The organism is Paenibacillus sp. J23TS9, from assembly GCF_018403225.1.
Lineage (GTDB): Bacteria > Bacillota > Bacilli > Paenibacillales > Paenibacillaceae > Paenibacillus_AQ.
Window position 1 is genome coordinate 1 of the sequence record NZ_BOSG01000007.1, and the last position, 57,671, is coordinate 57,671.

Here is a 57,671-nt window from a genome sequence, read left to right on the forward strand (position 1 = left end):
TCAAACTCTCCAAGAAAGTTGATAGCTCATTTTGAAACTGACGAGATATAATCTCATTGTTTTGCTCAACAAATCATTCAGCCAGAAGGCTTGAACCAATTTGCTTCGCGGTCGACCTTGCAAGCAAGGTCTGTATCTCACTCGTTGTTCAGTTTTCAAAGATCAAATTCTTTTTCGTTTCCGCTTCAACATTTTGTCTCAGCAGCAACTCTTATAATATATCACGCTGACCATCATTTCGTCAAGCACTTTTTTTCGATCTTTTTTTCAGCTCGACTTTCGAGCTTGTCGAATCCTCAGTTTCGAAAACATCTGAGGTTTAATGGGGCGAGTTATAATTTAACACATAAAACAATACAGAGTCAACCTTAAATTGAAAGTTTACGCAACCTCTATACGTTACCCTGAAATGCTGCATCTATACATTAAAAGGGAAGGTGTCCTTCCCTTTTGTTTATGCTGCAAATAACACGGAGCTACCCAGCTGTATATCGTATTCCTTGACTCCCATAACCAGAAAGCTCTGACCACCCAGCGGTTTCCTTCACTAATGATCTGTTGACCAATTTGCGCATGACCAGAGGCAGTTCATTTCTCACCATGATCAGTTCTGGATGATGAATCAGTTCTTCAATGCTCCATGGTTTAGGTCTGCTTCTCAATATTTGCAACAGAAGGACGGAGCATTCAGCCATTTTTGACATCACAGAGAATTCACAAGCAAGCAGCACTAGTTCGACACGCTGCCGGATGGTTTCCGTACTCTGGGTCAATTCCTCGTATAGCTTATGAATAGCTGTATTCAGCTCTTTCACTTGCTCCCAAACGGCCTTATCAGGCAGGACCCCACGCTCAATAAGCTCAATTCTAGCCCAGTGTTTCAGCGAGTCCAGAACACATTGATATGCATCAATGACGTAGCCGGACTGCATGTTGCGCTTGGCCTCAACATAAATGCAAAGGAACTGCGAAAACTCGTACAGCATTTTACGATCCCGAAGAGGTGTTTCAAATTCTATATACTCCCGGCGCAGCATAGCCAGTCTGTCACCTTGATCCTGGACAAGTTCACCTTCCATAAAACAGCGGACCAAATCCCCCTTCTCACCTGCAATAAGCCAGCGTTGAAGCGATTCAGTCGTGACATGAAGCACCTGACAAGGCAGATCGCCAATCAATGTATGCTCTACAGTCAGTTCCTCTTCCTGCTCTTCATGGACGACAAGAACGATGAAATCGAAGTCATGAAGCAAAGATCCATCAAATTTATGGGCTTCCTGACGATAAACAATAGTACCTATGGCATCGACATCAACCGACTCTCCATAAAAAAAAGACAAATTGGACAAATCCATGTCTCCCTCCATGCATTTCTTGGCGAAAAGCGGCCAATTCAGTTATAATATACTTCTACATGTCCATGTAAGTTCCTTCTTTTTCGAATACAACTAATTGATGATAGGAGCTAGTAATCCATGATCTTTAAAACAGCAAAAATCAATGCCTTCCGCACTTGGGGGCTGCTGCTTACGATGATTGGCATGGGACTTATGGTCCTCGGCACGGCAGGAATTGTCTTCTGGGGACAAGCCGGAAAAATCGTAGCAGCCATTGGTCTCGTCATTGGACTTATCTCCATGATGGGCAGCCTCGGTATTTATTTTTGGGCTGGAATGCTCTCCACCAGCGTTAAGTCAATCGAATGTCCGGAATGTCATAAACCGACGAAATTGCTCGGGAAGACAGACCGCTGCATGTTCTGTCGAACCATTCTGACAACAGATATTCAGCAGGCGAACATTACTGATGATGAACTGGAGGAAGCCCAAAAGCTTCAGGAAACGCAAGCTCCGCAGTCGGTAACTCATCATCACTAAGCAATCACAAAAGAACCGGTCACCCTTTAAAGGATGACCGGTTCTTTTGTTCCGTATGAGTGCAGTATGCATTAAGATGAAATATCTTTGAGCACGTTCCAAGCTTCTTCTGTCCCAAAGCTGCGGGTCCATGCGGCAACACCGCCCAAATTAAGCTCTTTCGCCAGCTTTACTCTTTCCTTAAGAGAAGTCTTATCTTCAATCCATATCTTCTTCAGTACCCCGTTCTCGGTATACTCGACATAGTTTTGTTTAACATCCTCCAGATACTTCGGTTTCAGCTTCTTTTCAATAAGAATATCATTTACGGTTTTCATACCAACCGCCTTCGATGAAACCTTCGTTTTCCCGTCCTTGAGTTCCTCGGACCAGATCCGGGTATACAGCGGCACAGCCAAAATGAGCTTCTCGGAAGGAACCGCATCTTCCTCCAGTATCTTGCGGACTGCTGCTTCCGACCAAGGCAGGGATGAGACGGATCCGGCTTTCGGGCTGGCTGCCCAATGCTCATCATATGCCATCAGTACTATAAAGTCCGCCGTTTCTCCAAGCGAGCGCCGGTCCAAGAATCGGGACCACATTTCGCTGCCCGACTTCGGGGTAACATCGACTGATACAATCAGTCCGGCGGCCCGGGCGAGCGGTTTCAGCTCACGGACAAACTGCGATACATTTTCGCCGTCTTTGGTTTTCACATTTTCAAAATCCAAATTGATGCCATCCAAATGATACATCTTCGCAAACTGCAGTGTCTGGTTAATCGTATTTAATCTCGTTTCATAGGTAGCCATCGCGCTTGTGGTCAGGTCAGGATCGAAGCTGTTGTTTAAAAGCCCCCATACCTCCATCCCACGGGCATGGGCTTTCGTGACATAGGCGGTATCCGCATTGCTGCGAACATTCCCCTCGCCATCAATGATGCTAAACCATGTAGGACTAACCACGTTTACCCCGGATAGCTTATCGATCACTGAAGGATCCGGCTTTTTCTGATAAACAGCTTCCCACGCCAGATTCACCGGCTTGCCTTTCCAGCTGCGTTCCGCCTGAGTAGGCTGCTGCGGTACTGCATCCACCGTTTTCTTTTCGCCCAGCGTTACCTTAGACTTTGGTACATACCCGGCATATCCGTTATCCATTTGTACAAAATACCATGATTCATCGGTTTCCCAGACTCTAATGGATGTGCCGCCAGGCATGTCTGCCAAAATAGGTTCATGCTTGGACGGGCCTTTGCGCAGAGATGTTTTTGAATCCGTCGCCCCGTTAACCTTGCCCATTTGTATGGTATCTCCCGCTTTCATCAACAGCACAGCGCCTGTATCCGAATCTTCGTGAACGGCTATGCCATATAGCTCCTTAAGCGGCTGAACCGGCATATACAGCAGGCTATTCTTCTCTTCTGGCGCAAACCGCAGCTGCACCTGCTTGTTATTTAATCGGGCCTCGGTCTCTCCTGTCTGCAAATGCATGACTTGCACAGGTGTCGTGAGAATCAGCGACTGCGTACCCTTTTCATAACGAATATTCGGATCTACTGCCTCCTGAAGGACAGGAAGCGGCAGCTTCAGCTGTTCACCGGAACCGGCGGCAGACTGGTCAAGCAGTTTTCCTTTTACAAAAATGGGCTTGTCCAGCCCCTTCCATTCCGGCTTCTCATGCAATGGATTCGGAAGAACCTGGGTTACTGTTATATATGCACCGGCCACGATCAAACACAATCCCAGCACAATGGCAAAACGCCTTTTCGCCGTGGAACGGTGCCTGCGTCTTCTTCTAGTCAAAGGCAAATCCTCCGTTATCTTATTGTGTCATTTTCCCTTGCGATATTTAGGATGCAAATTCATGGGGTTTCCAGCATTCTTAACTCTTAAGCAAAAAAACGCGAGGAATCCATTACAGGAATCCGCACGTTTTATCAAAACAGACCGCATGAAACGGATGCTTTACTTATCTTTGCAGCTGCTGCAAATCCCGTACAATTCCATGCGCAGCCCCTGAATCTGAAAGCCCGTGCTCTTCTCAGCCGTGTGCTCCACGTCCTCCAGGGAAGGATAACTGAAATCCTCGATCTTGCCGCATTTCTGACAAATGACATGAAAGTGATCAGACACATTCGCATCAAAACGGCTTGAATTATCTCCATAGGTCAGCTCATGAACCATTCCGGCTTCAATCAGCATCTTCAAATTATTATATACAGTTGCTACACTCATGCTCGGAAATTTAGGCTCGAGCGCACGATAAATCTCATCCGCAGTCGGATGACTCATGGAATCCATGAGATAAGCCAGTATCGCATGACGCTGGGGCGTAATCCGAACACCACTCGTTTTCAATTGTTCCAATGCATGCTCGACTCGCGTAGCCATCTTACCCACCGCCTTATTATTTAAGCAAAATTTCTTATTACTTTATTTTACGTTCATCGTTTCAACTTTGTCAACGAAAGGCCGCCTCTTGAAAAAACTTGGAATTCGAAAAGATATCGATTCAATACTTATTCACTTTCAGATCACTGTTGCCTTCAATATGAACCGTGTATTCTCCAAGACCTATTGTACCCGTTATATTCTTTTTATCCACCGTAAATTCCGGGAATTGGTTGCGGATATCGCCATAGCTGATCGTACCGTCCAGGTTATAGCTTCCCGTTTCAGGGAGGCTGACTGTCAACTCACCTACCGCACTATATATATCCCAGTTGCCTGCTACAAGGCTGGAACGTGCGGTTATACCGCCATTCAGTGATTCTGCCTTGAGTTCGGAACGGATCTCATCCACATAAATATTCCCGTTTTTAGTACGGGCATCAATTTTCCCCAGCGCCCGGATGATGGATAGATTCCCCACCTGGGTTGTGAGTGTGGCGGCATCTGAAATATCAACAGCTTGCATATTTCCCTGGTTCGTGTTGAGGTCAATCGATCCTATGACATTAAAGGCGCTGACTTTTCCGTTTAGCGTACTGCCTTTAATATCCCCGGATACATGATCCAGCTTCAGTTCACCACTCGCTGTCTCCATTGAAATCTGCTTAATGGCGTCCACATGCTGCAGGCTGATACTCCCATTCATGGTCCGCAAGGATAGATCGAATCGCCGATCCTCCGGCAGCGTGATCGTCAGCTCCATCCTCGGCTGTCTTTTTCCGGATTGCCCGTAGGACTTGCCTTTGGTCTGAATCGTAATCGTACTGTCACCGCTGACTTCCAGGGCTGACTCTCTTCCGATTACTTCAGCCTCCGGGCCTGTAATTTGATCGACCCAGATTTCCGCCTGTACCCCGATATCCGTCACGGGTCCGCGCTGCACGATTATATCTCCATTAATGTTGTCCACATTGATATTTTTGGTCTCCATGGTTACCGGATAGGCAATCATATCCTTGGCAACGCTGTTTCCTTCCTGCTCGCCGTAATCCACACCCGCTGCAGTCAGATTCAAGCTCACCTTATTCCATAGATGCAAATAGTGCTTCTGTTCGGTCACGATAAACACAGATGCCGACAAAACGACAGCCAGCAGGATACCGCGCAGATCGAGCTGGAAACGACGGCCCGTCCCCTTCGGCTTCCGCGACACCAGATAAAGCACCACGGATTCCAATCCCCAAAGCACAGCTATGAGCGGCCACCATTTCAGCAGCAGCAGCAAATGTTCGGTACCATGCAGCGCATCATCAAGAAGAAGCACTCCTGTTGCTACAAGCAGCAGGACGGCTGTAAACCTCCCCACCCTCATTCTCCGTTTGCGATTCATGATATCCCCCCGTTCACCTTGCGAATATGATCATCCCTCTCTTGTTTAAATCTTTTCGGAACGGCGTTGTCTCCAAAGAATCCAGATTTCACGGGTTCCTGCCCAGAGACCTGCCGCAATCAATACGATGGAAACCGTGATTTTACCGTAGTGTTCCATATAAAACTGCAGCCAGCGAGGCTTTTGATAAAAAGCAAACATCATTGCTCCGCCAATGATCAGCATAATTCCAAAAAAAGCGCTCCGTTCTACAGTAAAAGGATTCCGGTATGCAGCCGGTTCTTCAATGTCTGTCTGACTGGATGTTTTTACTCTGCGATAAATGACATAATCTGCTGCTTGAAGCACATCATACACATTATAAAAATAGGCCACCGGAATAACCAAAGCCAGCAAGATCAGTAAAGGTACATTGATCTGTATGCCGATGGACGAGAAGTACAGGAGCGCCGAAGCATCCAGAAGCAAAGTAAAAATAAAAGCAATGCCTTTACGATATAAACCAAGATAAATATGACCCAGACCCGGGCATAAGGCAGCCAATAATCCGGCAGTGAATTTTCTTTTTCGGGAAAACAGACGCCGGGTGCGGACTTCAGCATCTTTCTCTCTGCGCTTGTTGTGATCACTCTTTGCCGCTTTGTCCGTTCCGCCCGTTCGTTTGACGCTGTGCATCCTCCCAGCTCCTTTCCCTCTCAAAAATGAATCGATCGGCTTACGCTTACTTTTTATATAATCTTAAATAAAATTTATTTGTCGACTTCCCCCATCTTGTATCTCTTTAAAAAGGGTTGCTTTATCTTTTCTTTAGTTCATTTTATTTAGATAGTACCCTATATGATGTGGACAATAACAGGTAAATATCTGGATGTTCGTCCTTTCCAAACAAAAAAACCCCCGATTTATCGGGAGTTTTCGGATATACACTAATCGATTGAGACCATGGAAATCCCTTCAAGCTTACGGATACGGGAGGTCAGCGTAAGCGGGTCAAAGGCTCGTTTACTCAGTACATTCAATGATATCTCCATCGTGGTTGAAGGCGGCTGAAGCTCTCCATACGCCGCATTGCTCCGTTCATTGACTACGGCCCTTTTCACGGTGATGTCTTCACCCTCAAGCAAACCGGATATGGATTCCAACAGTCCCGGAGCAGAGATCGCATAAATCGTCACTAGATGAAGCTTGCTGCCGCGAATATAACGCTGCTCCAGTTTGTTGAATACAACGAGGGTAAGCAGGATCAAAAATGTCGCCGCGATGGAGGCGAAATAAAAGCCTGCGCCAATGGAGAGTCCGACGGCTGCAATGACCCACACGGAAGCGGCAGTTGTCAGTCCGGTAATCGATTTCCCCGTAAACAAAATCGTTCCGGCCCCCAAAAATCCGACACCCGTAATGACGGCCGAAGCCAATCTCGCGGGATCAATACGAATGTTAACCTCATGCACAAATTCAGAAAAACCGTAAATGGACAGCATGATGATTAAAGTCGACCCCATACAAACCAAAATATGAGTTCGGAGTCCAGCTGCATGATTGGAGCGTTCCCGCTCCAAGCCTACGAGTCCGCCCAGAAAAACAGACAGCAGCAGTCGCAGTAAAATATGCACATTATCTATATACCATGGATCCGCCAAAAGCATATCTCTCCCTATTATGCAATCTGCAGCCTTAAGGCAGGGTTACTTCCATTATGAAGTGGATTTTTCCGCTTGCCTGTGAAATGTCGTCAGTTCAACACCCGGGGCGACCTCAAACGTATCGAAAGGTATAAATCCAAATTTTAGATACAAGGCTACTGCCGGTTCATTCTTGGCACCCGTTGACACGATAAACAGCGGAATGTCGGCGTGGTCATCCAGCACATGGCGAATTAGATTTCCGGCAATTCCCTTGCGGAAATGATCTGGATGAACCATCATCCGCATCAGTGTCAGTGAACCCGGTGCTTCCGTTTGAGTCGCGACCGCTCCGACGAGTTCCCCATCCTCCGTTAAACAACCATAAAAATTTTCCCCGCAGTTTTTCAGCGTCGCATGGGTATCCAGCAGCGGAGGAATATCATAAAATCCGATTTTTTCGGCTTCCAACCGGTAGGCGATATGCTGCAACCGCCAAATTTGATCCACCATGTCGTCGTCCTGCAATGAAAGCTTGGTGATCATAGGCTTCCCCCTTTTCAAGCTATACTCAGTCATTCAGAAAAAGACCATAAATCGCAAAATAACCACATATAAAAAGGGCCTGTCCGGTGGACAAGCCCCAAGACCCGTTCCTCTTGCTTACTGCGCGAGCACTTCTTCCAGCAGTTTGTTAACCATCGCCGGATTGGCTTTGCCTCTGCTCTCTTTCATCACCTGGCCCACCAGGAATCCGATGGCTTTTTGCTTACCTGCTTTGTAATCCTCTACGGATTGCGGATTGGCAGCAACCACCTGCTCGACGATCGCTTTAATCGCACCCTCATCACTGATTTGAACCAAACCCTTCTCCTCAACAATTTGCTGCGGAAGCTTGCCGCTTTCGAGCATTTCCTTGAAGACGGTTTTGGCAATTTTCGTGCTGATTGTTCCCTTTTCAATAAGGCCAATCATCTCGCCCAGTCCCTGCCCGGTAAGCTTCGCTTCCGAGAGTTCCAGGTTGCTGCTGTTTAGATAGCCGAGGAGCTCGCCCATCATCCAGTTGGATACGGTTTTAGCATCTTTCGTGTATTTCAGACTATCCTCGAACAAATCCGCAAGTGGTTTCGAGGAAGTAATAACCTCCGCATCATAGCTTGGCAGACCGTATTCAGAGGTGTAGCGCTCTTTGCGGGCATCCGGCAGCTCGGGTATCGTCTCACGGATGCGGTTCTTCCATTCCTCATCAATGTATACCTTAACCAGATCCGGGTCCGGGAAATAGCGGTAATCATGCGCTTCTTCCTTGCCGCGCATCGAAAGAGTTTTTCCCTGCGATTCATCCCAGCGGCGTGTTTCCTGCACGACAACACCACCGTCATCCAGAATTTCAGCCTGCCGGTATTCTTCATACTCAAGGCCCTTCAGCACCCCGCGGAAGGAGTTCATGTTTTTCAGCTCGGCGCGTGTGCCTAATTCCTTCTGTTCATAGGGACGGATACTGATATTCGCATCGCAGCGCATGGAGCCCTCTTCCATTTTCACATCCGACACTTCACAGTACTGCATAATGGCGCGAAGCTTCTCCAAGTAAGCACGGGCTTCTTCCGGAGAAGAAATATCAGGCTCCGAGACGATTTCCACGAGTGGCGTTCCGACACGGTTAAAGTCCACCAATGATGCATATCCTCCGTCGATATGCGTCAGCTTGCCAGCATCTTCCTCAAGATGGAGGCGGGTAATACCGATCCGCTTGGTTTTGCCGTCTACTTCAATGTCGATCCAGCCGTTCTGCCCGATAGGCTGATCGAACTGGGAGATTTGATAGGCTTTGGGTGAATCGGGATAAAAATAGTTTTTGCGGTCAAATTTGCTGACATCTGCAATTTCACAGTTTATTGCCATCGCCGCCTTGATCGCGTATTCCACGGCCTGCTTGTTCAGCACCGGCAAAACACCGGGATGTCCCAGGCAAATTGGACAGGTGTGAGTATTTGGCGGAGCGCCGAACTCGGTTGAACAGCCGCAAAAGATTTTGGAATGGGTGCGCAGTTCAACGTGGACTTCGAGTCCAATCACAGTTTCGTATTTTGATGATGACATGTTTTACATTCCCTCCTTTTCCAGCTGATTCTACAGGTTTGGCCGCTGTTTATGATATTCGGTGTTCTGTTCGAAGGCCTGAGCCACGCGCAGCACCGTTGCTTCATCAAAGGCTTTGCCGATAATTTGTAATCCGACAGGAAGACCTTCCGCAAAACCACAAGGTACGCTGATCGCCGGAACACCCGCAAGGCTTACCGGAATAGTCAAAATATCGTTCAGATACATGGTCAGCGGATCATCCACTTGTGCTCCCAACTTAAATGCCGTTGTTGGCGCCGTTGGTCCGATAATCACATCATATTTTTCAAACACCTGATCGAAATCACGTTTGATCAAGGTGCGTGCCTTCTGAGCTTTCAAATAAAAAGCGTCATAATAGCCGGAGCTTAGGGCGTAAGTGCCAAGCATAATCCGGCGTTTCACTTCAGGACCAAAGCCCTGGCTGCGGGATTCGAGATACAGATCCAGCAGGTTTCCGGACTGTCCTGCACGCACGCCATAACGCACACCGTCAAAACGTGCGAGGTTAGAGGATGCCTCAGAAGAAGCCAGCAGATAGTAAGCGGCCACCGCATATTCCGTATTGGGCAGTGATACCTCTTCGATCACAGCACCCATGCCTTCCAGCACTTTCAGGGCTGCTTGTACATTCTCTTTGACAGCCGCATCTACGCCTTCTCCCATATATTCCTTAGGAACCGCGACGCGCAGCCCTTTCACATCTCCGTTCAGTGCGCTTAGATAATCCGGAATTTCCACGTTGGCAGAGGTTGAATCCATATGATCATAGCCGGCAATCGCCTGCAGAACATAGGCAGCATCCTCCACATTTTTCGTAACCGGACCGATTTGGTCCAGCGAAGAAGCAAAAGCAACCAGACCGAAACGGGAAACTAGACCGTAGGTTGGCTTTAAGCCCACAACACCGCAGTAAGAGGCTGGCTGGCGAATGGAACCGCCGGTATCCGAACCAAGGGCGAAATAGGCCTCGCCTGCAGCTACCGAAGCCGCGGAGCCGCCGCTGGAGCCGCCGGGTACACGCTCGAGATCCCATGGATTATGCACGGGATGAAAGCTTGAATTTTCATTGGAACCACCCATTGCAAATTCGTCCATGTTCAGCTTTCCGATGGTTACTGCATCCGCATCACGGAGCTTGTGCACAACGGTAGCATCATAAACCGGGTTGAAATTGGAGAGGAATTGACTGGCGCAGGTTGTACGGATCCCCTCTGTAACGATGTTGTCCTTGATTGCGGCGGGAAGTCCGAATAACAATCCGCGCTGCTCACCAGCTGACAACTTGTCATCCAGACGGCGTGCAGTACTTCTCGCACCCTCTTCATTCAGAGTCAGATAAGCTCCGACGCGGGCATCGCGCTCGGAAATAACACGAAATGTGTCTTCAACAAGCTCCAGTACGGATAGCTCCTTATCATGGAGCTTGCTATGTATCTCTTTCAAGTTTTGATTTAACAGGCTCAATTGCCGCTCCTCCTTTCATCTTGAAACATTCTATTCAAGTACAGCCGGAACTTTAAATTGTCCGTCTTCTTCTTCCGGTGCGTTCGCCATGACCTTCTCGATCGGCAAACTTTCGCGCTCCACGTCCTCACGCATCACATTGCTGACAGGCAGTACATGGGTTGTCGGTTCGATACCATCCGTATCAAGTTCATTCAATTTTTCGGCATATTGTAAAATAGCGTTCAGCTGCTCGGTAAACATCTGCTCTTCATCCGAACTCAAATTAAGCCGGGCAAGCTTGGCCACATGCTGAACGTCTTTATTGGTGATGCTCATAATTCTAATTCCTCCTTATTCCTTCTTATGTTTAAAGGATTAAAGCCTCAGGATAACGTTTCTAATTATATTGTAGAACCTGTGACAATTCAATCCATGACTGCAAGCTTACCAATAACAAAAAAGAGCCGGCACTAGGCCGACTCTTCTAAATCCAGGCTCGCAAATTAACTTGCTTGATAAATTCCGCCTGTGAAAGCACCTCGGGTGCGATCTCTTCTTCTTCTTCCTGCTCGAGTTCACCGTTCATAACTTGATGAAACAGCTGCTCGTTATATGTCGCAAGGGCGTAATCGATCAGCGCTTCCCGCGTGGTCATCTCCACTTCATGTTGAATGAGCAGCTCTTCCGGCTGTACATCATCCGCTGGCACGAAAAAGTTCCGGTTAATCTTAGGTATCCGGATCACATAATCAAACGCATTATCCGGATTCCGGTCATAGGCAATCAGATAACCGTATTCCCCTATAGGAAGGTTCTGCTCAAAGGCGTCCGAGACGATTACAATCTTTTCCCCTAGTTGCAGCATCGTCAACCTCCTAGATGTCTGTCATTGTCTGTATAGTCTACTAAAAAAAAATAGGCCTGTCTACGGAAACACATAGAAAACTAAGCAAAAAGACACAAATCCATAATCCCGGTACCTAGAATTTGATAGATCCGGAAAAATCAGAATATGCCGCCAATAAGAAAACACCAAAGTGAAGCGGCAGAATAAAAAGAACGCAAACCGGGATTCATCCACAGCTTGCGTGCTTCGCGAAAGTAAGTGTAGCTTTAAATTAGCATTATTGTATCAAGGCTGTTACCGCTTGTCCATCCTTTTTTCCCGATTTCTGTCGAGAAAACAGTTCGTCCAGAAGATTCAATCAGGAAATATAAGGATTATGGACACGCTCATATCCGATTGTGGTCTTCGGACCATGCCCCGGGTATACCTTGACCTCATCCTTAAAAGTAAAGAGCTTGTTCTGAATAGAATCAAGCAGATCGCGCTCTCTTCCTCCGTAGAGATCTGTTCTGCCGACGCCCAGTTTAAACAAGACATCGCCCGAGAAAAGATCATCCCCACAAAGGAAGCTGACACTACCCGGCGAATGGCCAGGGGTGTGATATACCGTAAAGGTATGCCCGATAAGCTCCAGCTTCTGCCCTTCATCGAGACTGTACTCGGCAGGAGCTGTCATGAGCGGAGGAGAAGCCTGCGGCCAATTCAGCGATCCGTTCAGCTTCGGGTTTTCAAGCCAATCCGCTTCTAGATCATGCAGATAAACCGGACAGTTCTTCAGCTTCCGAATTTCATCCACGCCCCCCATATGGTCGAAATGGGCATGGGTCAACAGGATAGCTTCGATCTCAAGCGGCTGTATTTTTTTGATTAGAGAACCCGGATTCATCCCCGGATCAATAATCACCGCACGGCCAGGGTCCTCTCCTGTTAGCAGGTAAGCATTCGTCTGGAGCGGGCCAAGACAGAAGGTTTGTATGTTCAGCATAATCCGATCAAAATCCCGAAATCAGTTCACGCAGTTCCTTGATGATAACTGCATGATGATCGGTTCCTTCCCCATAAGCTGCAATCAGTTCCTTGCGGCATACGGCCATCTTCTCCTGGTAATCTGAAGCCTCACGGTCGGGATTCTCCTGCTTAAACCGGACCATAATCTGCTGTACATGCTCTGGACGCGGCCCCCACTTGCCAAGCACATAGCCGCCTGTATCCGTAAAAATCACCACAGGAACGCTGCGGCCACCCATGGTCAGGAACTGGTCCATCACATCGAAGTTTTCTTCAAGGATTAGCACCTCGGTTGGAATTTCCGCGGTCTCCAGCGCGTGGAATACCACCGGCACATTACGGACCACATCGCCGCACCAGTCAGCGGCCAGAAGCAGCACGCGCAAATCGTCTCTGAATTTTAAGCTTTCAAAAAACTCGCGGTCGCTTTCATTTTCCCATGTAAACTGTTTATACCCGGACTTGAACTCATCCTGGTTCTTCTGCATTCCATTCATAAACTGCTGCGGGGAAATCCCCGTATCCAGCTTGTCTGCCAAATTTACTGCCATTTATTTCGTCCCCTTTCTGGATTTTGCTTTCACCATTTTGATTACAAAATAAATAATTAAAAGCGCAAGCGCAACGAGTAAAATCGGAGTGATATAGGGTCCTGCCTTTTCATCCACATGCTCCCATTGATCACCCAGAATATAGCCAAGATAGACAAACAATACGGACCAAGGAATAATTGCGAGTGTCGTAAGCATAATAAACCGCCATACGTTCATCTTGGATATTCCAGCCGGGATAGAAATGGCATGACGCACTACCGGAATAAACCGTGCAGTGAAAATTACGCCCGTACCGTATTTGTTAAACCACTCTTCCGCATAATCGATATGCTTCTTATGAATAAAAATGTATTTTCCGTATTTCTCAAGCACAGGCCTGCCGCCGTAGCGACCAATCCAATAGACGAACAGCTGCGCAATTACGCCGCCTACGATTCCGAACAACACGGCGCCAAAAAAGTTGATATGCCCGGAGGATACCAAGAATCCCCCATAAGCCAGTACAATTTCGCTGGGAATAACTTCAATCATCAAGCCCAGCATGATTCCGAAATAACCCAGACTTTGAATCCAATGAAACAATTGACTGATGATATCCGATATAAAATGCACCCTGGCCCCTCTTTCTGTATGTACTTTTTCGTTCCTATCCAAAATCTATTCTAGCACAGGAGCGGACATGACTTCTACTTGCGCCCAATTGCTCAGGGCGGGTGTCCTCATCGAAGCCTCAAGCATATGGTGTGGAATAAAGGAGGTCGTTCAATTGCCGCCGATTTCACAGAAAAAACAAGCCCCGCTGCCATCGGCCCGCGGCATACGCAGAGCCTGCAATAAAGAGCTCTACCGTACGGTCAAACGGCTAAAGGTCTATATCCCTGACGAGGCTGTCCGCGAAGGAGAAACGCTCTACTACCGGAAAGTCATTGAAAATCTGATCTGGATCCATGAAAACCGCAGCAACCGAAAACTGCTTTGCGATTGGTGGGATAAAGCCGTTCTCGCCGAGCTTGCCGAGCTTTGGAAGGTTGAGGAAGCCCATTTGGGAAAGGCTTTTCGAGAAGCCTTCGGCGGGTGATTATCTTTCGGGCGGCGCAGAATGAAATATCATCCGGTGAGCAGTCGAAAGCCCCATATCTACAGCAGCCTTTACTCGGTTGGATCAGGGATCGATTGTTCAAGGCGTGCCAGCTGGCTGCCCCACTCTTTCGCCTCGCGGGTCATGCGGAAATCGCGGTCATTGCGTAAGAGCGCCCCGCGATGATCTGAGGCCCTGTGGGCATAATCGTTATAGAGCGCAAGCCCGGCCTGCACGATTCTGCGTGCTTCCTTCACGTTGCCGGCCGAAAGCTTGCTCTTTGCGAGCCTCAGCAGCCGCTCCAGGCTTTTCGTCTGCTCGCCCGCATTGTATTTGTCCCGGCTGAAACCCGCCTCAGTCCAGTAAGCTGCGGCGCGGGCATCCCCCCGTTTGGCCGCATTGTCCGCGAGCGCAAAGATCAAACCGGGATGCCCCGGCGTATAGGACAGGCTGCGCTGCAGGACCACCTCAGCAGCCTTTGGTGACAACCTCCGGGCCAAATCAAGCGCAGTACCGGCATCCGCCGGATTCCATTGGAGTGAGGATTGTAGAAGCATTACAGCTTCTGCCTTCGATGGCTTATAGAGCGCCTCCTGATGCAGCCGATATCCTGCTTCTCCCCGCAGGGCAAGGAACACACCTCCTCCGCTTACACCTAGCCAAAATAAAATCAGCAGGATCGGTCTATGCGAAACTGGACTCATGATTCGGGAGAGGCCGAAATGGCGTTTTTCAGCTGACACTTCCATGCCCGTTTGTACTTGTAAAGTCTGATCAGGTACCGCTGCATTAAATGAATGTCCCCATGCCACAAGCAGAAACATCAAAAGCCAGACAAAGCCGAAGCTCCAGTCAATATCCGCTGCACTGTGCAAGACAAATACAGCTAACACGGGCAGAAGCTCGCGTCGGCTGTGGTACAGCAGCCACCCTGCCGCGCCAAGCAGCATAAACAGAAATACCGTTCCAATGATACCTGTATTCAGCAGCATGTCGAGATAGCCGCTGTGCACCTGGCTGCCAACATAGGGGTTCGACTGCACGGCGCGATAGGAAAGCCGCCACGTCTCTCCTCCCTGCCCAAACCAGGGCGAGTGCCAGAACAGCCGCCAAGCGTCGCGGTATATGGCACCCCGCGCGGAGACCGTGCTGAAGTTTCTGACGATGCGCTCCTGCGCCGCTAGAAACACCGCGGCCGCACCTGCGGCCGCAAGGATACAGCCTGCCGCCCAGGCGAGGCGGCGCAGACCCGCCGCCACGCCGCTTTGCGCGAGGCGGTAAAGCCCCAGGCCGGCCAGCATGCTGCCGGCCCACACCCCGGCCAGCGTGAGCAGGCCGGGCCAAGGCTGCGGTGCCAGCATGGCGGATGCCAGCTGGCGGTACAGCAGCGCCGCGCCGGCTAAGGGCGCGGCCGCAAGGAGCAGCGGCGCAAGGCTGCGCCGGCGCTCCATGGCCAGGCCGGCGGCCAAGGCTACAGCGGCCGCGAGCCAAGCGCCGCGCGACTCGCTGAGGAGGAGCGCGGCGGCATAGGGGAGCAGCGGGAGCGCGCCCCGCAGCAAACGGATCATTCCGGCCGGTTCCTTATGCCGGTATGATCCGGGCAGCGCAAATAGCCGCTCCAGCAGGAAAGCGGCCATCAGCATGCCAAACGTGTTAGGGTATTCGAGAAGACCGGCGAGCCTTGCCCCCGTGGCACTGATTCCCGGGTTTTCCGTATGCGCAATAGCGTACGGCAGCTGAAGAATGCCATAGACAGACAGCAGCGCCGAGACACACAGCAATCCTCCTGCCGTATGCCAAGCCGCTGCCAAAACAGCTCTACCTCCTTGCCGCCGCGCAATGACGAATGCAGATACAGCAAAAAGACCGTAAAGCCCCCATCTGAGCAGCTGGTTTACACTCCCCTGAACGGACAGTGATCCCAGCAACCAGTGCATGGCATAGACGGTCATCAGCAAAAACGGACTAACTAGCAGCATGAACTCGGGTAAAGAGAATGCAGCTTCCGGGAACGCCCCTTTCTCTGATCGTGTAATAACACGCAGCATCAGAGCAAAGGTACCCGCAAGGAAGCAGAGCAGACCGTATCCGATCCAAACCGGATACATATCCACCGTAAAATAAAAGCCGGATTTCAGACAAGAAACCAGTAGCACAGCAATTAGTGCGGCCTCTCCCATTCTCTGAACCCAACGTTTCACGCTCTGCCTCCTATCATCTTAAAATCATTCCGAATCGGCCGCCCCGGGCAGCAGGTCCGCACATGCTTTTTCCAGATACGGTTTAGCGTTCAGGAAATCACGGAACTCTGTATACTCACGCCATAGCTCCTCTTTGCGGCCGCTTTGTCCTTTGACTGCCCTGATGAGAATATTCTTCGGAGTATGCTCCAGATCAATAAACTCAAGCAGCTGGGTTTTGTATCCGAGAATGTCCAGCAGCTTGGCACGGATGCCGTCCGTCGCCAACGCAGAAAAGCGCTCCTTCAATATGCCATGAGACAGCAGCGGCTCCATTACCGGACTGTCGATCTGAGCGAACAGCTCATGCTGGCAGCAGGGAACTGAGAGGATAACGGAGGCGTCCCAGCGTATCGCTTTCTCCAAGGCAGCGTCCGTAGCCGTATCGCAGGCATGAAGCGTGACCACCATATCAACCTGTTCCAGTTCGTTGTAGTCGGCAATATCCCCGACAAGAAAGCGAAGGTTGCTGTAATTCAGCCTGTCCGCCAGTTGATTGCAATGTTCGATGACATCTGCTTTAAGATCCAGTCCCACAACGTTCAGCGTTCTGCGTTCCTGAATGGTCAAGTAATGATACAGCGCAAAGGTCAGATAGGATTTCCCGCATCCGAAGTCGACAATCGTGATTGGCCGGCCTTCCGGCAGTGAAGGAAGTACATCCTCCACCATTTCAAGGAAACGGTTGATCTGTTTGAACTTGTCATATTTTCGTGCAAGCACCTTGCCCTGCTCATTCATGATGCCCAGCTCGACAAGGAATGATATGGGATGACCTTCCTCCAAGACATACTGCTTTTTGCGGTTATGCGCCAGATCCGCACTTGTTTTCGAAGGTGACTTGGTGAGAATAGACACTTTATATTTCTTGCTGATCAAAATTTGAAAGTCAGCATCCGGTGTGCAGATCATTCCCTGGCGGAAGGTTTGCTCGAACAGCTGCATAATCGCTTCTTCCGCTTCCTCCGCCGGAATATTTTGATGTACAACCTTATTCGGATGAACATATGCGAACTGGTAATGTATTTTTTTCTTCAGCTCCACAGGTTTGATTTGAACCTTGGTATAAGGTACGCCTTCCCGCTTGCGGAGCTGGCTGAGTGTTGCCGTAATCAATGTTGTTTCTTCCGTTATATCATGGATGAGTTTGCGTAAAGATTCCAAGAGAGTACATCTCACTTTCTCATATATTCAAGGCGAAGCTAGCCCTTCACTTTCCGCTGCAGCTCCTCCACGCCTTCTTCCACCTCAGCGCGGGGAAGGCCGCCTGCCTTAAGTTCGTCATCGCTTCGCATTAGAAGTCTTTGATAGAAGGTCAAGCCCTCTTCTTCAGTCATTTCATGTTGGTCCAAAAGACGAAATAGTGCATTCTCCGCTTCATCGTAATGCCCCTGCTCCTCTTCATAGCCCAGCAGCAGCTTGTCCGTTTTTGCCGGAAGCCTGTAGCCTTTAAGCTGTTCCTTCAAATCGGTCACGCGTTCCGGCAGCTTCAGCATCGAATGGTCGGCACCATGCAGATCGGCATAAAGATACAGATGCAGCGACTTCATCAATCGCGTCAGTCCTTCATCCTTGTGGCCCATATCAAGGTACACGCCGCCTTCTTCTTCAAGTAGTCTTGCGATGCTCTGCAGTTTGTCGGCCTCGATTGCGCCTCCCAGACGAAACATATCTATCATATCCTCGACGGACAGGGAATTCAAAAGCTTGGAGTTCAGACGGAAATTTTTGCTCAGCAGATCATCGATTTCCCATAAAGCCTCAGCGTATTTTTTCTGCTGCTTTAGTCCGAATACCTTCCCCACCATTTCAACCATGTCTTCCACCATCTGCAGTATATAGTCTTTCCGGAACATAATGCGTCTCAGTCCTTTCCCATGCAAAATGCTGTGATTCATTCAGGTAGGGCTATTGTTCTAACTGATTGTAAGCCATTCGGCAGGCCAAAGCCAGCGGAACCCTTACAATGCAGGGAGAAAGGCTGTCAACATTTTCTAAGTACATCCGAATTCTAATATGTATTTAAAAGCCGGAGACCCTGTTGTCGGGACTCCGGCTGCTAATTAACATCATGAACTTCTAATCGGGTAAAGCAACTTTATTGAAGCTATTCTTTTCCGCCTTCATGAAGCGACTGTTCCAAAAAATGCTTCATCACTTTGACCAGCTCTTCCGGAGCTTCCATCATGCTCATGTGGCCAGCACCCGGAATAGTTGCCTTCGTGATATTCGGATGATCTGCAGTAAATACTTTCTCTGCCGGAATCACTTGATCCTTTTCCCCGGCTACCAGCAGTGCAGGAAGCGTAGAAGCGGAGATCACATCTCTGCGGTCCGGACGCTCCCGCATGGCCAAAGCTACACCTGCCGCCCCTTGCGGAGGAGTTCTATATCCAATCTCCTTCGACTTTATGATCATATCCTGGTGAGATTCAACATTTTCCGGTGCGAACAGTCCAGGAACCAAACCGTCGATAAATGTAGTAATTCCCTCGGATTGGATCGTGCTCACTGCCTTCAGACGCTTTTCCTTGCCAGCCTCGTCATCCGCATAGCCTGTGGAATGAATAAGACCAAAGCCATTCAACCGGGATGCGTAGCGCTGCGTAAAGGAAAGTGTCACATAGCCGCCCATGGAATGACCGAACAAGGTAACCTTCGGCAGATTGAGCTCATCCAAGAGCTTCAGGACATCATCTGCCATCTGTTCGATGGAATAAGCTCCAAGCGGCGCATCCGAAGAACCATGTCCACGTAAATCAGGCACGATGCAGCGGTAGCTGCCAGACAAGAGCGGTACCACCTTATCCCAATACTCGGAGCTGCCGCAAAAACCGTGAAGAAGTACGATTGGTTCACCCTCTCCATGTTCGGAATAACAAAGCGTGTAACCGTCGCAAACTAATTTTTCCATGATGATATCCTTCTTTCTTTATATCGAATTGAATTTTTCACAGCATTATTCTTATTCTGGTTTTTTGCATGATCTCAATTATGTATATTATTAATCCAAAGGCCGGCCGTTGAAACGTAAACCCTGAACTTGGGAATGAATACCGAACGCATCCGCGGCTGATGAGGCTATTTGCCCGGCCATGGTCATCACATGAAAAAGCGATGTCATTTGAAGGGTGGCATAAGGCTTGGGACCTTTGACATTCACAACTGCGGCGACACTGTAATGTCCAACCGCCGGCAGCGCATACCCTACCGATTGGGCAGGAAAAAGCGGCTCATCCGAAACCAGAAAACTTCCCACAGACTGTGACTGCCCCAGGCAGGCGTCTACAGCGATGACAATATGATTCTCGGGGATGGCCGCGATACAGGCTTCCAGGCTGGATGCATCACATGGTGAGGATAAGGTGCCCACGACATGTGGAAAACCATAGGCTCGTAATTCGCTGCCCGTCAGCGGTCCCAATGCATCTCCAGTTGAGCGGTCCGTACCGATACATAAAAAGGTGATTTGATCCAGCTCATAACGGCTCCGAATCTCCACAAAAAAATCGCGGAGTCCATCAGCATGAATTCTTTTGCAGCTTCCGCCTTTTCCCCTGATCAGATGAGGATCTTGAATAGACATGGCTAACGGCCCTCCCTAGCTGCCTTCGGCAGCAGTTTTCTTTTGATTTTACTGCAAAATTGACGGTAAGAAAAATCATTTTCCTGTATTGAGAGAAAAGACATGCTACAATGATTACAACTTGTTTCAAGAATAGAATCTGGAAAGGATGAAGCATCCCCATGGACTTGTCCCAAAAAAATGCTGAGAATATTGAATATATGATTGAACAGATTAAAACCAAACTGAGAATGGCCAGTGGCGCAGCGATGAATGCCTCCGCGTTCTCGATTGATCAGTATGAGGATATCCGCGATGTTTATGAACTCGTGATGAATAAATCAAATCTGAGCATTTCGGAAGTAGAAGCTCTGGTTTCAGAGCTTGGCCGGCTTCGCAGCAAGTAAATTTGCTGGTGAACCACAACCCAAAAGCCCCCTGATGTCCTTTCGTCCGTAAATTTACGAATGATGGATTATCAGGGGGCTTTTCATTATGGCGACTCATCCTAGGGGATATCCACGAGCACAAATTCCGCGTCACCTTCACTGCTGGTACCTTTGATATGAAGGTCGCAGTTGTTGCGGATACGCGCCGCGTCTCCCGGTTCGAGTTGGAATGTTCCATCATTGCAGCCGATTTCAAGGTTGCCGGTAATGAGGAACAAATAAGTCCTTCTTTCGTCTTTTTGCTCAAAAACGATTTCCTTCCCTGTTTCCAGGATGGGAATATAGAGGGATATATCCGATTGAATTTGCAGTCGCTCTTCTGCACTTTGCTCATTCATTTTGCCGGTCACGGCAGGTTCAAGCTTGTTAAGCCGTTCCTCTCTGGAGAACGAACGGGATTTCCATGTCGGCTCCATTCCTGGCTCCGTTGGTAAAAACCACATTTGCATAAAGCGCACCGGCTGATCCTCAGAGGGGTTCGTCTCCGAGTGGTTAATTCCCGTACCCGCACTCATCACTTGCACGGTACCTGCAGGAAGACGGGTAACGTTGCCCAAGTCGTCATTATGCTCAAGTGTTCCTGAAATTACATAACTGATAATCTCCAAATCATGATGAGGATGTTTCTTAAAGCCTTGTTTCGGACTTAACTGGTTATCATTATGTGCGAGCAGACAGCCAAAATGCGCATTGCTTGGATCATCATAGTCTGCAAAAGAAAAGCTGAATTCGCTATGGATCCACTCTTTCTCCGAGGTATGACGTTCCGCTGAAGTCACTACTTTAATCATTTTGCATCCACCTCCATGAACAACTTTTTTTGGTAAGCTTGATCTTGAATATGTAATTCTTACCCCCAACCTCAAAGCCTCAATCATTTTTACAATCTGAAAACAAACCAAAAAGTCTCCCTTGTTAAACAGAGGAGACTGAATCTCTACCATATATGGGCCGGTATTAAAACCGAATAATCTGTAAGTATAGATTTACCAACAGCAGGAATATCGCGAAGCTTTAAGATTACAGTGATTGCAGTTGGAACACGGTTTCGGCGCAACCGACATGTTTGCCGGCATCATTGTATATGTCATGTGTAAAGGATTGTTTCATTTGTTCAATCAGCGGTCTGTTGCTGTAGCCGATTTGTACCAAAATGGATTCCACAATCCAGCCCCACTCTTCTTCGGAGCCATCCAATACCTTAAAGGCAATGCCAAGGCGCTCCTTTTTGAGACCAAAGCAGTACACACCCTTGAACCCGCCCTTGGCCACAATATTCGGATCCTGCAAAATTAGGGAATCCACGCGGCCGCTGCCTCCGACCATTTCCGGGTACCGATTCATGGCTTGGGTTATGGTCTTGACGGCTTCCCTTGTGGGTTTATCAGCAATCAGATCCGGACAGGCCAGTTTGGCATACGCTGCAGCCATCGCAGATAGCGGCAGTGCAAAGACCGGAAATCCGCATCCATCTGTGCCAAGTCTGATCTGCTGCGGCTCAATGCCGCACATCATCGATATGGTTTCAATAATCTCCTGCTGCACCGGATGCTCCGGTTCTGCATATCCTTCAAGCGGGTAACCCTTCATTTTACAGTAGGCGAGCACCCCCAGATGTTTGCCTGAACAATTATGGTACAACCGCCGCTTGCTGCCGTTATGACGTAGAACATCCTCTTTGCTTTCCTCATTCAGGGGAAAACTCGGCGCACAAATCAATTCCATTTCCGTGAGGCCTGTCTTTTTCATGATGCTCTCAAGTACTTCCACATGGTCTGGTTGTGCCAGATGTGAAGCTGTCATGATTGCAATTTCTTTCTCGCTGAGTCCGTAATGGGATACAATGCCTCCACGGATTGCACTGATCGCCTGAAGCGGCTTGGCAGCCGAACGGGTAAATGTTACAAAACCCGGATCGCCTGCGGCTGCCGTGATCTCACCTTGATCATTGACTATGCATATATGTCCATAATGCGCGCATTCCATGATGCCCGCGCGATATTCTTTGACTAGTACCGATTCCATTAACCCATCTCTCCTTTAGCTTATCGCTTATCCATCATACAACTTATTTTAAAGAGTATAAAGACTGCCTTATGGAAGAAAAAGTGAATTGTCAGCCTTTAATTCTATAACGATTCACTTTTGTAAAGCTTCTAAATGATTCATTTTTTCAAGTAAACAAGCAACAGAGTCTACTATCCTATAATTATCACCCATTTACTCCCATTATCGTCAATATTGTTTCATGCGATTCTCTCCCGTTTATATACGAAGTAAGCAAGACGAACAAGAGACTTCATCTTCAACCTAATAAGAAAGGGAGGTGATCGTCATGTGGGCAATTATCATCACAATCGTCATGGCCATCATCATTGGTATTATCGGTGACGCGTTGGTGGGACATGAAATGCCGGGTGGCATTCTAGGTGCCATGGTCGCAGGTTTTGTAGGTGCTTGGGTAGGTGCTTGGCTATTTGGAGACTGGGGCCCTCATCTCGGAAACTTCGCTGTCATACCCGCTATTCTCGGGACTGCAATTTTCGTATTCCTTCTTGGGCTCATCAGCAAATTGTTTACACGTTCAACCTAATTATAAATATTAACTAAGAACAAGGAGTGATTTCAGATGAATAAAGCAGAAACTGAATATCCAGTACAAAGTGGCAGCACGTTCTTTAAAGGAGCACTCATCGGTGGATTAATCGGGGCAGCAGCAGCATTATTGTTTGCTCCAAAGCCTGGCCGCGAGCTCCGTGGCGATTTATCCGAGAAAATCAGCACCATGACGGATAAGTCCAAAGAAGTCGCTTCCGTCGTTGGTGAAAAAGCCACTGATCTGGCCAAAACGGTATCTTCCAAAACTACAGAGCTGGCCAAATCGGTAAGCGAAGGTAAAAACAACATTATGGAAAGCGTCAAGCAGGCTTCTGCTGACGTGTCGGATGATGCGAAGGATGCTTCCAAGGATATCAAAGATGCTTCGGAAGACGCCTCCCGAGACGTCCGCAAGGAAATGAATAAGACATCTTATTAAATTGGATGAACTAAAGGGACACTGGCAAGTCAATCTTTAGTTCAACGATACCGATGGACTATTCACAAAAGCAGCCAGCTGACCAAGCTGGCTGCTTTTGTGTCAAGACTACTACAATCGGCCGCTGTTATTGCCGAAGAAAGCAGGGATGAACCGTGAGCAAAGCGAATCCGTACAATGTGGATGAACATCCATTTGAGCTAAGACACGAGGTTAAGAGGCTTAACAAACGCCTGGATCAGATCGCAGACTCGCTGGAAAAGTCACAAGTTAAGGATATCATTGAGAATTACTCTAACCCGAAAAAAAGAATCATCTCCAACTTCACGTCAGGATTGGCACGCGGTCTCGGCTTATCCCTGGGTACATTCGTCGTTCTGGGTCTTCTCGGTTATATTCTTAGCTTGTTTGTCAGTATGCCGGTCATTGGTGATTACATAGCCAGACTCCAGCATTACATTGATGCCTATAAGTAATAAGCCCAATGTAATTGTACATTCTTATATCAAAAAAGCCTGAAAGACTCTGAAATCTCAGATTCCCTCAGGCTTTTTATTATGAAAAGATCCTCTTCAGATCTTTGAATTTTTGGTCTTCACACTGAGCAGATCGCCAGTCCAGCCCTTCCGGTGCATCCACCAATACATCCCGCCGCTAAACAGGAATGTCGCGAGCATGACACCGATAAATCCCCAAGGCGTTTTAATGGCAGGTAAATTGTCAAAATTCATGCCCCATATTGCCCCTACCACTGTTGCAGGCGTAAAGATGGCGGTCAGGATCGTCAGTGTTTTCATAATTTCATTGCCGCGGAAAGCCGACACTGCATCATCGATGGCGATCAGTGTATCAATCTCATTTTCATAATGCCTAAACGCCCGGTCCATACGTTCCATCCGATGCAACAGCTGCATGAAAGGACGGCTTTTTTCCAGCTTGTCCAGATATCCTTCCTTCGAGGCCGCTAGAAACTCTTCGAACGGAGTAAACATATTGCTCCAATACAACAACACAAACCGGGAACTGAGAATTTTGTCCATCAGATTCCGCTCGTTATTCATTTCCATAGCACGCTCAATCTCCCGCAAATTGACTTCAAAGAGATCCAGTCCCAGGTGAAAATAATGCAGAAGAGTCCGGGCGAGTACGAACATGCCTTCAACGGCATGTTGACACTGATGCAGCATCGCTGTCCGTTCTTCCGTGGCCATGATTTCTCTCGTGTTCTGGTCCAAATTAATCGTAACCAGAATATCACTCTGCACAAAAAAATGGAGCCGATCCATATAACTGCTGTCTGTAACTTCATCATTGATGGAATATGGCAGCGTGCCAAAAATAACGGCATCCACCCCATTCGGAAAGCGGACCGACATATAATTTTCCCCGATCTTCGGAATTACGCTAATCCATTCTTCCATGATCGGGAATTGTTCCTGCAGCTGCTGAAGCATTTCGCAATCTATATCTTTTAAACAAATATCATACCACTGCCAATGCCCTGCAAACGATAACACGTTGTTCACAGATTCATTCGTGATCTCATTTTTCATCGGTCCCGCTCCTTCCCAATCCAACTTTAAGTTGTAATCTGGATTTTCTTCCACCATAAAAGGACACGCAGCATATTCTCAAGGAGAGAACATGGCGTGTCCTTACGAACTTCCAGTCATGAGCACAAAACAAACGGGAAGCTTGTCCTTCATATAGATGAATTAGACATGATTTCTTTGAGTTTTTCGGTTGCTCTCTTCTGAATTCTTGATACGCTCATCTGCGAGACACCCAGCTTTTGCGCAATGGAACGCTGCGACTCCCCATCCTGGAAAGCAAGCAGAAGTACCTTTTGCTCCTGTTCTTTCAATTGGCTGAGAGCCTGCTGTAGATCCATTCTTTTCTCTACAGAGTCGTAATCATTGACGTCAGAGCTGATCAATTCACCAAGCGTTGCTCCTGTCTCTTCCTGCGAAAGAGGAGAATCCAGAGAAACATAGTGGTAGCATTCGCGTCCGGCGAGTACCTCTACCGTCTCTTCAGCGGATAGATCAAGGAATGCAGCAATTTCATTCACATTTGGAGAACGTTCAAGCTTTACCGTCAGCTCATCGATGGCATGCTGAACAAGAGCTCCTTTTTCCTTAATCCGCCGCGGAACCTGGATGTACCAGGATTTATCGCGGAGGAAATTTTTCATGTGGCCAATCATGCTTTTCATGGCATAGGGCTCGAAAGGAATGCCAAGGCTGATATCGTACTGCTGAAGCAAACGAATCAGCGCCATTTGGCCAACCTGATATAAATCCTCGTACAAATCCGGGCGGTTGCGGGCAATTTTGCCGGCAGCCATTTTCACCATGGGCTCATATTTTTTTATTAGAACGGTAGCGATTTCGTTATCTTTGGTCTGCTGGTATTCCCAGATCAGACCAACAGCCTCGCTCATGGACTCAGGGGGAGTCACGTTTTCGTTCATACTTTCTCCTCACTTCTCATGAGGCGCTTCGTCATCACAACTTTGGTTCCACGCCCTGTTTCATTCTTGATGCTGACCTCATCCATGAGAGCTTCCATCAAATAGAAACCAAGTCCGCCTATTTCCACATCATGCAGATCTTTATCATGCAGAGTTACACTGTTGCTGCTCGGAGTAACACGTTCAAAGCTTTCCCCTTCGTCCGAAACCGTAATGGACAATAAATCTTGGTTCACTTCAAAAGCAACTTCAACCATACCGTCCTGTTGATTATAAGCATAAAGCACCGAGTTATTGCATGCTTCCGATACGGCAACCTTCATATCCTCAATATCTTCATAAGAAAAGCCCATTTTCGAGGCAATTCCATATAAATTTAATCTAACAATATCTACATAATCCGCTTGAGCTGGTAGAGTAATAACGACTCTTTGCACTTCAGCATTCATACTTTCTTCGATCCTTTCCTATTGGGAATTCTCATTAGGGCTGAAAAACTTAGCAATACCCGTCATGTCGAACAGCTTCTGAATTTGAGTAGGAACCTCTTCCACGACAAACCGGGCATTCATCCCGTGTCTGGCTTTCAGTATAGACAGCAGGATACCGATACCAGTGCTATCGATATATTTCAAATCCCTCATGTTGATCAACAAATCAAGATCAGAATCCCCTACAAGTGGTTCCATGACAAGTCTGAAATCAGGAGCAACCGATAAATCCAGCTCTCCGCTTAAATAAACGGTGCAAGATCCTTCATTCCGTTCCGTTGTTGCATTGAATTTCTCATTTTTATTTGTATTCATAGACACTCTCTCCCGAAAATTGTTTTCTTTATCAAATAACCCCGAATCCATAAGCTTGAATCACCGCTCGTCCTAATATTGCGAGGTAATTATTTCCTAGGCGTGATGGATCCTCATATCTGACGACAGTACATCTTCACGAGACAGGGGAATGGGATAACGTGTTAACACCTGCTTAACGCTGCTCATCTTGACGGGCTTGCTGATATATTCGTCCATCCCCGCTTCCTCGCAGCGTTCCTGGATCCCTTCCATCACATTGGCTGTCATCGCGATGATGACCGGTTTGTGGTTAGAATTTTGCTGCTGCTGACGAATGAGCTCTGTAGCCTCAAGCCCGTCCATCACAGGCATCTGCAGATCCATAAAAATAAAGCGGTAGCCGGGATGAGACTGCGCCTTCTCAACGGCCTGCTGTCCATCCTCCGCTACATCGGCTTTCAGCCCAAGCTTGCCCAGCATGCTCACCATCAGCTTCTGGTTAACCGGATGATCATCCACCACCAGAATATCAGTCGGAGCATTCTGATCCCGGTCTACATGAAGGCGGAGTTCATCACAACGGCCACTCATGCCCTCATCCTGTTCCGGCTCTTTTACGACTATATTGAAAATGAACGTGGCTCCCTTTTCTTCCGAAGACTCCACGTTGATATCTCCACCCATCATTTCGACAAGTGATTTACAAATGGCAAGACCCAGTCCGGTTCCGCCATACTTACGGGTCATTGAAGAATCCAGCTGGGAGAAGGGCTTGAAGAGACGGTCAATTTTTTCTGCGGAAATGCCGATTCCGGTATCTTTAACAGCGAATTCGATGTTGATTGAATCGCCTCCCGTTTGTTGTTCCTTGGGAGAAATCATGAGGTAGACACCACCCTGATGCGTGAATTTCAATGCATTGGCGATCAGGTTAATCAGCACCTGGCGCAGCCTTGCCATATCCCCAAAGACCACATGCGGAATATGCTCATCAATGAAATACACAAGCTCCAGGTTCTTTTTGCCGGCCTCGACCGAAAAAAGACTAAATACCTCCTGTATGCAGTTCTGAAGATCAAAAGGATGCTCCTCAAGCTCCATTTTTCCAGATTCCATCTTGGTGAAATCCAGAATATCGTTAATCACCGTCACAAGTGCATCGGCACTTCTGCGGATAATCTCTGAGTATTCCTTTTGCTCTTCTTTCAGATCCGTCTCCATCAGCAGGTCCACCATACCAATGACGCCATTCATCGGCGTACGGATTTCATGGCTCATCATCGCCAGAAATTCCGTCTTGGCTTTGGCTGCGATCTCCGCAGCTTCCTTGGCTTTGACCAGTTCATAGTTGATCTTTTCCAGCTCTTGCGTCTTCTGCTGAAGCAGCATCGTCTGGGTTTTATGCTTTTTGTTTGTCAGGTACATTTCGACGAAGCCTTCAATTTTTGATTTCAGAATCTGCGGAATAAAAGGCTTTACCATATAGTCAATGGCACCTGCGGAATAGCCTGCGAACAGATGCTCCGCTTCCTTGCTGTTTGCCGAAATAAAAATAATCGGAATGTCCTTCGTCTTGTCCCTTGCCTTAATTAGTTTGGCCGTTTCAATTCCATCCATGCCTGGCATTTGCACATCCAGAATAATAACGGCAAACTCATCTTTCAGGAGGCAGCGCAGCGCTTCTTCACCCGACGTTGCCTTCACCAGATTGTACTGCTCACTCTCCAGCACGGCTTCCAGGGCAAGCAAATTCTCAGGACGGTCATCTACCAACAATATATGAATCGGTTCTTCAACCCCCATGGAATCCTCCCATTACACTATTTAATCTTCCGGTATATTTTTTCCACACGGTCCAGCGGTTCGTAGCAATCACTGTATTCCGTAAATTGAATGGACTCTTTCGATCCTAGAACCAAAATACCGAAACGGCTTAAACTTTCATGAAACAGCCCATGAACTTGATCTCGAAGCGTGTCATTAAAATAAATCATAACGTTCCGGCAAAAAATGACGTTAAATTCATTAAAGGAACGGTCTGTTGCCAGATTGTGCTCAGCGAAAATGATATTTTTTTGCAGAAACGGTTTGAAAATCACCGAATTATATTTAGCCGTATAATATTCTGAAAAGGAGCGGGTACCACCCGCTTCGATATAGTTTTTAGTGTACAGCTTCATTTTTTCAATCCCGAATATCCCTTGTTTGGCAGTCTCCAGCGAGCGGTCGTTCATGTCAGTCGCATAGATCCTCGACTTCTCGTAAAGCCCCTCCTCATGCAGCAGAATAGCCATGGAATATACCTCTTCACCTGTCGAGCAGCCTGCATGCCAAATCCTAATGTACGGATAGGTGCGAAGCAGAGGGACGATTTTCTTGCGGAAAGTTTGAAATAGTCCAGGATCTCTGAACATTTCCGTCACAGGTATCGAAAGATTATGAACCATACGTTCAAAAACCGGTCTCTGATGGAGCACTTTTTCCTGCAATGCAGAAATATTTTTTAAATTTTCCGAATGGATAAAGTGCCATATTCGCCGCCGTAGGGAAGGAAGCGCATAGTTTCGAAAGTCATAGCCGTAAAGTCGATGCACGCCTTCAAGTAGCAGTTCGAGTTCGATATCTTCTCGCTCTCGGTCCCCGGTTTCAGGTAATCTGTCATCATAATCATCTGATATGCAAAAATCCATCCATGTTCCTCCTGGTTTTCTTTCCTGTTACGGATATAACGTTCGAAATTCTGTTTTTTCATATCACTTTATCTATTACCCAAAACTCAGGTTTACGAATACAGCCATACGCGCATTAATGAAAGAAGCTGTTCCGTTTGAATCGGTTTTTTGACATAATCCGAGGCTCCGGCTTCAATGCACTTCGAGCGGTCTTCCTTCATGGCTTTGGCCGTCAGCGCGATAATCGGAAGCTTATGGAATTCCGGGTTCTGACGGATCAGGCGCATGGCCTCGTACCCATCCATTTCCGGCATCATCATATCCATCAAGATGAGGTCAAAGCTTTTGCCGCTGTTCAGAATTTCAATGGCCTCACGGCCGTTTTCGGCAAATGTCACATCCATATCATAGCCTTCGAGCACACTCGAAAGCGCAAAGACATTACGGATGTCGTCATCGACAAGCAAGATCCGTTTGCCTTCAAACAAGACTTCCTTGTTATGCAGTTTTTGCAGAATCTTGCGCTTATCCTCCGGCAGATTGGCTTCTACCCGGTGCAGGAACAACGTTGTTTCATCCAGCAGACGTTCTGGCGATTTCACATCTTTGATAATGATGGATTCGGCATATTTGCGCAGCATGGTCTCTTCTTTACTGTTCAAATCCTTGCCGGTATAAATAATAATCGGTAGATCCTCCAGCTCTTCGTCCTGCTGAATTTGATCCAAAAGCTCAAACCCGGTCATATCACTCAGCATTAAATCCAGTACCATGCTGTCATATCGCTGATTCCGCAGCTCATTCAGTGCATCCCTTCCCGTGGAAACCGCCGTGATCGCAACGTCATCATGATCAATCAGTTCTATGATCGAGCGACGCTGTATTTCATCATCCTCGACGATCAGAAGATGCTTAACCGAATTGTCTGTATACGATTCAATATGAGTAAAGGCTCTTTCCAGCGCAGTCTTGGAGGAAGGCTTTTTCAAATAGGCAATAGCCCCCATCTTCAATCCCTGCTTAACCTCATCCACCACTGAAACAATGTGAACCGGAATGTGACGCGTTGCCGCTTGGCTCTTGAGTTCTCCAAGAATCGACCAGCCATCCATAACCGGCAGCTGAATGTCCAGGATAATTGCATCCGGCAAGAAAGATTGTGCCATCTTCAGGCCGACATCCCCCTGCATGGCTACGAGCCCCTTGAAGCCCCGTCCTCTGGCCATATCTAACAGGATATTAGCGAAATTGACATCATCCTCAATAATGAGAAGCACCTTTTCTTTTTCTCCAATATGGTTCCGGTCATCTTCCATGAGGACCGCAGCTTCAGTCTCGGTTTTATCAGCTTTACTTTTCATTGCTGGCTTATTGTCCGTATCATTTTGGATCAACAGCTCCGAAGAGGCTGCGGCCTCGGCATGGGCAATCTCGGCGGCTTCAGCCGATGTTTCAGGAAGATACAACGTAAAGCAGCTGCCTTCTCCTTCCACCGATTGAAGCTGTATTCCGCCTCCAAGCAAGCGAGCCAGCTCGCGGCTGATGGAAAGTCCAAGCCCTGTACCGCCATATTTACGACTTGTGGTACCATCCACCTGCTGGAAGGCTTCGAAAATAAGGTCGGTCTTATCCTTCGGAATACCAATGCCGGTATCCTTGACGGCCAAAGCAAGATAGGATTTTTCCGGATTTAAATAAGAAGGGAGTTTGCTGGATTCAGCACGTTTGACGTTAAAAGAAACCGAGCCCTTCGTGGTAAATTTAAAAGCGTTCGACAGGAGATTACGGATAATTTGCTTCACTCTGTATCCATCAGTCACAATCGATTCCGGCAGATCCGCTTCATAATTAACCTTCAAACCGACCTGCTTCTTGTTAGCCATCGGCATAAAGTTTTGATGAACGAAGCCTTTCCAATCCTTGATAAGGATATCTTCTCGGTTGATTTCCATTTTGCCTGCATCCACCTTGGAAAGATCCAGAATCTCATCAATCATCTTAAGCAGATCCGCGCCAGACATATATATCGTATGGGCATATTCTTTTTGCTTGTCGTTAAGGTTGCCATCCTTGTTCTCTGACAGCAGCTGCGACAGGATGAGCAAACTGTTCAGCGGAGTACGCAGCTCATGCGACATATTCGCCAAAAATTCCGATTTATACTTGCTGGTCACTGCAAGCTGCATCGCCTGCTGTTCCAGTCTCGATTTGGCATCTTCAACCTCAATGTTCTTTTCTTCAAGCTGCTGCATCTGCTCTTCGAGGGCTCGCGTTTTGCCAATCAACTCGGTGTTGAAATGCTCCAGCTCCTCTTGCTGACGCTGCAGCAAATCCTCGGAGTTTTTGAGCGCTTCGGTTTGTTCCTCCAGATTCTCGTTCGAACGTCTCAGTTCCTCCTGCTGCGTCTGGAGCTCTTCGGACTGACATTGAAGTTCTTCGGTAAGTGCTTGCGATTCCCGCAGAAGCTCCTCAACCCGCAGTCTGCGGTTGATGTTGTTGATCACGATGCCAAGATTCAGCGCAAGTTGGGCGAACAGCTGCTGCTGCAGCTCCGTAAACGGCTCGAATGAAGCTATTTCAATCACACCGAGCAATTCATCTTCGAATACAACAGGATGTATCATCAGATGAGCCGGCTTGGTTTGTCCAAAAGCGGAGGAAACAGACAAATACTCTCCAGGCACCTCCGTCCTAATCGGCTTGCGGTCCATCGCACTTTGCCCGATCAGGCCTTCCCCAACTTCTATTTTCTCTCTTGTAGCTAGTTCACCTTCGCCGGCATAAGTACCGTTAAGAATAAGCTTATTGGGATCCTTATCTTCATCATGAATATAGATTGCCCCGTACGTTGCTCCCAATACAGGGGTAAACTCACTAATAAAAGCTTGTGAAACCTGCTGTCTGGAATTCAGGCCGCGCAGCAGTTCCGTTATGCGGCTCACATTGAAACTCAGCCAATTTTGATCCTTCTGAGCCTGCAGGTAGCTAAGCTCCAGCTGCTGCTTTTCTTCCAGATCCTCGGCCATCTCTTTGAATACAAGAGCTATCTGCCCGATTTCATCTTTCGAGGTTACCTTAATGCGGCGGATCGTTCTGATCCGGCCTTTTCCAAAGCTGTTGATCATCATCGATACTACATTGAGGCCCTTGGTAATGCTCGGGATAACCCACATAATCACGGCGAGTCCCAGAAGTAATCCGGCAATCATAATCGCAGTGGTCACTTGGATCGAACGGTTATAGCTTGCTTTCGCGTTCGTAATCTCACTATCAATCTGCGTATCCTGGAATGTAGCCAGCTCATTCATGCTGTCCAGAGCTTCCATCTGCAGAGATAATCCGCTTGTATTTCGATAAACGTTGGCCTGATCCCACAAGCCTTGAGATGCAAAGGCCATTTGCTTCTCTTCGTATTTCTTATAGCCTTCCCAGGCACTTTTCACCCGGGTCAGCATTTGCTTCTCTTCCGGGGAATCACTGCTTGCGATCAGCTTGCTTAAATTCAGATCCCCATTCGCTACCATATCCTTGATCTGATCCTTGCTATCATCCAGTGAATTGTCCCGGTTAAGCATCTGATTAACCAGCACGCGTGAAATATTGTTTACTTCTGCACGTACGCCGCTGGAGTATCTGACCTTCAAATATCTTTCCTGATAGATCTGGTCGAGCTGCTTATTCATGTAATTTAATCGGTCATAGCCGACCATCGTCAGCGCGACTAGAATAATCATCAACGCGCTAAAACCAATGACCAGCTTGGATTTTAATTTCATTCAGCAGCCTCCCCCTCTTTTAATGAAATCCACACCAGGCATTTATCGTCCTCTCGTTCCTGGGTGCCATTATCCTCAAAAAATGCCTTAAACATTTTATCTTCATCCCAATGATGGGAATCTTTAAGATGACTGACCAGAAAATCAACCTGATCTTCATGTTCTCCTTGAACGAGCTCCAGCAGCCCATCCGTATAGAGCGCAATATGCCCTGCTCCTTCGTAATAAAGTGTCTGGGGCTCGATGTCCATCTTATCAAACAGACCTACCGGGCAGCAGGCCTTATCCAGCATAACCATTTTCTCATTATCCTGGAAAAAGAGCGCCGGCGGATGTCCTGCATTGACATAGTCAATTCTTTTCACCACTGTGTCCACGACCAAATAAATCGCCGTAAAGTAATACTGGACAAGCTGATTCTCGATGTAGAGCTGATTGAACCTGCGGTTTAGTTCCTGAATAACCTTCTCGGGTTCAACATAGGTTGTAACGGTATCCTTCAGTACCGATGCAATGAACATTGTAAAAAGTGATGAAGAGATTCCGTGTCCCATCATATCCAGCAGCAAGACACCATAGCGCCCTCCCCCCAAAGGATACCAGGCGTACAGATCCCCGGCGAGCTCCGCTGAAGGCTGGTAAATGGCATGCACTTCAAATGTTTCATCCTCTATGGCCGGGCTGAGTACCGCATTCTGGACAAGCGCTGCCAGCTTCAGTTCGTCCTGAATGCGCTGATCTCGTTCCTTATGCCAATCATTCTCCTGCTTCAGCCGTAAAGCCAACCGAATTCTGGCCATCAGCTCCACTTTATTAATGGGTTTCGTGACATAGTCAACGGCTCCGGCGTCCAGCGCTTCGGCCAACTTCTTGGAGTCTCCTACCGCCGTAACCATAATAATAGGAATATCCTTGAGATGCTCATAATGCTGAATTAGACGGCATGCTTCAATTCCATCCATTTCAGGCATCATCATATCAAGCAGAATCAGATCAATGTTAATATGCTTTCCCGGCTTGGGCTCGCTGGCATAGCCTTCGACACCCAGCACTTCAAACATTCCTCTTGCAGACGAGGCTGTATCTATATCCCGGTAGTTTTCCTTTTTCAGAATTTCCCGAATTATAATGACATTTGTCGGATTGTCATCCACGATTAATATTCTCATAACACTCTCCTTAATAATTCTATGAATTTGAGTTTTATGAAATCTCTCTCTATATACTATATAACATATAGGACAGACTTTTCAGCCTCAAACTCCAATTAGTAGTTGGAACATCGTACACGAAATGCCACCTGTTCCAAAAACATAGATAAGGAATGGGACCTATTAGTCCCATTCCTTATCTATGTTTTTGCTCATATCTAATCAATATATTAGCGTCATAAATTAGGCTTTCTTGGCGATGACCAGCACTTTGCCGAGGTCAAGTTCCTTCTCATAAAACTGCGCTTCCGCTTCAGTAAAACCAAGCGAAGTAATTTTGGCACGAAGTTCGTCGCCGCGTGAACGGAACAAATTAGCCAGAGCGTCAAACATGCCTTCTTCTTTAATGCCTATTTTATCTGCATCGGCTGTTTCAGCAATCCGTTCGGACCGATCACCGTCATGGGCCAGTACAAAGATATCATCGTAAACATATCCGCTGCTGCGAAGCTGGTTCACTTCCTCGACGGCTTGGATACCATTTTCCACGACTTTCGCATATGATTTTGCATTGGTTGATGAATTCATGGTTTTCACTCTCCTCTTATATTTGTAAACTCGCTCATGTTACTTTTAACCGGGTAAGTCAGTAGTGAAACGCATATCCTGTAACTTCCAGTCTATTCTGTAGTACTGTCGAAAAAGTCCACTCCCTGCAGCGCCCCGGTATCGGGGTTGCTATAGACTTTAATCGCGTGAAAGCCTCTGATAAAAACCTTCCCGTCTTCAGCCACAAACTGGGGCTTTCCAAACGCATGCTCAATCTCACTTGCTTTCAGATCAACCCAGGTTCCGTTCACCTGCATCTTCCCTGCAGCTACAGCGATGTGAACGTATCCGACAGTATCGTCGCATATTCCTACTACAGCGTCTTTATAATGATACTCATAACAGCCGGTCAAACGGTCTTGTGCGACCTGAAGCGGTTTCCCCTTTTTGGCGAGTACTTCCTTCTTCGTGTCGCTAAGGGAGATCCCGTTCATCGTCTCAAATTTGTTCATCGAAACCTGGGACCGCAGTGCTCGCCCCTCTGCATAATGAACCACCGCCTGCCGGACCGTTGGCTCTGCTGCATATAGATTAGCAGTATCAGGCTGAACGGCGGACATGGAGGACAAGGGAGAAATCATACCTATCAGTAATGCGAGGATTTTCAACATCATTCTCACCCTTTCTGCAGTCTTTCAATCAGCCCTTTACCTGCCCTGTTTAGTGGCGAACCTTCTGCCAGACGGTGGCAGCAATATCCGCCCATTTCATCCAGCTTGAATCGGATTTCCCCTTGCCAGTGCTTCCATAAGTTGAGGCATACGATTGAATTGTGCGCTCTTCTGCTGTTGAAGAAGGCAGGGCAGCGTGCTGATTAGCACTCACTCTTGGATTTGGACTTACCTGCTTGAATTTGTGAATCATCGTTGTCGATGCCTGCTTGGCGGCAAGAGTCACTTCACTGAGGACCTCACCCAAATTTTTAACCGAGGTCATGATCGGATCAATTTGTTTCATCTTGTGTTGAACATCCACGGTAATATCACTGGCATGTCTCACAATCTGTTTGACCTCATATCCAAGTTCATCAATAGTCTGCTGAACCTCCTGCAGCGTTTGCGTTGTTTTCTCAAGAGAATCTTTTGCAGCCAGAAGGGTCTTGATCAGATAAACGACCAGTACGGCAAAAGCAACAGCGATGATGGCAACACTTATTCCTACGAGCATTGCAAAACCTCTCTTTCTATATAGATTGAACCGGCTGTTTTCGTATTTAAGAATAGCAGCGCGTTCAGTCCATATGGCTTATTTATAATGTCCTGATATGCCATAGTTACCCTATCCTCCAAAGCACGAAACAAGGCTTATTTTACCGTTCGCAGAAGTTGTTTCATTTGATTTTCACAAGGTTAAGAAAACTACAGGATGGGGCGGACACATGAGCCGCCAGGAATGATCCTCATACTTTCAAACACAAATGAGGATACATATGAATACATCCAAATAATCAGAAAGCAAGGTGATTCAAGATGTTGAAATGGTCAATTATCTTTTTAGTAGTTGCTATTGTCGCAGGCATCTTCGGTTTCTTTAATATTGTAGCGGCGGCAGCCACCATCGCCAAAGTATTGTTCTTTATCTTCCTGGTACTCTTTATCATTTCCCTCTTTACCGGCCGCAGTCGAACGCTTTAACGAGGGGAACATTGCAGACCCCCTATAAAAAGAGATATTCAAAAGGTTAGAACTACAAAAAAACCAAGCCCCGATACCGGCGCTTGGTTTTTTTATGTTACTTTGCGTCATTCCTTATTTCAAAAGAAGAGATGGCAGGGAAAGCCAATCCAGCTTGAACGTCAGTTTGACGCCATCCTGCAAAAATTCCATATGATCTACCGTAAGCATGTCCGGCAAATGATCCTTAAGCGGTACCGTAATGGTTTCAAGACCCAGCCGCTCAGCTGGAATATGAATAGATTTAATCCGTGTCGACTCATGATTCAGTTCCAGCACGCTTCCACTAGCTTCCATGTGGAATTTCAATTCTGCTCCAAATGGAACTAAGCCGCCCCATTTGCCGTTGATATCGGCCGTTACTTCTTGTCCTACAAAATGAAACTCCGCACCGGTGACTGTAATTTGCTGCGGAATATCTCCCATGTGCTTCAGCAGCTCTTTTTTTGCAAGTTCATTCAGCTCGCTGCCGCTCAGTGTAATTTCCGGCTTACGGGTTTTCAGCATCTGGACCGCTTTGGCCTTGATGTCGATACTCTGATAATTTAGATCCAGCTTCTGATCCGGCGAAATATACCAAATCACAATTCCGCATCCAATCACGACCAGTATGAGCAATGTGATGACAATCCGAAGAAGTACTTTCATATTTCGCCTCCTTTTCACCTTCAGTGATCTCTTTCTACGCGTATTCTTTTATTATACTGAAATCGGCTATGAATAACGAATAGTTGAAAAAATAGAGGCCTACAGCCCTTAAATAACAAAAACGGCCCCTTCATCACTATGAAGGAGACCGTTAGTCATAAGATTGTCTAAATCAGGCCGTTTTGTAAGACAACTTCAAGCCAGCGTCTCGCAATGACATCATGACCCGCACCTGAAGGATGTACACCATCAAACAGCCAGTAAGAGGGCTCGGCTCTTTGCACAGCTTCGTCAAACGCATCCTGCAGTGGCACGAAGACCGTCTGGAACTCCTCTGATAACTGGCGGACAATACCTTGGTATGTTCCGACCAGCTTCTGCCACTCGTCCCATCTTTCCTCGGTCGCTGATCCTTTGAGAACAAACGGTTCGCACAGGATCAGATGCGTATCCGGCAGGACCTCCTTCGTCTCCTCCAGCAGATGTCTGTAAGCTCTTTCAAAACGGTCCGTCACGCCGCTAGGTTCACCCGATACCGTTCTCCATGCATCATTTACGCCAATCAGAATACTGATCACATCCGGATTTAGGCTAAATGCATCCTCATTCCAGCGGGCGTATAAATCCGAAACCCGGTTTCCGCTAATGCCCCGGTTAATAAATAACGGATTCTTTTCTGCATGGTCATTCGCCAGTTTGGCCGAAATCAGATAAACATAGCTCTGTCCAATAAAGTGTTTTTGATGAAGTCCTCGGTCCCGGTTCGCATCCGTAATCGAATCCCCCTGGAACAAAATTACAGTATTTTCTTTTGCCAGCATCTGCATCACTCGACTTTCAAGGTAGGATTATGAAGAAATTTATTTTCATTATACTCGATAATTCGTGAATTTTTGAGATTCCCAAAAAGTTTTAAAATCTTGGAGTTTCGGTCATGTGGGATAATTATCCTATATTTTGCTGAGTGTATTGGTTCAATTTACCACAGGGAGGTTATTTTTAGTGTAGAAACAACAGAACATATACCAAGGAGGAACACACGAATGAAAAAAATAGTTACTTTCGCAGCAGCTTTCGGATTAATGGCTTCCATGGGAACCGCAGTATTTGCCGACGCAGATACTACAACGACTACAGGTGAAACGTCGACAACAGTTTCAGGTACTTCGACAACCGTGACTGAAGCTACCAAGCTGGTTGATGAGCCGCTTATCAAGGCAAGCGATATGAATACAATAGATACGATCCCGCTAATTCTCACCGAGAATACACCTTTCTATTTCGAGCCAGGCGGTAAAATGGCAAACATGCTGGCACCTCAAACCGTTTTCAGCACAGGAAACCGTGTAACTGACATCATCGGCAATGGCGAATGGGTTGAAATTTATACATGGCTTGGCAAGGCTTGGCTACATGTAGTTCCAGCAATGTAAGTATTGTTAGCTAGGAATAGAATGGACTAAAGACCAGGGTCCTTCCAGCTGATAACTTTAGTTCCTTCTATACATAACAGCAAGAATATACACCACACTAATAAAGCTATCCTACACTTTCTTGCTTCTAAAAAAAGGGATCGGAGTTCTTCTCCGGTCCCTTTTCGTATGCTATTTAATCACGCTGCCGCCATACAGAAAGCGGAGTTTCCATGAGCTGCTGAAATCAGTCACTACAACTCCCCCTGCTTTCTCAGAATACGTATGCAGCAATTTCCCGTCACCGAGGTAAACAGCGACATGAGTAATCCGTTCCTCATTGACGTTAACCCCCTCGTAGTCCGAAGCCTTCGAGCCATTATAGGTCATAAAAAACACAAGATCCCCGCGTTTGAGCTTATCGGTATTATACACAGCATTGCTGTTTTGCTTCACCCAGGTTCCCTGCTGGCGGGAATCCGCAGGCAGTACAATGCCAGCTGCTTCTTTGAAAATCTGACGGGTGAATGCCGAGCAGTCGAAGGTATTCGTCTGGTTCCGGTCCGAACCGTATTCGTAAGGAGTTCCGAGGTATTTCATACCAGTCTGAATGACCTGCTCAATCGTAGCGCTGACATTGGAACTGGCTGGCGGCACCACCGGTGCAGGCGAACTGGAACCGTTACCCGGTTTGGTAGTCGATCCAGAACCCGAATTCACGACTATGTATTGATTAGCGGAGCTGGTATACCCAACTTGGCCCGACAAGGTTTTTACTTTATAAAAATAAGATGTGCTTTCTTCAAGTATCGTTACTTGCTCTCCACTTTTCAAATATCCCAGTACCTGACTCGACATGGATGGCTTGTCCCTTAATCTGACACTGGCCTGAATAATGCCGGTTTGGGAATGGACACTCTTTTGTGTACTCGCTGCAGCAGCTTCAGCCTTGGGACCTGCAGGCAGTATGATAGCGGTGGAAACCGCAGCGGAAACAAGCAGGCATCCGAGCAAGCTTTTCTTGATGTTAATCATGTATTTCCTCCTTGTGATGTCTGATAATGAGTGTTTATGTCCCCATTATAGTCAGAAGGCAGGATATGCCACATGCTCCTTTTCTCACAAAAAAATTGTCCAATTTTTAGCACTATACAGGTCTAAAGTCTCGAATTATCCTTATATTATGCTTTCAAGGGATATTAAGGTAATTTAATGACAAGCAGCCGTAGTTCTTCTCAAAACAAACAGGGTTATCCCAGCAGCTAAATACATAGCTGTTGGGACAACCCCTATTTTTTCATCATATTGCTGTGCCTTCCCGGCTCAAATAAATCCAGATCCTTCGGCTCCACATGGACATGTACGTTCATAATGTTATGCATATCGGTGAGCCGTTCCTCGATTTCATCGCTGATCCGGTGTCCTTCGATAATACTTAAATGAGGATCAACTTCAATGACGACATCCACCAGAACATGATTCCCGTGAACCCTTGCCTTTACGTCCTTGATGCCCTCTACCCCCGGAGTACGTCCAATCGCACTGCGGAGATCCTTCAGTTCAGCCTGGTCAAATCCATCCGTCAAACGATACGTCGAATCCCTGAAAATATCCCATGCCGTCTTACAAATCAGTAAGCCTACCACAAAGGCCGCAGCTACATCCAGCCAAGGGAGCCCAAACTGGGCGCCGACAATGCCGACCGCCGCTCCAATACTGACCAAGGCATCGGAAAAGTTGTCTTTGGCAGCAGCCATGAGTGCTTGATTGTTAATTTGTTTCGCCAATCTTTTATTGTACCGGTATACCCCGTACATACAGACCGCACAAACTACCGCTATCCCGGCCGCCCACAGATTTGGCTCGACTTCCCGGCCTGCAAATAAGGAGCGTACCGCATCGACGAGAACCTGAATGCCGACCATCGCCATAATAAATGAAGCAATGAGAGCTGCAACCGTCTCTGCCCGAAAATGCCCGTAGGCATGGTCAGAATCCGGCGGCTTCTGGGAGATTCGGAGCCCGATCAGGACGGCAATTGAAGCTACAATATCAGTCACATTGTTGAAACCATCGGCAAGCAGCGCACTCGATGCGAATACATAACCGCTCACAAGCTTGAAAGAGGAAAGAACTAGATAAGCGGCTATGCTGACCCAGGCTCCCCGCTCCCCTTTTCTTATATCATCATATATATCCACAATCCCGAAGCCACCTTTTACATAAGGGTTCCTAAAAGCATCTACTTATCCTAGCAAACGTATACCGTGTGGGTCTAGAGAAACATAGTTGCCACAGGCTAAGAGGTTTTGTCCCTCCCATCTCTTGTGGGGAACCGCAAAAAAAGATAGAATAAGGACACAACCTAAAGGGAGGGCTACCCATGTCCGAAAATAATAAAAAGGTCAACCTTGCTGATGCCATCCGTGCGAAGCTGGATCAAAAGAAACAGCAGTCCGGTTCGCAAAAGCCCGGCGGATTTCAAAGCAATTCTCCGCATGCAATGAAAAGCCAAAACAATAAAAAGCCGAATAATCAGCGCCGCCGTACCGGAGGCTCATGATCTGAAAACCATGGTCCTTAGGCCACAAAAAAGCTGCTCTCCCTCTTCGGGAAAGCAGCTTTTTCAATTAGCGTCACGGCTTACAGGCCGTTCGGATACATTTTTTCACGCAGGCCTTTGACCTCATCACTCTCAAGATACTCGTCATAGGTCATCGATTTATCAATGATGCCTGTCGGCGTAATCTCGATGATCCGGTTGGCAATCGTCTGAATGAACTGATGGTCATGCGATGTGAACAAAATCGTTCCATCAAAGTCGATCAATCCGTTATTCAGTGCCGTAATCGACTCCAGATCCAAATGGTTCGTCGGCTCGTCAAGCAGCAGCACGTTAGCGCCATTCAGCATCATCTTGGCAAGCATGCAGCGCACTTTCTCTCCCCCGGAGAGAACACTGGCTTTCTTCAGGGCTTCTTCCCCGGAGAAGAGCATGCGACCCAGGAATCCGCGCAGGAAGGTTTCATCCTGATCCTTGGAATACTGACGCAGCCACTCGACCAGGTTCAGATCTACCCCATCGAAATATTCGGAGTTGTCTTTCGGGAAATATGCCTGAGTCGTCGTTACGCCCCATGCGTATTCACCAGCTTCCGCTTCCGTACGACCCATCAATACTTCAAACAAGGTGGATTTCGGCAAACCATTAGGTCCAACCAAGGCAATCTTATCACCTTTGTTCACCACGAAGCTTAGCTCATCCAGTACCTTTTCGCCTTCAAGCGATTTGCTCAGGCGGTCCACTGTCAGCAGCTGCTTACCAGCTTCACGCTCTGGTTTGAAGTGAAGAAACGGATATTTACGGTTCGAAGGACGAAGATCATCCAGGGTAATTTTATCGAGCTGCTTCTTACGCGAAGTAGCCTGCTTTGATTTGGAAGCATTGGCTGAGAAGCGCTGGATAAATGCCTGCAGTTCCTTGATCTTCTCTTCTTTCTTCTTGTTGGCGTCCCGCTGAAGTTCAAGAGCCAGCTTACTGGACTCATACCAGAAGTCATAGTTGCCGACGTACATCTGGATTTTGCCGAAGTCGATATCCGCAATATGCGTACATACCTTGTTCAGGAAGTGACGGTCATGGGATACAACAATAACGGTGCCTTCATAATCCATCAAGAAGTTTTCCAGCCATTGAATCGATTCCAGATCCAAGTGGTTGGTAGGTTCGTCAAGCAGCAGGTTGTTCGGACGGCCGAACAAGGCTTGTGCCAGGAGCACGCGGACCTTCTCGTTGCCGCTCAGCTCTACCATTTTCTTATCATGCAGTTCACGCGAGATGCCCAGACCAATCAGGAGTGCAGCAGCGTCCGGCTCCGCATCCCAGCCGTTCAGCTCGGCAAATTCACCTTCAAGCTCGCCGGCACGAAGTCCATCAGCTTCCGTAAAGTCCGCTTTGGCATACAAAGCATCCTTTTCCTTCATGATGTCATACAGACGACTGTGGCCCATAATAACCGTTTCCAGAACCGGATATTCATCATATTCAAAATGGTTCTGCTTCAGCACCGCCATCCGTTCGCCCGGTGTCATGTGAACTTCGCCCATATTGGCTTCGATTTCACCGGAGAGAATCTTCAGAAATGTCGATTTACCGGCGCCGTTGGCACCGATCAGACCGTAGCAGTTGCCCGGTGTAAACTTTATATTTACATCTTCAAAAAGTGCGCGCTTTCCGTAACGGAGCGTCACGCCGCTTGTACTGATCATTAAGCATTACCATCCCTTTCACATTAGGCTTCAGCACATTATAGCATAAATAAACGTCCTATCGAAGCCCATTCCAAGAAGGAAGGACTTCGGTAGGACGTAAAAAGTAATTCCTGCACATCCAGCTAGCGGCGCTCGGGGTGAATCCTCAGGGTTTCCCCATAATGCATCACCTTGATTCGTTCCTTGTCCAGCCCAATCCGTTTCCGCTCCGCCTCCATCCGATCCAGCGCTTCCTGAGCGGTATCATCTGCCAGACGAAATGTGCCATAGTGCATCGGAATCATGGTTTCCGCCTTCACATCCAGAAAGGCCTGCAGCGCTTCTTCAGGGTTCACATGCTGCGATGTCATGAACCATTCCGGTTCATATGCCCCGATGGGCATCAACGCGACATGAATGCGATAGCGGTTTCCGATATCCTTAAAGCCGTTAAAATACCCGCTGTCTCCCGCAAAATAAAGATTCGGCGGCAGCAGGAGCGCCGGTTCTTGTTCTCCTTCGGAGACATGCTGCACGGTATGATTCGGTTCAAGAATATACCCGCCCCAGTGCGAGGTATTCGTATCAAACGGCGTCCGCCGCGTCCAGTGCTGCGTGGGCACGAAGGATATTTTCACATCCCGGATAACCATATGATCCCACCACTTGAGCTCGTGACAGTTGTGGAAACCCTTGCGGATCATTTTTTTTCGCAGCCCAACCGGGACGATAAGAGTTGTCTCCGCGCGGTACAACTGACGAATCGATGCCATATGCATATGATCATAATGGGAATGCGATATCAGAATAACATCAATGGGCGGTACATCGCTTATTTCAATTCCCGGTTCTCCCAGCCTGCGCTCAAACCCCATCCGTTTAGCCCAGACCGGGTCCGTCAGTATGTTTAAGCCTTCATATTGAATAAAAAACGTCGAATGTCCGATCCATGTAATGGACGTATCCAGCCGGTTCGCATGCAGATAATCGAGCTCGGGAGGCATGTTAGGTACCTGGTAGGAATAATCCTTTTTCTTCTGTTTACGTTCCTGGCGCCACTGCTTAAACTGTTTCAGCGTGTGATCCGTACTGACATTGTCCATATTATCATAGCGAATTTTGGGCAAGAGCTCCCCCTCCTTCTCATACAATCCATTAGTTCCATTTTACCCTGAATGAAACCCGGTGTACCAGCTGAAGAATGAACACCGCCTCTCAAGCAATACACCACTGGCTAGTCATCTCTGGGATCTTTGTATTTTACAATGTAGATGGCGAGAAACAGGATCGATACAACCACAATCCCCATCGGCGCTACAAATATGGAGAAATCCTCCATGATCCGTCATCCTTTCTTGGCGGAGCTTCCGCGGACGTATTTGGCATCAAACAGAAAGAGCCGCAGGATCAAAATCAGCGAAGGGACAAGCACAATTAGCCCGAGGACAAAAGCGGTAATCAGCGCGATCGCCATCGTATCATTCGTGAAATTCTCGTAAATGTTGATCTGCTTGTACAAAACATAAGGCAGATGGGAACTGCCGTAGCCGAACCAGGCGAACGCAAACTGCAGCATAACCAGGATAAAAGACCAACCCAGATGCTTTTTGCTCCATATCAGATACATAGCGATCAGGAAGCAGAGGAACGATGCCACAAACATCCACGCATGATTCAGCATGCCTTGAAAATGCTCCGGATTTTGCCGGTTGATCTCAAAAAAGGCCAGCAGCGAGGCTGCAATCGTGGGGCCGCTCCAGGCGAGAGCATATCTGCGTAAAATTTCAAAGGCTTCCTCATCCCCGCTTTTCTTCGCATAAAAGCTGAGAAACATGGCGGATATGTACAGCACGCTGACAAGCGCCAACAGAATAACGGACCAGGTATACGGATTCGTGAAAAAATCAGTCCAACTGATCACCACCTTACCTTCCCGGACCGAAATGATACCACCTTCGGAAATCGCCAGGATCGTCGACAAAGCCGCCGGAATCAAAATACCCGTTGCTCCATATAGAGCCATATAGACTTTGTTATTCTCCTTGCTGCTGCCATAGGTATTGAAGGCATAGTACACCCCACGGACAGCCACCAGAACAATCACAAGACTTCCGGGAACAAGGAGAGCCGTACCATAGTAATATGCCACATCCGGAAAAAACCCGATCAGTCCGATATAAAAGAATACCAGAAAGACGTTCGTGACCTCCCATACCGGTGATAGATAGCGCTGAATGATGTTGTGCACCTTGTTCTCATGCCCGAGTACGACGCTGTAGAAGCTGAAAAATCCCGAGCCGAAGTCAATTGAAGCCACGATAATATACCCGAACAAAAAAATCCACAATACGGTGATGCCCACGATTTCGTAGCTCATTTAAGGTTCTCCTCCTTCCATTCCGAGCGCTCTCATCTCTTCCATCGCGTCTTTATTGCGGAAAAGCTTGCTCAGCACCTTAACACAGGAAAAGCATACTACCAGATACAAAATAATGAACAGCACCAGCATCCAGCCCACATAATCTGCCGTTGTCGCTGCCTCCGCCACCTTCATATAACCGCGCATAATCCAAGGCTGGCGCCCGATCTCCGCGTACATCCAGCCCACCTCAATCGCCGTAAAAGACAGCGGCCCAAGCGCCATGATTCCGATCAAGAGCCATTTCGGATAAGCTTTCTTGCCGGGCAGCCATTTGCGGAGCATATACAGAAGCGGAATCACCACCAGCAGTGCACCGAGCGTAACCATCGTGTCAAAATAATAATGGATCGAAAGCGGTGGCCGCTCATCCTCGGGAAATTCATTCAGACCGATCACTTCCGTGTTCGGTGCGTTTCCGGCGAGAATACTGAGCGCATAAGGGATTTTCAGCCCATACCGCACCTCGTTGTTCTCGTCCAGCACGCCGCCATACACCAGTGTCGCATAAGGTTGTGTTTCAAAATGCCACTCTCCTGCGGCCAGCTTCTCCGGCTGGTACTTGGCCAGATATTTACCTGAAAAGTCACCGATCACAGCCGTTGCCACGGCAAATACAAAAGTGGAGACCACCGTCAGCTTCAGCGCCTTTTTGAAATATACATGCTTTTGTCCGCGCAAAATGCTGTAGGCCGCAAGGCCTCCAAGCACGCCCGCACATAGTGTGTAGGATGATACGAGCACATGGGACACCTTGGTCGGTGCCGCTGTATTCAGCATGGCCGCGATCGGGTTAATATCCGTCAGGATGCCTTCCGACAGCGTAAAGCCCTGCGGTGCATTCATAAAGGAATTCACGGTTGTGATAAACATCGCGGATGCCGAAGAGCCAAGTGCTACCGGGATCAAAAGCAGCAGATGTGTGTGCTTATTTTTGAACCGGTCCCAGGTATATAGATAAATGCCAAGAAAAATGGCTTCAATAAAAAAGGCAAAGGTCTCCAAAAATAAAGGCAGCGCGATGGCTTGTCCCGCTACGCGCATAAAGGTTGGCCACAGCAAGCTGAGCTGAAGCCCGATCGAGGTGCCTGTCACGACGCCTACCGCTACCGTGATGACGAACCCCCGGGCCCAGCGGCGCGCCAGCAGCGTATAATGCGGATCATTGGTGCGAATGCCTCTCCACTCCGCCAGCGCAATCATGACCGGAATGCCAACGCCCAGCGATGCAAAAATTATATGTACAAACAAAGTAAGACCGGTCAAAATCCGGCTCAGCAGCACGGGATCAAGCGAAGACATGTGATCATCAGCTCCTTCAGCATTTTCGGGCACTTTATCCAAAATAGTCCATATAACGGCTAAAGCCTTTGATTGCGCCGTAAAGGCAGACCGCGGCAACGATGAGACAGATCACTATCAGAACCCGCTCCTGCTTTTTGAACATCAAGGGAACCTCCCGGCCTCCAGCATTTTTTTGCAGCAGTGGCGCACTTTTAACAGTTTGGCTAAAAAAAACCTTTCATATCCAAAGAGCTTTTCGTTTGGAAACAAAGTAAGGTACACTATAATGAGGTAAAATAAAGAACAAGAGTAATGATGAAGGAGGTTTTTTCATGAAAATTAAATTCATAGAACCAACGCCGAGTCCCAATTCCATGAAGCTGCATCTCGATGAAAGCCTGGATGCTGGGATCCGGAAAACATATACCCTCGACAATGAGCGGTCCGCTCCTTCCTGGATCCGGGAAATGCTGCATATCGAAGGCGTGAAAAGTGTATTCCACACGCTGGACTTCGTCGCTCTTGAGCGTAAAGGCAATGCCGACTGGTCGGTTATTCTGGGCGAGGTACAGGAGCGCTTTGGTCAAGAAGGGATGCAAAATGCATTGCTTGAGGATGAAGAAGGCGCTGGAGAACATTTCGGTGAAGCGGAGGTGCTGGTGCAGTTCTTCCGCGGCATTCCGATGCAGATCCGGGTGAAATCCGGAACGCTGGAGGAACGGATGGCGCTATCCCAGCGCTTCACGGAAGCGGTTATGGAAGTAGCGGCAGCAACCATGATCAAGGAGCGCAAGCTGAAGGATTATGGCGTTCGCTACGGCGAGCTTCAGGAAATCGCCAAGGAAGTTGAGCAGGAGCTCGAAGCAGCCTTTCCGGAAGAACGCCTGAAGCAGGTTATCTCCCAGGCCATTGCCCATGGAGCAAGCAGCGAGGAATTCGAGGAAGAACGCCGCGAGCTGAGCCTGGAAGAACTCGAAGAAGCGATGAACAGCGCGGACTGGCGTGTGCGTTATGCCGCAATGGATAACATGACCCCTGCCGAGGAACATCTTCCAGTCATCAGCAAGGCACTTCATGATGAGAAAATGCAGACACGCCGTCTGGCCGTTGTATATCTCGGCGATCTCCGTACACCGGAAGCGATGGAGCAGCTGTACGAGGCGCTCAAGGACAGCTCTCCAACGGTACGCCGTACAGCCGGGGATACACTTTCGGATATCGGTGATCCGGCGGCTACACCAGCGATGCAGGCGCTGCTGAAAGACAGCAGCAAAATTGTCCGCTGGCGCGCAGCACGGTTCCTCTATGAAGTCGGTACCGAAGAAGCCAGAGACGCTCTGGAGGATGCCGTCAATGATCCAGAGTTCGAGGTCAGTCTGCAGGCGCGGATGGCATTGGAACGGATCGAGTCCGGTGAACAGGCTGCCGGTACCGTATGGCAGCAAATGGCCAAGCGCAACCAGCCCTAATCCCTGCATCCCGGTGATGTTATTACCATAATTATCTATTGTCAGGTGTTTTACATTGCTTTACTATATAGAAACGAATTAAATACCGAAGATAACCTCATCCTGCAAAGGTGAGGTAGAGGTTGCGAAAGCGATGAGTAGCTGCAAGGAGGCGTAAGAGCCGCCGATGACTTGCAGCGAAGTGCGCTTTCGCCGAAGTGTGCGTATCAGCCCTTAAGATCCGCATGCTGGGGCTGTATCCGAAAGGAACAGAACTGTCGCGGCCCATGGCATTGTATGCCTGCCGGCCGTGGTGAGCTATCTTTCATGGATGCACGGATGCGGAAGCCAGAGGTTAACATATAAGGCCCGTAGGTACTCCATACCTGCGGGCCTTTTTGCTGGTAATCCCCTTCCATGATATGCAAATATTTGAAATCATTCAGAAGGGAAGTTTATTTTTTATGAGTAACAAAACACCTGCGACCTCGCTGCGACAGAGCCTGAAAGCCCGTCATATGACGATGATTGCCCTCGGGGGCTCCATCGGTACCGGGCTTTTTCTTGCCAGCGGGAGCGCGATATCCTCCTCGGGTCCCGGCGGTGCCATTCTGGCTTATGCCGCCATTGGACTCATGGTATATTTTCTTATGACCAGTCTCGGAGAAATGGCAACCTACATGCCGGACTCCGGTTCCTTCAGCACATACGGCAGCCGTTTTGTCAGCCCGGCCTTTGGCTTTGCTGTCGGCTGGAACTTCTGGTACAACTGGGCAGTAACGATTGCAGCCGAGCTGGCTGCCGCCACAGTTATTATTAAATACTGGCTGCCGGATTCTCCCTCTCTCTTGTGGAGCTTCTTGTTCCTGGCGTTAATGTTTGCCTTGAATGTTCTCTCCGCCAAAGGTTATGGAGAATCGGAATACTGGTTCGCTATTATCAAAATCGTCACGGTTATCATCTTTCTGGTTCTCGGCGTCATGATGATCTTTGGCATTCTGGGCGGCAAGCCCGTCGGATTCAGCAACTTTAATCTGGGCGGCAGCCCATTCCATGGGGGCTTCTTTGCCATCATTGGCGTATTCATGGCTGCAGGCTTCTCCTTCCAGGGTACCGAGCTGATCGGTGTCGCTGCAGGAGAAAGTGAAAATCCGCGAAAGAATGTGCCGCGCGCCATCCGTCAGGTTTTCTGGCGGATCCTGATTTTCTACATTTTTGCAATTGTGGTCATTGGATTTCTGATTCCTTACACCAATCCGAATTTGCTCAAATCAGACCTGAACAACATTGGTGTCAGTCCCTTTACGCTGGTATTTGAAAAGGCGGGTCTTGCCTTTGCCGCTTCCGTCATGAACGCCGTCATCTTGAGTTCTGTTCTTTCCGCCGGTAACTCCGGTATGTATTCCTCCACCCGCGTGCTTTATGCGATGGCTAAGGATGGACTTGCGCCCAAGCTTCTTGGCAAACTGAACAGCCGCGGTGTTCCGATCAATGCTTTGATCATGACGACACTGGTCGGCATGCTTGCCTTCCTCGCCTCCCTGTTCGGAGACGGTGTTGTGTATAATTGGCTGCTGAACGCCTCCGGGATGTGCGGCTTTATCAACTGGCTAGGCATTGCGATCTGCCATTACCGGTTTCGGCGCGCTTTTATCGCTCAGGGTCATTCACTCGATGAACTGCCGTACCGGGCGAAATGGTTCCCTCTCGGCCCGATACTTGCCTTTATTTTATGTATCATTGCTATTGCCGGCCAAAATACCGGTGCCTTCACGGGTTCGAGTATCGACTGGTACGGGATTCTGGTGTCCTACGTCAGCGTTCCGCTCTTTATCGTCATCTGGCTAGCCTATAAGTGGATTAAAGGCAGCAAGCTGATCCCCTTGAAGCAATGTGATCTGAACACGAATGAACGGCCAAATCGCTGATTCCGATAAAAAAGGTCCCTTCCCGCTGCCATACGCAGTTCGTGAAGGGACCTTTTATTTATTCTATTTCCAGGTGACATACACTCTAAGATCATTTGTCTCATCAAGCTCGCTTTCCACATACGAAATGGAGTTAACGCCCAGCCGGTACAGATCCTGCAGATCATCCATCAAATCCTCATGGCTTCCATGATACCGGAATAATAAGGAATGTCCTTTCTCCTTAATGACCCCACGCACCTTGGTTCTCAATTGGGAGCTTGAACTTACAATCTCAGAGGGCTCATACAGCTGATATTCGAGCGCATGCTCCAGCTTCTTGTAAAAGCCTTGATGGCTGTCCTTTTGGCTGATTAATTTCGTCAGTGTGTTTCTGTAGAGCGTATTCGCTGCTGGGTAGCTTTTCGTCCAGCTGTGATCCTTTTTCATCTGCCCATCCGTGCGAAGGTAATAGCCCGTTCCAATCTCCCCCGCTTTGTCCGGAGCCGGGTCGTCCCAGGTCGTATCGAGGTGGTACCACTTCCCATCGAGCAGTACGAGATTCCACGCATGAAGCTGGCTGATTCCCGTATCCCGCGGGGCGGCGGTCCCTTCCACAATCCGGTTTGTTATTCCAGCGTCCTTCAGCATTTTATAGGCTAAAAGGGAATAGCCTTGGCATACCGTACTTCCGGAGCTCAGACCATCATAAGCCGTATATTTCCGCAGTGTCTCGTCATATTTCAAGTTGAGAACAATCCAGTCGTGAATCACTTTGACTTTCTCATGGTCATTCATTCCCGGCTTGATAATGCTGCCCAGAATGCTCTGGACACGCCGGGAGACATACGCCGTCTGGGCTGCCGTTTCCCGGTAACTCAGCTGCACACTCACATTTGCCGATTTCGTGCTTCCGCTGTAAGAATAGCCATAGCTCTCAATCGTGTAGTTCATGTAAGGGTCGCTTTCAAGCGCCTGTTCCAAAGCATCCTTCAGCTGCCCCTTCAGCTGATTGGTCTTCCCTTGATACACAAACTGGACCTGGCTCAAACGCTGGTTCATCGCACTTAGCAATGTTTTCTGAAGCTCCTGATCGGACCGGACCACATTTGCGCTGGATGTCGTGGAAGCATACACCATTTCCCAATCAATACTAGGGGGTAACACCGCTGCGATGAGCGTACCGGTCAGCACTACCTTGGCCACCGATCTGCGTTTCCATCTCATACAGTACCCTCCCTTCTCTACATATAGGCAATGTTTGTTCGAAAACCACGCAGCCGCTTATTAGCCCTTCGAAATGACTCTATTCCTATCTTGAGACATATATGACTTATTACGTAAATTCAACCTTAAGGGTTCGTCCGGACTGCTGCTTGTACAAAGCGCGCGGCGCACAAGGCAATCTCTTCCGTATTCCCCTTGGCCAAAGCATCCTTAGGTAATAGCGAGCTGCCGATTCCGACTGCACTGGCACCCGCCTCAAAATAATCAGCTATATTTTGAAGCGTGACGCCGCCGGTTGCAATCAGAGGAATATGGTTCAGCGGTCCCCGTATTTCCCGTAAATATCCTAGACCGAGACTGGCCATCGGGAAGAGCTTGACGACCTCAGCTCCGGCATAAAATGCAGCCGCGATTTCGGTTGGAGTCATCGCACCGGGCCATATATCAATTCCCTGCTCCAATGCAAAGCTGATCACATTCATATCCACATTCGGAGAGATTAAAAACTGTGCGCCTGCTGAGACCGCTTCTTTTGCCATATTTACATTGAGCACCGTACCGGCTCCAACATAGGCCTGTCCATCGTATGCCGAGCGCCAATCCTGCATAATATCCAGTGCACCCGCTGTATTCATCGTCACTTCCATCAGCTTGACTCCGCCAGCTGCGAGTCCGGCCCCTGCTGCTCGGGCCTCTTCCCGCTTAATTCCTCTCACGATGGCGACCAGCCTGGATGACATCAGTTCATTTGTCAGTTTCATATCTTAAGCCCCCTATCTGTCTATCTATTACAATAATTCGCAAGTGCGCATCCGTTTCCCTTCCACAGCCAGCGAAAAACCCGGATCACTTGGACGTAAAATCGCAACATTTTTTCAGTTTTTTATACGGAAATTTCTTATGCATTTCGGTATAATAGATATATTGCTTGTGATTTTAGTCATATCCATACCTAGTGAAATGGAGCGAATGTCCGTGACTTACGTGGATACTTCCAATATATCGGCAGAAATGTTCATTACTGTGCTTTTGTTTCTGATTGTCATTGCCCCTCTCTTCAGCTTAGCGATTCTTCGTTTTTTTCAGGGCAAGAAAAAGGCAGGGCTGCTGCTGATCATCTCCGGTGTAGCCGCTTATCTGGTATTCCAGGTAATCATGAAATTGTTTTTTTGATTAGCCTTCCGGTTGGCTGGCTTCTCATAGATGAGCTAACGAAAAAAAGGCAGTGTCCGCGGACACTGCCTTTTCTTTACAGCCGGGTCAGAGCCCGGATTCTATGATCATTCTACCATTTCGAAGCAAGAAACCCGGAATCTCTTAAACCTGTTCGTTCAGATGCTTCTCGAACTGCAGCTTGTTCATCCCAAGAATGCGGTGCTCGCCAATGACGGTCACAGGAACAGCACGCATCCCCATATCCCACACCTGCTGCGCGAATTCATCGCTTTGCTCGATATTGCGCTCTTCGTACTCTACGCCCTTTTCTGCCAGATAACCTTTAACCTGCTTGCAGTGTGGACAGTTGGTGCTTGTATATACGATCACTTTTTCCATGTGTTTATTTCACCTCGTTGTTCATTTGCTGAATCATTCAAGTCATTAAAGAACAGCTGCGTGATGCTCCAGGCTTTCGATATACTTTTCACAGTCCATCGCTGCCATACATCCGCTGCCTGCTGCTGTAATCGCTTGTCTGTAACGGGTATCCTGTACGTCACCGCAAGCGAAGACGCCTGGAATATTGGTTTCCGAAGTTCCTGGCTGTACCGTGATATATCCATTCGCATCCGTTGTAATTTGTCTGCCCAGGAAGCCTGTGTTCGGATGGTGGCCGATCGCAACGAATACGCCGCTCGCTTCCATCAATTCCTCTTCGCCAGTCTCGTTATTCAGCACCTTCAATCCTTTTACACCACGGTCATCAGCGATAACCTCAATCGGTGTACGGTTTAGTGCCCACTCGACCTTCTCATTGCTGCGTACACGGTCCTGCATGATTTTCGAGCCGCGCAGCTCGGTACGGCGGTGAACCAATGTCACCTTTGATGCAAAACGGGTCAGGAAGCTTGCTTCCTCAAGCGCCGAATCGCCGCCGCCAACAACCACAATTTCTTTGCCGCGGAAGAAGAATCCATCGCAGGTTGCACAAGTGCTGACTCCGCGACCCACATTATCCTGCTCGCCCGGAATGCCAAGATATTTAGCTGTAGCACCTGTTGAAATAATCAAGGTTTCAGTCTCTAGCTGACCCATACCTTCCACATCAAGCTTGAATGGACGGCCGTTCAGTTCTACGCTGTTCACCCAGCCTGTACGGAATTCGGCGCCAAAGCGTTCAGCCTGCTTGCGCATATTATCCATCAATTCGGGTCCCATAATGCCTTCAGGAAAACCCGGGAAATTCTCCACTTCAGTTGTGGTCGTAAGCTGCCCCCCAGGCTGTGGCCCCTCGATGATGAGCGGGTTCAGATTGGCGCGTGCCAGATAGATGGCTGCAGTCAAGCCTGCAGGTCCTGTACCGATAATTACGGATTTATACATAAGATTTCCCTCCAAGCTCCCAGTGCCCGGAAAGTAGCCCCGCATAAGCCGGACATACCAGGTTCACTTTATATTTTATTTAAAATAATTATTACCTGATAATTATTATCATATAAATAGACACTTATGTCAATAGCACAAGTATACATGGGTTGATGTCGATTGTTAACAATTAAATTTATACAAATAAGGGTGGCATATACCGAATAGCTTCCTACGGATCCCCCTACACAACATCTTTATTCAATGAATAAAAGGAACTCCCGGGCAGACAGACCGAAAGTTCCTCTCTTTTAGAAAATCATATGATTATCTTAATAACCGCAGGGCATTAAGGATGACAAGAATCGTGCTTCCTTCATGACCAACTACGCCAAATGGCAGGGCAATACCCGTCAGAAAGTTCCCGCTCATCAGCAGGACAATAACGGTGATTGCAAACACCATATTCTGCTTGACGATCCGGCGCGCGCGGCGGGCAAGCTTGATTGTGCCGGCAATTTCTTCAATGTTATCATTCATGAGCACCACATCCGCGACCTCGAGCGCCGTGCCGCTGCCGCTCATTCCCATGCCCATCCCTACGGTCGCTGTCGCGAGTGCAGGTGCGTCATTCACACCATCACCGACCATAACGACATGCCCGTATTCCTCGCGCAGCTTTTTCACATACGTCACCTTTTCTTCAGGAAGCAGATCCGAGTAAATAAGATCGACACCGGTTTGCCGGGCGATGACCTGCGCCGTTTCGCTGCGGTCACCGGTCAGCATGGCCACCTTTACACCGATAGCTTGGAGCTTTCGCACAGCAGCCGCAGCCTGAGGACGAACCACATCCTGCAAAGCGACAAGACCGGCTACCCTTTCCCCATCCAGAATAACCGATACGGTTTTCCCTTCCGCACCCAGAACGGTGCGCTGCTGTTTCCAGTACACGGCTTCCTTGCCGTCATCCATCCGGTCCAGCACATCTGTTTTTCCGATCCGCCACTGCTTTGCACCCACGTTTCCTTCCATTCCCCAGCCGGTAACCGAAGTCACCGATTCGGCGGGCAGCAGCTCGAGCCCCTCCTCCTCGGCCTTTCTGACGATCGCTTTTGCCAAAGGATGCTCCGACAGCTGTTCCACAGAAGCGATGACAGCAAGCAGCTCCTTACGGTCGTAACCATTTGCGGCGATAATATCTGTTACCTGCGGCTCGCCAGCAGTCAGAGTACCTGTTTTATCAAACGCAACGACTGAGGTCAATGCCATATTTTCCATATGGGCACCGCCTTTAAACAAGATGCCGCGACGTGCCCGGTTAGAGATTGCCGACAACAAAGCAGGCATTATAGAGGCAACGAGTGCGCAAGGTGAAGCCACAACCAGAAATACCATGGCTTTATAAAAAGAGTCGCCAAAGCTCCAGCCAAACACGAACGGAACAGCAAAGATAATGACCAAGGTAACTGCAACTACGATTTTGGCATATATCGCTTCAAATCGCTTCATGAACCGCTCTGATTGTGGAACCTCATTCTCCGCCTCTTCTACCAAACGGATAATTTTCGCAAACACCGTAGCATCTGATGTTTGCGATACTTCGATATACAGTACGCCTTCCCCATTCAATGTACCGGCAAATACTTCATCACCCTGAGATTTGTCCATAGGCACAGACTCCCCGGTAATCGAGGATTGGTTCACGGCAGAAAATCCTTTATGAATAATCCCATCCGCCGGGATTAGTTCGCCTGGCTTTACCAGAATCAAGTCGCTGACCTTCAGTTCATCTATGGAAACCAGCGTCATTTTGCCATCTTCAATCCGGAGCGCAAGCTCAGGCTTAAGGGCCATCAAGGAGGAGATATCTTTTTTGCTCCGCTCCATGGTATAGCTTTCAAGCGCGCCGCTGAGCGCAAAGATAAAGATCAGCATCGCCCCTTCATTCCAGTAGCCGATGCTGGCAGCACCCAGCGCGGCAGCTACCATGAGCAGATTCACGTCCAGCTCCCGCTCTTTGATGAGCGTTTCCATTCCCTCCTTGGCTTTAAGCCATCCTCCAGCCGCATAGGACAGAATGTACAGCATGACCGAAATCGCAGTTGAAACGTAGCCTGCAGCCCAGCCTCCAAGCATAAGCACACCACTCAGTATGGCTGCCTGCATTTCAGGATTGCGCAGCATCCCCCGGATATCGAAGCGTCTCTTGCGATGAGGGTTTGGTTCTTTTAAACTGCCGGAGGCAGGACCTTGTTTTGCGATTTGAGCTGTGATCTTTTGTATATTTTCCATATTGTTCACCTTCCTAACTGAGAATGAAAAGCATTATTAGTACCCTTAAAACAGCACATGCTGCTCCAGATTAGCCGGAGCAGCATGTTTTTAATGAAGGACGTATCAACGTCCAATTGAGAATGATAATCATTTTTGCATCAATACAATTGTTTTTCCCTAATGCAACTTTATGCTTATATTATATGCCGGGCTGCATGAATTGTAAACTTGTTTTTACACTTAAACACAAAAAAACCTGAATACGAAGATGCAGTTCAGGGCATCCCTCATATTCAGGCAATTGAACACCAACAATGAAAATCCGGTGCGCATCTCATGTTCAGGTCTATGTAAAATGCTATCCTTCACAACAATATCTATTCGCTCCGTCCGCTTCTTCCTGCAGCTCCAACTGCGCCGCGGCCAAGCGGAATGCGGCTATACCCCCGGAGAGCATGCTGACCTCATTCACATCCATTCGGTACAGTTCTGACAGATCAGCCGCATTTTGCATTCCTGACAAACGAAGCGGGATATGCGGCCTAACTTTTCGTATAGATTCTACCTTTGCTTCTAAGCTCCCGATCATACCCTCAGACCATGAATGGCCGGAATGGCTGATTGAACTGCAGTCCAAGACGAACAGATCTGCGCACCGGGACAGGTCCGCGGCCGCTTCCTCACTAACTTCAGCTCTCATCAATGCACCGATCCTATAAGTTACCGCTCGGCGCTGATGACATAATGTTTCCTCGGCTACCCGTTCAATCAATTCATATGCATGAGTCCATTCCTCTGTATCTGCAGGATACGGGATCAGAATTTCCAAACGGTTCTCCATTCCCTGACGATAACAAGCCAGTGCCGCACGGAATAAAGCTTCAAGCTGAATATCACGCAAATCCAGAAGATACGCTTTTTCGAGCGGACTTTCCAGAGTTAAATCAGCGCCGGATACCAAAGCAACACCCAGTACCCCTTCATCTAAATGATGGAGCATCGTTTCGATATGCCCTTTCCACCGGTATAACAGTCGTTCCCTCAATACAATGCTCGGATGCTGCATGCCAAGATTGGAAGAGTACTGCAAAGCCCATTCTTCAAAAATTTCCTTGAGATGTCCGTTTCTGAGCCAATGATCCTCACGGAGCAGCATCAAGCCTGTCGTCCCGGTCAAGCAATCTGATTGTTCCAGCGGATAAGCCACATTTTCGGCAAAAATCTTCAAACTGCGCACCTCGTCGCTCCACTTCAATAAGCGCTCCGGTGCTCCCAGATCCATATGTTCCCTTGAAAAAGGCCCGGACTCCCGCAAAATGGCACCGATTGAATAGGGATCAGCCGCGAGAATCGCCTCCTCCTTTGTCATGGATCCAATCAGGGTCAGCTCCACAAGCGAAGCGATTTCCGGCAAGGAGCATGCCCGTGCCTGCCCTTCATCCTTTAATGACTTCCTCTCATCCCGCTGACTTACCGGATACAACGTTTCCACAAAATCAGACATAGAGCAGGAGCCGCTTT

59 protein-coding genes and 1 riboswitch (1 of these 60 running past the window's edge) are annotated in these 57,671 nt (G+C 48.1%); of the genes, 12 read left to right on the top strand and 47 right to left on the bottom strand.

What is annotated here, in order from left to right; translation table 11 throughout:
• Positions 1–476 precede the first annotated feature (476 nt).
• On the bottom strand, positions 477–1,355 hold the full coding sequence (locus tag KJS65_RS27435) for a nucleotidyltransferase-like protein (protein WP_213653011.1): 879 nt from the start codon (positions 1,353–1,355) through the stop codon (positions 477–479).
• Positions 1,356–1,475: 120 nt separating this feature from the next.
• Between KJS65_RS27435 and KJS65_RS27440 the strand changes: the two genes are divergently transcribed.
• The gene (locus tag KJS65_RS27440) at positions 1,476–1,877 is read left to right on the top strand and encodes a YgzB family protein (RefSeq protein WP_213653012.1); all 402 of its coding nucleotides are present in this window, start codon (positions 1,476–1,478) and stop codon (positions 1,875–1,877) included.
• Positions 1,878–1,948: 71 nt separating this feature from the next.
• Here KJS65_RS27440 and KJS65_RS27445 read toward each other — a convergent pair whose 3' ends face one another.
• The 13 genes from KJS65_RS27445 to uptA all read right to left on the bottom strand — a co-directional run bounded on the left by KJS65_RS27445 (position 1,949) and on the right by uptA (position 13,855).
• Entirely contained in the window at positions 1,949–3,661 is a 1,713-nt protein-coding gene (locus KJS65_RS27445) for a glycosyl hydrolase family 18 protein (RefSeq protein ID WP_244864897.1), read from the bottom strand.
• A gap of 162 nt (positions 3,662–3,823) precedes the next feature.
• Entirely contained in the window at positions 3,824–4,249 is a 426-nt protein-coding gene (locus tag KJS65_RS27450) for a Fur family transcriptional regulator (protein ID WP_213653013.1), read from the bottom strand.
• 121 nt (positions 4,250–4,370) lie between these two features.
• Positions 4,371–5,639, bottom strand: a complete 1,269-nt coding sequence (locus KJS65_RS27455) for a DUF4097 family beta strand repeat-containing protein (protein WP_136608959.1) — start codon at positions 5,637–5,639, stop codon at positions 4,371–4,373.
• 45 nt (positions 5,640–5,684) lie between these two features.
• Positions 5,685–6,314, bottom strand: coding sequence for a hypothetical protein (locus KJS65_RS27460; RefSeq protein ID WP_136608960.1), 630 nt, complete (start codon positions 6,312–6,314; stop codon positions 5,685–5,687).
• Positions 6,315–6,565: 251 nt separating this feature from the next.
• Complete coding sequence (locus tag KJS65_RS27465; protein ID WP_213653014.1) at positions 6,566–7,279, bottom strand: MgtC/SapB family protein; 714 nt, start codon at positions 7,277–7,279, stop codon at positions 6,566–6,568.
• A 54-nt stretch (positions 7,280–7,333) separates the two neighbouring features.
• On the bottom strand, positions 7,334–7,807 hold the full coding sequence (locus KJS65_RS27470; RefSeq protein WP_213653015.1) for a GNAT family N-acetyltransferase: 474 nt from the start codon (positions 7,805–7,807) through the stop codon (positions 7,334–7,336).
• A 117-nt stretch (positions 7,808–7,924) separates the two neighbouring features.
• Positions 7,925–9,364 (bottom strand): Asp-tRNA(Asn)/Glu-tRNA(Gln) amidotransferase subunit GatB, encoded by a 1,440-nt coding sequence (gatB, locus tag KJS65_RS27475; RefSeq protein ID WP_213653016.1) that lies wholly within the window; start codon positions 9,362–9,364, stop codon positions 7,925–7,927.
• Positions 9,365–9,394: 30 nt separating this feature from the next.
• A complete protein-coding gene (gene gatA, locus KJS65_RS27480; RefSeq protein WP_213653017.1) occupies positions 9,395–10,852 on the bottom strand; it encodes an Asp-tRNA(Asn)/Glu-tRNA(Gln) amidotransferase subunit GatA in 1,458 nt (485 codons plus the stop codon).
• A 30-nt stretch (positions 10,853–10,882) separates the two neighbouring features.
• Positions 10,883–11,170 carry an Asp-tRNA(Asn)/Glu-tRNA(Gln) amidotransferase subunit GatC gene (gene gatC / locus KJS65_RS27485; protein ID WP_213653018.1) on the bottom strand — a complete coding sequence of 96 codons (288 nt, stop codon included), beginning with the start codon at positions 11,168–11,170 and terminating at the stop codon, positions 10,883–10,885.
• 148 nt (positions 11,171–11,318) lie between these two features.
• Positions 11,319–11,699, bottom strand: a complete 381-nt coding sequence (locus KJS65_RS27490; protein ID WP_213653019.1) for an ATPase — start codon at positions 11,697–11,699, stop codon at positions 11,319–11,321.
• A 340-nt stretch (positions 11,700–12,039) separates the two neighbouring features.
• Complete coding sequence (locus KJS65_RS27495; protein WP_374706226.1) at positions 12,040–12,666, bottom strand: MBL fold metallo-hydrolase; 627 nt, start codon at positions 12,664–12,666, stop codon at positions 12,040–12,042.
• Between the two features lie 7 nt (positions 12,667–12,673).
• Entirely contained in the window at positions 12,674–13,240 is a 567-nt protein-coding gene (locus KJS65_RS27500) for a thioredoxin family protein (protein ID WP_213653020.1), read from the bottom strand.
• A complete protein-coding gene (gene uptA, locus KJS65_RS27505) occupies positions 13,241–13,855 on the bottom strand; it encodes an undecaprenyl phosphate transporter UptA (RefSeq protein WP_213653021.1) in 615 nt (204 codons plus the stop codon). It abuts the gene before it with no gap.
• Between the two features lie 154 nt (positions 13,856–14,009).
• Between uptA and KJS65_RS27510 the strand changes: the two genes are divergently transcribed.
• A complete protein-coding gene (locus tag KJS65_RS27510) occupies positions 14,010–14,321 on the top strand; it encodes a hypothetical protein (protein ID WP_213653022.1) in 312 nt (103 codons plus the stop codon).
• A 71-nt stretch (positions 14,322–14,392) separates the two neighbouring features.
• Here KJS65_RS27510 and KJS65_RS27515 read toward each other — a convergent pair whose 3' ends face one another.
• The 5 genes from KJS65_RS27515 to yyaC form a co-directional block, all read right to left on the bottom strand.
• Positions 14,393–16,522, bottom strand: coding sequence for an O-antigen ligase family protein (locus KJS65_RS27515; protein WP_213653023.1), 2,130 nt, complete (start codon positions 16,520–16,522; stop codon positions 14,393–14,395).
• Between the two features lie 24 nt (positions 16,523–16,546).
• Positions 16,547–17,725 (bottom strand): class I SAM-dependent methyltransferase, encoded by a 1,179-nt coding sequence (locus tag KJS65_RS27520; RefSeq protein ID WP_213653024.1) that lies wholly within the window; start codon positions 17,723–17,725, stop codon positions 16,547–16,549.
• A gap of 38 nt (positions 17,726–17,763) precedes the next feature.
• Positions 17,764–18,417 (bottom strand): DUF6483 family protein, encoded by a 654-nt coding sequence (locus KJS65_RS27525; RefSeq protein WP_213653025.1) that lies wholly within the window; start codon positions 18,415–18,417, stop codon positions 17,764–17,766.
• A gap of 251 nt (positions 18,418–18,668) precedes the next feature.
• The gene (locus tag KJS65_RS27530) at positions 18,669–19,475 is read right to left on the bottom strand and encodes an alpha/beta fold hydrolase (RefSeq protein WP_213653026.1); all 807 of its coding nucleotides are present in this window, start codon (positions 19,473–19,475) and stop codon (positions 18,669–18,671) included.
• A 90-nt stretch (positions 19,476–19,565) separates the two neighbouring features.
• Positions 19,566–20,147, bottom strand: coding sequence for a spore protease YyaC (gene yyaC, locus KJS65_RS27535; RefSeq protein WP_213653027.1), 582 nt, complete (start codon positions 20,145–20,147; stop codon positions 19,566–19,568).
• 161 nt (positions 20,148–20,308) lie between these two features.
• Between yyaC and KJS65_RS27540 the strand changes: the two genes are divergently transcribed.
• Positions 20,309–20,533, top strand: a complete 225-nt coding sequence (locus KJS65_RS27540; protein WP_213653028.1) for a DUF1128 domain-containing protein — start codon at positions 20,309–20,311, stop codon at positions 20,531–20,533.
• A gap of 101 nt (positions 20,534–20,634) precedes the next feature.
• On the opposite strand, the gene KJS65_RS27545 is transcribed toward KJS65_RS27540, so the two are convergent.
• A complete protein-coding gene (locus KJS65_RS27545) occupies positions 20,635–21,366 on the bottom strand; it encodes a pirin family protein (protein WP_213653029.1) in 732 nt (243 codons plus the stop codon).
• Between the two features lie 229 nt (positions 21,367–21,595).
• On the bottom strand, positions 21,596–22,600 hold the full coding sequence (locus KJS65_RS27550; RefSeq protein ID WP_213653030.1) for an asparaginase: 1,005 nt from the start codon (positions 22,598–22,600) through the stop codon (positions 21,596–21,598).
• 310 nt (positions 22,601–22,910) lie between these two features.
• Here KJS65_RS27550 and KJS65_RS27555 point away from each other — a divergent pair, with 310 nt between their 5' ends.
• The 3 genes from KJS65_RS27555 to KJS65_RS27565 all read left to right on the top strand — a co-directional run bounded on the left by KJS65_RS27555 (position 22,911) and on the right by KJS65_RS27565 (position 24,088).
• On the top strand, positions 22,911–23,168 hold the full coding sequence (locus KJS65_RS27555; protein ID WP_127605087.1) for a GlsB/YeaQ/YmgE family stress response membrane protein: 258 nt from the start codon (positions 22,911–22,913) through the stop codon (positions 23,166–23,168).
• A gap of 36 nt (positions 23,169–23,204) precedes the next feature.
• The gene (locus KJS65_RS27560; protein WP_136608979.1) at positions 23,205–23,612 is read left to right on the top strand and encodes a YtxH domain-containing protein; all 408 of its coding nucleotides are present in this window, start codon (positions 23,205–23,207) and stop codon (positions 23,610–23,612) included.
• Positions 23,613–23,767: 155 nt separating this feature from the next.
• Complete coding sequence (locus tag KJS65_RS27565) at positions 23,768–24,088, top strand: DUF5665 domain-containing protein (protein ID WP_136608980.1); 321 nt, start codon at positions 23,768–23,770, stop codon at positions 24,086–24,088.
• Positions 24,089–24,184: 96 nt separating this feature from the next.
• Here the strand turns inward: KJS65_RS27565 and KJS65_RS27570 are convergent, their stop codons facing one another.
• The 11 genes from KJS65_RS27570 to KJS65_RS27620 form a co-directional block, all read right to left on the bottom strand.
• Positions 24,185–25,165 (bottom strand): magnesium transporter CorA family protein, encoded by a 981-nt coding sequence (locus tag KJS65_RS27570; protein WP_213653031.1) that lies wholly within the window; start codon positions 25,163–25,165, stop codon positions 24,185–24,187.
• A 149-nt stretch (positions 25,166–25,314) separates the two neighbouring features.
• A complete protein-coding gene (locus KJS65_RS27575) occupies positions 25,315–26,085 on the bottom strand; it encodes a sigma-70 family RNA polymerase sigma factor (RefSeq protein WP_136608982.1) in 771 nt (256 codons plus the stop codon).
• Positions 26,082–26,534, bottom strand: coding sequence for an anti-sigma B factor RsbW (gene rsbW, locus KJS65_RS27580; RefSeq protein ID WP_213653032.1), 453 nt, complete (start codon positions 26,532–26,534; stop codon positions 26,082–26,084). Before rsbW ends, KJS65_RS27575 begins: the two co-directional genes overlap by 4 nt.
• A gap of 18 nt (positions 26,535–26,552) precedes the next feature.
• Entirely contained in the window at positions 26,553–26,891 is a 339-nt protein-coding gene (locus KJS65_RS27585) for an STAS domain-containing protein (protein ID WP_213653033.1), read from the bottom strand.
• Positions 26,892–26,987: 96 nt separating this feature from the next.
• The gene (locus KJS65_RS27590) at positions 26,988–28,676 is read right to left on the bottom strand and encodes a response regulator (protein WP_213653034.1); all 1,689 of its coding nucleotides are present in this window, start codon (positions 28,674–28,676) and stop codon (positions 26,988–26,990) included.
• Between the two features lie 17 nt (positions 28,677–28,693).
• Positions 28,694–29,563 carry a CheR family methyltransferase gene (locus KJS65_RS27595; RefSeq protein ID WP_213653035.1) on the bottom strand — a complete coding sequence of 290 codons (870 nt, stop codon included), beginning with the start codon at positions 29,561–29,563 and terminating at the stop codon, positions 28,694–28,696.
• A gap of 92 nt (positions 29,564–29,655) precedes the next feature.
• The gene (locus KJS65_RS27600) at positions 29,656–33,321 is read right to left on the bottom strand and encodes a response regulator (protein ID WP_213653036.1); all 3,666 of its coding nucleotides are present in this window, start codon (positions 33,319–33,321) and stop codon (positions 29,656–29,658) included.
• Positions 33,318–34,490, bottom strand: coding sequence for a PP2C family protein-serine/threonine phosphatase (locus KJS65_RS27605; protein WP_213653037.1), 1,173 nt, complete (start codon positions 34,488–34,490; stop codon positions 33,318–33,320). Before KJS65_RS27605 ends, KJS65_RS27600 begins: the two co-directional genes overlap by 4 nt.
• A gap of 225 nt (positions 34,491–34,715) precedes the next feature.
• A complete protein-coding gene (locus tag KJS65_RS27610) occupies positions 34,716–35,060 on the bottom strand; it encodes a YflT domain-containing protein (protein WP_213653038.1) in 345 nt (114 codons plus the stop codon).
• Positions 35,061–35,152: 92 nt separating this feature from the next.
• Positions 35,153–35,695 (bottom strand): hypothetical protein, encoded by a 543-nt coding sequence (locus KJS65_RS27615; RefSeq protein WP_213653039.1) that lies wholly within the window; start codon positions 35,693–35,695, stop codon positions 35,153–35,155.
• A gap of 46 nt (positions 35,696–35,741) precedes the next feature.
• On the bottom strand, positions 35,742–36,248 hold the full coding sequence (locus tag KJS65_RS27620) for a DUF948 domain-containing protein (RefSeq protein WP_213653040.1): 507 nt from the start codon (positions 36,246–36,248) through the stop codon (positions 35,742–35,744).
• A 302-nt stretch (positions 36,249–36,550) separates the two neighbouring features.
• Between KJS65_RS27620 and KJS65_RS27625 the strand changes: the two genes are divergently transcribed.
• Positions 36,551–36,715, top strand: coding sequence for a DUF1328 domain-containing protein (locus KJS65_RS27625; RefSeq protein WP_136608992.1), 165 nt, complete (start codon positions 36,551–36,553; stop codon positions 36,713–36,715).
• A 114-nt stretch (positions 36,716–36,829) separates the two neighbouring features.
• Here KJS65_RS27625 and KJS65_RS27630 read toward each other — a convergent pair whose 3' ends face one another.
• A complete protein-coding gene (locus tag KJS65_RS27630; protein WP_213653041.1) occupies positions 36,830–37,402 on the bottom strand; it encodes a hypothetical protein in 573 nt (190 codons plus the stop codon).
• A 167-nt stretch (positions 37,403–37,569) separates the two neighbouring features.
• Positions 37,570–38,223, bottom strand: a complete 654-nt coding sequence (locus KJS65_RS27635) for an SGNH/GDSL hydrolase family protein (RefSeq protein WP_213653042.1) — start codon at positions 38,221–38,223, stop codon at positions 37,570–37,572.
• A 222-nt stretch (positions 38,224–38,445) separates the two neighbouring features.
• Here KJS65_RS27635 and KJS65_RS27640 point away from each other — a divergent pair, with 222 nt between their 5' ends.
• Complete coding sequence (locus tag KJS65_RS27640; protein ID WP_213653043.1) at positions 38,446–38,835, top strand: hypothetical protein; 390 nt, start codon at positions 38,446–38,448, stop codon at positions 38,833–38,835.
• 171 nt (positions 38,836–39,006) lie between these two features.
• On the opposite strand, the gene KJS65_RS27645 is transcribed toward KJS65_RS27640, so the two are convergent.
• Both KJS65_RS27645 and KJS65_RS27650 read right to left on the bottom strand, forming a co-directional pair.
• Complete coding sequence (locus KJS65_RS27645) at positions 39,007–39,849, bottom strand: C40 family peptidase (protein ID WP_244864898.1); 843 nt, start codon at positions 39,847–39,849, stop codon at positions 39,007–39,009.
• A gap of 254 nt (positions 39,850–40,103) precedes the next feature.
• Complete coding sequence (locus KJS65_RS27650) at positions 40,104–41,018, bottom strand: cation diffusion facilitator family transporter (RefSeq protein WP_280531362.1); 915 nt, start codon at positions 41,016–41,018, stop codon at positions 40,104–40,106.
• Between the two features lie 179 nt (positions 41,019–41,197).
• Here KJS65_RS27650 and KJS65_RS27655 point away from each other — a divergent pair, with 179 nt between their 5' ends.
• Positions 41,198–41,377 carry a hypothetical protein gene (locus KJS65_RS27655; RefSeq protein WP_136608996.1) on the top strand — a complete coding sequence of 60 codons (180 nt, stop codon included), beginning with the start codon at positions 41,198–41,200 and terminating at the stop codon, positions 41,375–41,377.
• Between the two features lie 80 nt (positions 41,378–41,457).
• Here KJS65_RS27655 and KJS65_RS27660 read toward each other — a convergent pair whose 3' ends face one another.
• From KJS65_RS27660 to KJS65_RS27675, 5 genes are all read right to left on the bottom strand, one after another.
• Positions 41,458–43,083 (bottom strand): ABC-F family ATP-binding cassette domain-containing protein, encoded by a 1,626-nt coding sequence (locus KJS65_RS27660; protein ID WP_136608997.1) that lies wholly within the window; start codon positions 43,081–43,083, stop codon positions 41,458–41,460.
• Positions 43,084–43,208: 125 nt separating this feature from the next.
• Entirely contained in the window at positions 43,209–44,192 is a 984-nt protein-coding gene (locus KJS65_RS27665; RefSeq protein WP_213653045.1) for an MBL fold metallo-hydrolase, read from the bottom strand.
• A gap of 107 nt (positions 44,193–44,299) precedes the next feature.
• Positions 44,300–44,404 (bottom strand): cytochrome bd oxidase small subunit CydS, encoded by a 105-nt coding sequence (locus KJS65_RS30345; protein WP_411832642.1) that lies wholly within the window; start codon positions 44,402–44,404, stop codon positions 44,300–44,302.
• Positions 44,405–44,410: 6 nt separating this feature from the next.
• The gene (locus KJS65_RS27670; RefSeq protein WP_213653046.1) at positions 44,411–45,442 is read right to left on the bottom strand and encodes a cytochrome d ubiquinol oxidase subunit II; all 1,032 of its coding nucleotides are present in this window, start codon (positions 45,440–45,442) and stop codon (positions 44,411–44,413) included.
• A complete protein-coding gene (locus tag KJS65_RS27675; protein WP_213653047.1) occupies positions 45,443–46,786 on the bottom strand; it encodes a cytochrome ubiquinol oxidase subunit I in 1,344 nt (447 codons plus the stop codon).
• Between the two features lie 314 nt (positions 46,787–47,100).
• Here KJS65_RS27675 and KJS65_RS27680 point away from each other — a divergent pair, with 314 nt between their 5' ends.
• Both KJS65_RS27680 and KJS65_RS27685 read left to right on the top strand, forming a co-directional pair.
• Positions 47,101–48,237, top strand: a complete 1,137-nt coding sequence (locus KJS65_RS27680; RefSeq protein ID WP_213653048.1) for a virulence factor — start codon at positions 47,101–47,103, stop codon at positions 48,235–48,237.
• 108 nt (positions 48,238–48,345) lie between these two features.
• A riboswitch (Lysine riboswitch) is annotated at positions 48,346–48,545 on the top strand.
• Positions 48,546–48,680: 135 nt separating this feature from the next.
• Complete coding sequence (locus KJS65_RS27685; RefSeq protein ID WP_213653049.1) at positions 48,681–50,144, top strand: amino acid permease; 1,464 nt, start codon at positions 48,681–48,683, stop codon at positions 50,142–50,144.
• Positions 50,145–50,207: 63 nt separating this feature from the next.
• Here KJS65_RS27685 and KJS65_RS27690 read toward each other — a convergent pair whose 3' ends face one another.
• Positions 50,208–51,350 (bottom strand): transglutaminase domain-containing protein, encoded by a 1,143-nt coding sequence (locus KJS65_RS27690; protein ID WP_213653050.1) that lies wholly within the window; start codon positions 51,348–51,350, stop codon positions 50,208–50,210.
• Between the two features lie 125 nt (positions 51,351–51,475).
• Positions 51,476–52,111, bottom strand: a complete 636-nt coding sequence (locus KJS65_RS27695; RefSeq protein WP_213653051.1) for a bifunctional 4-hydroxy-2-oxoglutarate aldolase/2-dehydro-3-deoxy-phosphogluconate aldolase — start codon at positions 52,109–52,111, stop codon at positions 51,476–51,478.
• A gap of 208 nt (positions 52,112–52,319) precedes the next feature.
• Here KJS65_RS27695 and KJS65_RS27700 point away from each other — a divergent pair, with 208 nt between their 5' ends.
• Positions 52,320–52,523 carry a hypothetical protein gene (locus KJS65_RS27700; RefSeq protein WP_374706227.1) on the top strand — a complete coding sequence of 68 codons (204 nt, stop codon included), beginning with the start codon at positions 52,320–52,322 and terminating at the stop codon, positions 52,521–52,523.
• Positions 52,524–52,667: 144 nt separating this feature from the next.
• Here the strand turns inward: KJS65_RS27700 and KJS65_RS27705 are convergent, their stop codons facing one another.
• The 4 genes from KJS65_RS27705 to KJS65_RS27720 all read right to left on the bottom strand — a co-directional run.
• Positions 52,668–52,904, bottom strand: a complete 237-nt coding sequence (locus KJS65_RS27705; RefSeq protein ID WP_213653053.1) for a glutaredoxin family protein — start codon at positions 52,902–52,904, stop codon at positions 52,668–52,670.
• Positions 52,905–52,949: 45 nt separating this feature from the next.
• Entirely contained in the window at positions 52,950–53,891 is a 942-nt protein-coding gene (trxB, locus tag KJS65_RS27710) for a thioredoxin-disulfide reductase (RefSeq protein ID WP_213653054.1), read from the bottom strand.
• 309 nt (positions 53,892–54,200) lie between these two features.
• On the bottom strand, positions 54,201–56,168 hold the full coding sequence (locus KJS65_RS27715; RefSeq protein WP_213653055.1) for a heavy metal translocating P-type ATPase: 1,968 nt from the start codon (positions 56,166–56,168) through the stop codon (positions 54,201–54,203).
• Positions 56,169–56,508: 340 nt separating this feature from the next.
• Positions 56,509–57,671 carry the 3' portion of a hypothetical protein gene (locus tag KJS65_RS27720; RefSeq protein ID WP_213653056.1) on the bottom strand. 34 nt of this gene lie beyond the right edge of the window, so only the last 1,163 of its 1,197 coding nucleotides appear in the window; its start codon lies beyond the right edge, outside the window — the gene reads right to left on this strand; its stop codon occupies positions 56,509–56,511.

What these genes read in the sequence shown, in the direction of transcription:
- gatB (WP_213653016.1), bottom strand. Translation starts at nt 9,364, where the DNA reads ATGTCATCATCAAAATACGAAACTGTGATTGGACTCGAAGTCCACGTT.
- KJS65_RS30345 (WP_411832642.1), bottom strand. Translation starts at nt 44,404, where the DNA reads ATGGAGGATTTCTCCATATTTGTAGCGCCGATGGGGATTGTGGTTGTA.
- KJS65_RS27530 (WP_213653026.1), bottom strand. Translation starts at nt 19,475, where the DNA reads ATGGAAAAATTAGTTTGCGACGGTTACACGCTTTGTTATTCCGAACAT.
- KJS65_RS27625 (WP_136608992.1), top strand. Translation starts at nt 36,551, where the DNA reads ATGTTGAAATGGTCAATTATCTTTTTAGTAGTTGCTATTGTCGCAGGC.
- KJS65_RS27490 (WP_213653019.1), bottom strand. Translation starts at nt 11,699, where the DNA reads ATGCTGCAACTAGGGGAAAAGATTGTAATCGTCTCGGACGCCTTTGAG.
- KJS65_RS27645 (WP_244864898.1), bottom strand. Translation starts at nt 39,849, where the DNA reads ATGATTAACATCAAGAAAAGCTTGCTCGGATGCCTGCTTGTTTCCGCT.
- KJS65_RS27460 (WP_136608960.1), bottom strand. Translation starts at nt 6,314, where the DNA reads ATGCACAGCGTCAAACGAACGGGCGGAACGGACAAAGCGGCAAAGAGT.
- KJS65_RS27575 (WP_136608982.1), bottom strand. Translation starts at nt 26,085, where the DNA reads ATGAACGAAAACGTGACTCCCCCTGAGTCCATGAGCGAGGCTGTTGGT.
- KJS65_RS27655 (WP_136608996.1), top strand. Translation starts at nt 41,198, where the DNA reads ATGTCCGAAAATAATAAAAAGGTCAACCTTGCTGATGCCATCCGTGCG.
- KJS65_RS27660 (WP_136608997.1), bottom strand. Translation starts at nt 43,083, where the DNA reads ATGATCAGTACAAGCGGCGTGACGCTCCGTTACGGAAAGCGCGCACTT.
- KJS65_RS27690 (WP_213653050.1), bottom strand. Translation starts at nt 51,350, where the DNA reads ATGAGATGGAAACGCAGATCGGTGGCCAAGGTAGTGCTGACCGGTACG.
- KJS65_RS27615 (WP_213653039.1), bottom strand. Translation starts at nt 35,695, where the DNA reads ATGATGTTGAAAATCCTCGCATTACTGATAGGTATGATTTCTCCCTTG.
- KJS65_RS27545 (WP_213653029.1), bottom strand. Translation starts at nt 21,366, where the DNA reads ATGATTAAAGTAGTGACTTCAGCGGAACGTCATACCTCGGAGAAAGAG.
- KJS65_RS27440 (WP_213653012.1), top strand. Translation starts at nt 1,476, where the DNA reads ATGATCTTTAAAACAGCAAAAATCAATGCCTTCCGCACTTGGGGGCTG.
- KJS65_RS27685 (WP_213653049.1), top strand. Translation starts at nt 48,681, where the DNA reads ATGAGTAACAAAACACCTGCGACCTCGCTGCGACAGAGCCTGAAAGCC.
- KJS65_RS27525 (WP_213653025.1), bottom strand. Translation starts at nt 18,417, where the DNA reads ATGTTCCGGAAAGACTATATACTGCAGATGGTGGAAGACATGGTTGAA.
- KJS65_RS27600 (WP_213653036.1), bottom strand. Translation starts at nt 33,321, where the DNA reads ATGAAATTAAAATCCAAGCTGGTCATTGGTTTTAGCGCGTTGATGATT.
- KJS65_RS27550 (WP_213653030.1), bottom strand. Translation starts at nt 22,600, where the DNA reads ATGGAATCGGTACTAGTCAAAGAATATCGCGCGGGCATCATGGAATGC.
- KJS65_RS27620 (WP_213653040.1), bottom strand. Translation starts at nt 36,248, where the DNA reads ATGCTCGTAGGAATAAGTGTTGCCATCATCGCTGTTGCTTTTGCCGTA.
- KJS65_RS27610 (WP_213653038.1), bottom strand. Translation starts at nt 35,060, where the DNA reads ATGAATTCATCAACCAATGCAAAATCATATGCGAAAGTCGTGGAAAAT.
- KJS65_RS27540 (WP_213653028.1), top strand. Translation starts at nt 20,309, where the DNA reads ATGGACTTGTCCCAAAAAAATGCTGAGAATATTGAATATATGATTGAA.
- KJS65_RS27585 (WP_213653033.1), bottom strand. Translation starts at nt 26,891, where the DNA reads ATGAATACAAATAAAAATGAGAAATTCAATGCAACAACGGAACGGAAT.
- KJS65_RS27700 (WP_374706227.1), top strand. Translation starts at nt 52,320, where the DNA reads ATGTCCGTGACTTACGTGGATACTTCCAATATATCGGCAGAAATGTTC.
- gatC (WP_213653018.1), bottom strand. Translation starts at nt 11,170, where the DNA reads ATGAGCATCACCAATAAAGACGTTCAGCATGTGGCCAAGCTTGCCCGG.
- KJS65_RS27555 (WP_127605087.1), top strand. Translation starts at nt 22,911, where the DNA reads ATGTGGGCAATTATCATCACAATCGTCATGGCCATCATCATTGGTATT.
- KJS65_RS27435 (WP_213653011.1), bottom strand. Translation starts at nt 1,355, where the DNA reads ATGGATTTGTCCAATTTGTCTTTTTTTTATGGAGAGTCGGTTGATGTC.
- KJS65_RS27635 (WP_213653042.1), bottom strand. Translation starts at nt 38,223, where the DNA reads ATGCTGGCAAAAGAAAATACTGTAATTTTGTTCCAGGGGGATTCGATT.
- rsbW (WP_213653032.1), bottom strand. Translation starts at nt 26,534, where the DNA reads ATGAATGCTGAAGTGCAAAGAGTCGTTATTACTCTACCAGCTCAAGCG.
- KJS65_RS27670 (WP_213653046.1), bottom strand. Translation starts at nt 45,442, where the DNA reads ATGAGCTACGAAATCGTGGGCATCACCGTATTGTGGATTTTTTTGTTC.
- yyaC (WP_213653027.1), bottom strand. Translation starts at nt 20,147, where the DNA reads ATGTCTATTCAAGATCCTCATCTGATCAGGGGAAAAGGCGGAAGCTGC.
- KJS65_RS27630 (WP_213653041.1), bottom strand. Translation starts at nt 37,402, where the DNA reads ATGAAAGTACTTCTTCGGATTGTCATCACATTGCTCATACTGGTCGTG.
- KJS65_RS27570 (WP_213653031.1), bottom strand. Translation starts at nt 25,165, where the DNA reads ATGAAAAATGAGATCACGAATGAATCTGTGAACAACGTGTTATCGTTT.
- KJS65_RS27695 (WP_213653051.1), bottom strand. Translation starts at nt 52,111, where the DNA reads ATGAAACTGACAAATGAACTGATGTCATCCAGGCTGGTCGCCATCGTG.
- KJS65_RS27495 (WP_374706226.1), bottom strand. Translation starts at nt 12,666, where the DNA reads ATGCTGAACATACAAACCTTCTGTCTTGGCCCGCTCCAGACGAATGCT.
- KJS65_RS27675 (WP_213653047.1), bottom strand. Translation starts at nt 46,786, where the DNA reads ATGTCTTCGCTTGATCCCGTGCTGCTGAGCCGGATTTTGACCGGTCTT.
- KJS65_RS27590 (WP_213653034.1), bottom strand. Translation starts at nt 28,676, where the DNA reads ATGGGGGTTGAAGAACCGATTCATATATTGTTGGTAGATGACCGTCCT.
- KJS65_RS27560 (WP_136608979.1), top strand. Translation starts at nt 23,205, where the DNA reads ATGAATAAAGCAGAAACTGAATATCCAGTACAAAGTGGCAGCACGTTC.
- KJS65_RS27500 (WP_213653020.1), bottom strand. Translation starts at nt 13,240, where the DNA reads ATGGCAGTAAATTTGGCAGACAAGCTGGATACGGGGATTTCCCCGCAG.
- KJS65_RS27450 (WP_213653013.1), bottom strand. Translation starts at nt 4,249, where the DNA reads ATGGCTACGCGAGTCGAGCATGCATTGGAACAATTGAAAACGAGTGGT.
- KJS65_RS27715 (WP_213653055.1), bottom strand. Translation starts at nt 56,168, where the DNA reads ATGGAAAATATACAAAAGATCACAGCTCAAATCGCAAAACAAGGTCCT.
- KJS65_RS27705 (WP_213653053.1), bottom strand. Translation starts at nt 52,904, where the DNA reads ATGGAAAAAGTGATCGTATATACAAGCACCAACTGTCCACACTGCAAG.
- KJS65_RS27605 (WP_213653037.1), bottom strand. Translation starts at nt 34,490, where the DNA reads ATGAGAATATTAATCGTGGATGACAATCCGACAAATGTCATTATAATT.
- KJS65_RS27595 (WP_213653035.1), bottom strand. Translation starts at nt 29,563, where the DNA reads ATGGATTTTTGCATATCAGATGATTATGATGACAGATTACCTGAAACC.
- KJS65_RS27470 (WP_213653015.1), bottom strand. Translation starts at nt 7,807, where the DNA reads ATGATCACCAAGCTTTCATTGCAGGACGACGACATGGTGGATCAAATT.
- KJS65_RS27640 (WP_213653043.1), top strand. Translation starts at nt 38,446, where the DNA reads ATGAAAAAAATAGTTACTTTCGCAGCAGCTTTCGGATTAATGGCTTCC.
- KJS65_RS27680 (WP_213653048.1), top strand. Translation starts at nt 47,101, where the DNA reads ATGAAAATTAAATTCATAGAACCAACGCCGAGTCCCAATTCCATGAAG.
- KJS65_RS27455 (WP_136608959.1), bottom strand. Translation starts at nt 5,639, where the DNA reads ATGAATCGCAAACGGAGAATGAGGGTGGGGAGGTTTACAGCCGTCCTG.
- trxB (WP_213653054.1), bottom strand. Translation starts at nt 53,891, where the DNA reads ATGTATAAATCCGTAATTATCGGTACAGGACCTGCAGGCTTGACTGCA.